Origin of the sequence: Nitrosophilus alvini, from assembly GCF_015100395.1 — a bacterium.
In the GTDB taxonomy this organism is placed as follows: domain Bacteria; phylum Campylobacterota; class Campylobacteria; order Campylobacterales; family Nitratiruptoraceae; genus Nitrosophilus; species Nitrosophilus alvini.
This window is the reverse complement of record NZ_AP022847.1, coordinates 573817-620000: the sequence shown is the minus strand read 5'-3', so window position 1 is coordinate 620000 and position 46184 is coordinate 573817. Positions and strand designations below refer to the sequence as shown.

General features: G+C 36.4%; 46 protein-coding genes, 2 tRNA genes and 1 rRNA gene (1 of these 49 running past the window's edge). 11 read left to right on the top strand and 38 right to left on the bottom strand.

Translation table 11 applies throughout. From position 1 onward, the window contains the following. Window positions 1-26 precede the first annotated feature (26 nt). From EPR_RS03255 to mqnE, 10 genes are all read right to left on the bottom strand, one after another. Window positions 27-102: transfer RNA gene (locus EPR_RS03255), tRNA-Ala, on the bottom strand. Between the two features lie 59 nt (window positions 103-161). After that, window positions 162-238 (bottom strand) — tRNA-Ile (locus EPR_RS03250). 279 nt (window positions 239-517) lie between these two features. Next, window positions 518-2051, bottom strand: a 16S ribosomal RNA gene (locus EPR_RS03245). 330 nt (window positions 2052-2381) lie between these two features. Then, complete coding sequence (locus EPR_RS03240) at window positions 2382-3005, bottom strand: pilus assembly FimT family protein (RefSeq protein ID WP_200763849.1); 624 nt, start codon at window positions 3003-3005, stop codon at window positions 2382-2384. Window positions 3006-3058: 53 nt separating this feature from the next. Next, window positions 3059-4903: a citrate/2-methylcitrate synthase gene (locus EPR_RS03235; RefSeq protein WP_200763848.1), complete on the bottom strand. Its 1845-nt coding sequence runs from the start codon at window positions 4901-4903 to the stop codon at window positions 3059-3061. An 11-nt stretch (window positions 4904-4914) separates the two neighbouring features. Next, window positions 4915-6246, bottom strand: a complete 1332-nt coding sequence (locus tag EPR_RS03230) for an ATP citrate lyase citrate-binding domain-containing protein (RefSeq protein ID WP_200763847.1) — start codon at window positions 6244-6246, stop codon at window positions 4915-4917. Between the two features lie 88 nt (window positions 6247-6334). After that, window positions 6335-7528, bottom strand: coding sequence for a glycosyltransferase family 39 protein (locus EPR_RS03225; protein ID WP_200763846.1), 1194 nt, complete (start codon window positions 7526-7528; stop codon window positions 6335-6337). Between the two features lie 5 nt (window positions 7529-7533). Then, on the bottom strand, window positions 7534-8103 hold the full coding sequence (locus EPR_RS03220; protein WP_200763845.1) for an anthranilate synthase component II: 570 nt from the start codon (window positions 8101-8103) through the stop codon (window positions 7534-7536). Then, a complete protein-coding gene (locus tag EPR_RS03215; protein WP_200763844.1) occupies window positions 8100-8537 on the bottom strand; it encodes a phosphoribosyltransferase in 438 nt (145 codons plus the stop codon). Before EPR_RS03215 ends, EPR_RS03220 begins: the two co-directional genes overlap by 4 nt. Beyond that, entirely contained in the window at window positions 8534-9598 is a 1065-nt protein-coding gene (gene mqnE / locus EPR_RS03210; RefSeq protein WP_200763843.1) for an aminofutalosine synthase MqnE, read from the bottom strand. Before mqnE ends, EPR_RS03215 begins: the two co-directional genes overlap by 4 nt. Before the next feature lie 101 nt (window positions 9599-9699). Between mqnE and EPR_RS03205 the strand changes: the two genes are divergently transcribed. The 6 genes from EPR_RS03205 to EPR_RS03180 all read left to right on the top strand — a co-directional run bounded on the left by EPR_RS03205 (window position 9700) and on the right by EPR_RS03180 (window position 18658). Further along, a complete protein-coding gene (locus EPR_RS03205) occupies window positions 9700-12225 on the top strand; it encodes a [protein-PII] uridylyltransferase family protein (protein WP_200763842.1) in 2526 nt (841 codons plus the stop codon). Next, the gene (gene glmS, locus EPR_RS03200) at window positions 12225-14036 is read left to right on the top strand and encodes a glutamine--fructose-6-phosphate transaminase (isomerizing) (RefSeq protein ID WP_200763841.1); all 1812 of its coding nucleotides are present in this window, start codon (window positions 12225-12227) and stop codon (window positions 14034-14036) included. Before EPR_RS03205 ends, glmS begins: the two co-directional genes overlap by 1 nt. 10 nt (window positions 14037-14046) lie before the next feature. Next, window positions 14047-15885 carry a diguanylate cyclase gene (locus tag EPR_RS03195; protein WP_200763840.1) on the top strand — a complete coding sequence of 613 codons (1839 nt, stop codon included), beginning with the start codon at window positions 14047-14049 and terminating at the stop codon, window positions 15883-15885. A 9-nt stretch (window positions 15886-15894) separates the two neighbouring features. Then, a complete protein-coding gene (locus EPR_RS03190) occupies window positions 15895-16254 on the top strand; it encodes a hypothetical protein (RefSeq protein WP_200763839.1) in 360 nt (119 codons plus the stop codon). A gap of 52 nt (window positions 16255-16306) precedes the next feature. Continuing rightward, the gene (gene flgK / locus EPR_RS03185; protein WP_200763838.1) at window positions 16307-17650 is read left to right on the top strand and encodes a flagellar hook-associated protein FlgK; all 1344 of its coding nucleotides are present in this window, start codon (window positions 16307-16309) and stop codon (window positions 17648-17650) included. A 69-nt stretch (window positions 17651-17719) separates the two neighbouring features. Further along, the gene (locus EPR_RS03180; RefSeq protein WP_200763837.1) at window positions 17720-18658 is read left to right on the top strand and encodes a flagellin N-terminal helical domain-containing protein; all 939 of its coding nucleotides are present in this window, start codon (window positions 17720-17722) and stop codon (window positions 18656-18658) included. 12 nt (window positions 18659-18670) lie between these two features. Here the strand turns inward: EPR_RS03180 and EPR_RS03175 are convergent, their stop codons facing one another. The 6 genes from EPR_RS03175 to EPR_RS03150 form a co-directional block, all read right to left on the bottom strand. Continuing rightward, a complete protein-coding gene (locus EPR_RS03175) occupies window positions 18671-18925 on the bottom strand; it encodes a hypothetical protein (RefSeq protein ID WP_200763836.1) in 255 nt (84 codons plus the stop codon). Beyond that, window positions 18898-19266, bottom strand: a complete 369-nt coding sequence (gene fliS, locus EPR_RS03170; protein WP_200763835.1) for a flagellar export chaperone FliS — start codon at window positions 19264-19266, stop codon at window positions 18898-18900. The genes EPR_RS03175 and fliS overlap by 28 nt, the downstream gene beginning before the upstream one ends. A 9-nt stretch (window positions 19267-19275) precedes the next feature. After that, window positions 19276-20628, bottom strand: coding sequence for a flagellar filament capping protein FliD (fliD, locus tag EPR_RS03165; protein WP_200763834.1), 1353 nt, complete (start codon window positions 20626-20628; stop codon window positions 19276-19278). Window positions 20629-20636: 8 nt separating this feature from the next. Continuing rightward, window positions 20637-21005, bottom strand: coding sequence for a flagellar protein FlaG (locus tag EPR_RS03160; protein WP_200763833.1), 369 nt, complete (start codon window positions 21003-21005; stop codon window positions 20637-20639). 101 nt (window positions 21006-21106) lie between these two features. Continuing rightward, window positions 21107-21964 (bottom strand): flagellin N-terminal helical domain-containing protein, encoded by an 858-nt coding sequence (locus EPR_RS03155; RefSeq protein ID WP_200763832.1) that lies wholly within the window; start codon window positions 21962-21964, stop codon window positions 21107-21109. A gap of 55 nt (window positions 21965-22019) precedes the next feature. After that, complete coding sequence (locus tag EPR_RS03150) at window positions 22020-23960, bottom strand: motility associated factor glycosyltransferase family protein (protein ID WP_200763831.1); 1941 nt, start codon at window positions 23958-23960, stop codon at window positions 22020-22022. 146 nt (window positions 23961-24106) lie between these two features. Between EPR_RS03150 and EPR_RS03145 the strand changes: the two genes are divergently transcribed. The 5 genes from EPR_RS03145 to EPR_RS03125 are packed head-to-tail and all read left to right on the top strand — an operon-like array spanning window position 24107 to window position 28766. Next, window positions 24107-25318, top strand: a complete 1212-nt coding sequence (locus EPR_RS03145; RefSeq protein ID WP_200763830.1) for a tetratricopeptide repeat protein — start codon at window positions 24107-24109, stop codon at window positions 25316-25318. Window positions 25319-25328: 10 nt separating this feature from the next. After that, a complete protein-coding gene (locus EPR_RS03140; protein WP_200763829.1) occupies window positions 25329-26396 on the top strand; it encodes a flagellar brake protein in 1068 nt (355 codons plus the stop codon). A gap of 3 nt (window positions 26397-26399) precedes the next feature. Next, a complete protein-coding gene (locus tag EPR_RS03135; RefSeq protein WP_200763828.1) occupies window positions 26400-26819 on the top strand; it encodes a hypothetical protein in 420 nt (139 codons plus the stop codon). Continuing rightward, the gene (locus tag EPR_RS03130; RefSeq protein ID WP_420827466.1) at window positions 26782-27246 is read left to right on the top strand and encodes a MotE family protein; all 465 of its coding nucleotides are present in this window, start codon (window positions 26782-26784) and stop codon (window positions 27244-27246) included. Before EPR_RS03135 ends, EPR_RS03130 begins: the two co-directional genes overlap by 38 nt. Beyond that, window positions 27243-28766, top strand: a complete 1524-nt coding sequence (locus EPR_RS03125; RefSeq protein WP_200763826.1) for a GGDEF domain-containing protein — start codon at window positions 27243-27245, stop codon at window positions 28764-28766. Before EPR_RS03130 ends, EPR_RS03125 begins: the two co-directional genes overlap by 4 nt. 7 nt (window positions 28767-28773) lie before the next feature. Here the strand turns inward: EPR_RS03125 and flhB are convergent, their stop codons facing one another. The 22 genes from flhB to flhA form a co-directional block, all read right to left on the bottom strand. Further along, window positions 28774-29826 (bottom strand): flagellar biosynthesis protein FlhB, encoded by a 1053-nt coding sequence (gene flhB, locus EPR_RS03120; RefSeq protein WP_200763825.1) that lies wholly within the window; start codon window positions 29824-29826, stop codon window positions 28774-28776. 6 nt (window positions 29827-29832) lie between these two features. Beyond that, a complete protein-coding gene (locus tag EPR_RS03115) occupies window positions 29833-30237 on the bottom strand; it encodes a hypothetical protein (RefSeq protein WP_200763824.1) in 405 nt (134 codons plus the stop codon). Between the two features lie 9 nt (window positions 30238-30246). Next, window positions 30247-31020: a flagellar biosynthetic protein FliR gene (locus EPR_RS03110; RefSeq protein ID WP_200763823.1), complete on the bottom strand. Its 774-nt coding sequence runs from the start codon at window positions 31018-31020 to the stop codon at window positions 30247-30249. Beyond that, complete coding sequence (gene fliQ, locus EPR_RS03105) at window positions 31017-31286, bottom strand: flagellar biosynthesis protein FliQ (RefSeq protein WP_200763822.1); 270 nt, start codon at window positions 31284-31286, stop codon at window positions 31017-31019. Before fliQ ends, EPR_RS03110 begins: the two co-directional genes overlap by 4 nt. Further along, window positions 31283-32056 (bottom strand): flagellar type III secretion system pore protein FliP, encoded by a 774-nt coding sequence (gene fliP / locus EPR_RS03100; RefSeq protein ID WP_200763821.1) that lies wholly within the window; start codon window positions 32054-32056, stop codon window positions 31283-31285. Before fliP ends, fliQ begins: the two co-directional genes overlap by 4 nt. Continuing rightward, a complete protein-coding gene (locus EPR_RS03095) occupies window positions 32001-32309 on the bottom strand; it encodes a flagellar biosynthetic protein FliO (RefSeq protein WP_200763820.1) in 309 nt (102 codons plus the stop codon). Before EPR_RS03095 ends, fliP begins: the two co-directional genes overlap by 56 nt. Further along, window positions 32302-32547 carry a FliM/FliN family flagellar motor switch protein gene (locus EPR_RS03090; protein WP_200763819.1) on the bottom strand — a complete coding sequence of 82 codons (246 nt, stop codon included), beginning with the start codon at window positions 32545-32547 and terminating at the stop codon, window positions 32302-32304. Before EPR_RS03090 ends, EPR_RS03095 begins: the two co-directional genes overlap by 8 nt. Before the next feature lie 10 nt (window positions 32548-32557). Beyond that, complete coding sequence (locus EPR_RS03085) at window positions 32558-33067, bottom strand: flagellar basal body-associated FliL family protein (RefSeq protein WP_200763818.1); 510 nt, start codon at window positions 33065-33067, stop codon at window positions 32558-32560. A 26-nt stretch (window positions 33068-33093) separates the two neighbouring features. After that, window positions 33094-34395, bottom strand: a complete 1302-nt coding sequence (locus EPR_RS03080; protein WP_200763817.1) for a flagellar hook protein FlgE — start codon at window positions 34393-34395, stop codon at window positions 33094-33096. Between the two features lie 2 nt (window positions 34396-34397). Beyond that, entirely contained in the window at window positions 34398-35057 is a 660-nt protein-coding gene (locus EPR_RS03075) for a flagellar hook assembly protein FlgD (RefSeq protein ID WP_200763816.1), read from the bottom strand. 101 nt (window positions 35058-35158) lie between these two features. Beyond that, entirely contained in the window at window positions 35159-36457 is a 1299-nt protein-coding gene (locus tag EPR_RS03070; RefSeq protein WP_200763815.1) for a FliI/YscN family ATPase, read from the bottom strand. Next, on the bottom strand, window positions 36423-37079 hold the full coding sequence (locus EPR_RS03065) for a hypothetical protein (protein WP_200763814.1): 657 nt from the start codon (window positions 37077-37079) through the stop codon (window positions 36423-36425). Before EPR_RS03065 ends, EPR_RS03070 begins: the two co-directional genes overlap by 35 nt. After that, the gene (fliF, locus tag EPR_RS03060) at window positions 37080-38681 is read right to left on the bottom strand and encodes a flagellar basal-body MS-ring/collar protein FliF (protein ID WP_200763813.1); all 1602 of its coding nucleotides are present in this window, start codon (window positions 38679-38681) and stop codon (window positions 37080-37082) included. A 9-nt stretch (window positions 38682-38690) separates the two neighbouring features. Continuing rightward, window positions 38691-38984: a flagellar hook-basal body complex protein FliE gene (gene fliE / locus EPR_RS03055; RefSeq protein WP_200763812.1), complete on the bottom strand. Its 294-nt coding sequence runs from the start codon at window positions 38982-38984 to the stop codon at window positions 38691-38693. Between the two features lie 11 nt (window positions 38985-38995). After that, window positions 38996-39418: a flagellar basal body rod protein FlgC gene (gene flgC, locus EPR_RS03050; protein WP_200763811.1), complete on the bottom strand. Its 423-nt coding sequence runs from the start codon at window positions 39416-39418 to the stop codon at window positions 38996-38998. Window positions 39419-39420: 2 nt separating this feature from the next. Beyond that, complete coding sequence (gene flgB, locus EPR_RS03045) at window positions 39421-39798, bottom strand: flagellar basal body rod protein FlgB (protein ID WP_234697167.1); 378 nt, start codon at window positions 39796-39798, stop codon at window positions 39421-39423. Beyond that, window positions 39791-41782, bottom strand: a complete 1992-nt coding sequence (locus EPR_RS03040; protein ID WP_200763810.1) for a tetratricopeptide repeat protein — start codon at window positions 41780-41782, stop codon at window positions 39791-39793. Before EPR_RS03040 ends, flgB begins: the two co-directional genes overlap by 8 nt. After that, entirely contained in the window at window positions 41769-43442 is a 1674-nt protein-coding gene (locus EPR_RS03035; RefSeq protein WP_200763809.1) for a hypothetical protein, read from the bottom strand. The genes EPR_RS03040 and EPR_RS03035 overlap by 14 nt, the downstream gene beginning before the upstream one ends. After that, window positions 43442-44083 (bottom strand): sigma-70 family RNA polymerase sigma factor, encoded by a 642-nt coding sequence (locus EPR_RS03030; RefSeq protein ID WP_200763808.1) that lies wholly within the window; start codon window positions 44081-44083, stop codon window positions 43442-43444. Before EPR_RS03030 ends, EPR_RS03035 begins: the two co-directional genes overlap by 1 nt. Beyond that, on the bottom strand, window positions 44084-44944 hold the full coding sequence (locus tag EPR_RS03025) for an AAA family ATPase (RefSeq protein ID WP_200763807.1): 861 nt from the start codon (window positions 44942-44944) through the stop codon (window positions 44084-44086). Next, a complete protein-coding gene (locus EPR_RS03020) occupies window positions 44944-46095 on the bottom strand; it encodes a flagellar biosynthesis protein FlhF (RefSeq protein WP_200763806.1) in 1152 nt (383 codons plus the stop codon). The genes EPR_RS03025 and EPR_RS03020 overlap by 1 nt, the downstream gene beginning before the upstream one ends. Next, window positions 46085-46184, bottom strand: the 3' end of a protein-coding gene (gene flhA, locus EPR_RS03015; protein WP_200763805.1) for a flagellar biosynthesis protein FlhA. The gene runs 1988 nt beyond the window's last position; the window shows 100 of its 2088 coding nt (coding positions 1989-2088); the start codon falls outside the window, past its right edge; its stop codon occupies window positions 46085-46087. Before flhA ends, EPR_RS03020 begins: the two co-directional genes overlap by 11 nt.

Genomic DNA, 46184 nt, shown 5'->3' with positions numbered 1-46184 from the left:
CAACACCCACACTTACACTCACCAACTGGTGGAGAATAGCGGGATCGAACCGCTGACCTCCTGCGTGCAAAGCAGGCGCTCTCCCAGCTGAGCTAATTCCCCGTCTTTAATGATGAATGTTGAATTATGAATTCATCATTATTCATTATTCATTTCCCAAATGGTGGGCCTGAGAGGACTTGAACCTCTGACCTCACCCTTATCAGGGGTGCGCTCTAACCACCTGAGCTACAGGCCCTTATTTCAAGTTGAAGTGTTGAAGGTTGAAGGTTGAAGTAGATTAATCTTCCTCTTCTCTTTTCCTTCACCCTTCAGCCTTCCGCCTTCTACCTCTTTCAAACCCACCCCTGACAAGGGTTTATGAAAATCAGCTCACGCTACTCTCTTTAATATGTTAAAGAACCCCCAATCTCTCAAAACTAAACAAACCGACCTCCACCTTTGAGCTTCCGGCCTCTGTCGTGAAACAGAGACCCCTCTCTATCCAAACAATTTAATGTTCGGATCATCACTCTAGAAAGGAGGTGATCCAACCGCAGGTTCTCCTACGGTTACCTTGTTACGACTTCACCCCAGTCGCTGAGCCCACCGTGGACGGTAGCCCCCTAAATTAGGTTGGCTTCCCGGCTTCGGGTGAGCTCAACTCCCATGGTGTGACGGGCGGTGAGTACAAGACCCGGGAACGTATTCACCGCGGCATGGCTGATCCGCGATTACTAGCGATTCCAGCTTCATGTAGTCGAGTTGCAGACTACAATCCGAACTGAGAGCAGGTTTAGAGATTTGCTCCACGTCGCCGTATTGCCTCTCTCTGTCCTGCCCATTGTAGCACGTGTGTCGCCCTGGACATAAGGGCCATGATGACTTGACGTCATCCTCACCTTCCTCCCGGTTGCCCGGGCAGTCCCCCTAGAGTGCTCAGCCTAACTGTTAGCAACTAAGGGCGAGGGTTGCGCTCGTTGCGGGACTTAACCCAACATCTCACGACACGAGCTGACGACAGCCGTGCAGCACCTGTCACCCAGTTCCTACAAAAGTAGGCACCCCCGTATCTCTACAGGGTTCTGGGGATGTCAAGCCCAGGTAAGGTTCTTCGCGTATCTTCGAATTAAACCACATGCTCCACCGCTTGTGCGGGTCCCCGTCTATTCCTTTGAGTTTTAGCCTTGCGGCCGTACTCCCCAGGCGGGATGCTTAATGCGTTAGCTGCATCACTGAAGTGACTGGCACTCCAACGACTAGCATCCATCGTTTAGGGCGTGGACTACCAGGGTATCTAATCCTGTTTGCTCCCCACGCTTTCGCGCCTCAGCGTCAGTATCGTCCCAGCAGGTCGCCTTCGCAATGGGTATTCCTGGTGATCTCTACGGATTTTACCCCTACACCACCAATTCCACCTGCCTCTTCCGAACTCTAGTCTGGCAGTTTCGGATGCAGTTCCACGGTTGAGCCGTGGGCTTTCACACCCGACTTACCAAACCGCCTACGCGCCCTTTACGCCCAGTGATTCCGAGTAACGCTTGCACCCTCCGTATTACCGCGGCTGCTGGCACGGAGTTAGCCGGTGCTTATTCCTGAGGTACCGTCATTATCTTCCCTCAGAAAAGGAGTTTACAACCCGAAGGCCTTCTTCCTCCACGCGGCGTTGCTGCGTCAGGGTTGCCCCCATTGCGCAATATTCCCCACTGCTGCCTCCCGTAGGAGTCTGGACCGTGTCTCAGTTCCAGTGTGGCTGATCATCCTCTCAGACCAGCTACCCGTCATAGCCTTGGTAGGCCGTTACCCCACCAACAAGCTGATAGGCCACAGCCCCATCCTATAGCGCTACATATCGCTTTCCCAACTCTACTTATGTAGAGAAGGAGTATAGGGTATTAGCAGCCGTTTCCAGCTGTTATCCCCCGCTATAGGGCAGGTTAGCTATGTATTACTCACCCGTGCGCCACTTAGCTGACACTCTTTCCCGAAGGAAAAAGCCGTTCTCGTTCGACTTGCATGTGTTAAGCACGCCGCCAGCGTTCACTCTGAGCCAGGATCAAACTCTCCATAAAATAATTTATGTAATTTATGAATCAGTTAATCCATTTACTTTAAACTTCTCGCTCAAAGGTTTTAGTCGGTTTGTTTAGTTTTCAAAGATCGTTTTTCCCATTCTACTAATCGGAAAAGAACTCTCAAACTCATTAAACTCTAATGAGTCAGTCAAACCCTCTTCCCTTCTTTTTAAAGGGGTGAAATTATACCTAATCTTTCCATCTATGTCAAGAGCCTATCCACAACCACGGCCCCGCCGTACTCGCTCTTGTCTCCTCACTCCACTCGCTCCCTCTTAAGCAGGCGGAATTATATACCGCCTTCGCTTAAATGCAGATAAAATTGTATCAGCCGCTTATATTGCTTAAATATGCATATCCCGTTTCTGCAGTTATTGTAATGGTAAATTGTCCGTCTGAAGTTTGAAAGGTTATATTGCAGTCATTTGACATTATGCCACTGTAAGGCGTTGTACCGTAGGTAGTGAAGAATGGTCTGCCGATTTCGTCAAATGCTATATACTGGTTTGTACATCCGCCGGTAAAGTTTATGCCGGTAACACTGTATTTTGAACCGATAATAACTTCCGGACTGTCTTCCGGATTTTCAGTGCAGTTTCCATTATTAAACAAACGTCTTCCATCAAAAGGGTTTATAGCAGATTCGTCTCTTCCCGGTGCTGCAGCTGCGCCTCCGTGATTTAAATCTCGAAACACTACATAATACCATCCGTTTCCGCTTGTACACTGTCTAAAATTTATTCTCCATCTTTCATTGTACCAATTTTGATCAAGCGGATCGAATCTGTCATCAATCAATGCCAAATGTTGAGTATATCTAATATGAGAAAGTATCTGATCAGCAGCTTCCTGCAGTCTGTCTGCGCTGAGTCTTGGGAGTGCGATTGCCGCGAGTATTCCGACAACCAGTACAACTATAATCGTTTCGAAAAATGTAAATGCTTTACGCATTTTTATCCTTTGCGGTAAAATCGGCCATATGCCGATTATACCACAAAGAGGTTTTATTTTATCTCATCAGCCTTATTGACATCGTACAGAATATCATCGAACGGATGTCTGTACATAGGCATTCCGAGTCTCTTTTCATCAAGAACATGTCCGATAAATCCAATCGTTCTTCCTAGGATAAAGAAAGAGTTAAGCGTTCCGCTTTCGATAAACTCGTTAATCTCTTCTTCACTGTATCCAAGAGCTCTCCACATGTCAACCATCAAAATACCTATAGTTCCGTCAACATTTAGAATAAGGTTGTCTTTTTTGCTTGTTGTAAGTTTTTCAACTTCCAAAGCATAATCCAAAAGCGGAGTTGCAGGGAAATTCTCTGCAGCAAACTTTTTAAGTCCCTCAACCCTCTTATCCGGATTTCTTACAGATTTGATTCTGTGGCCTATACCAGGGATAGGAACACCCTGCTTTTTCATGTAGTTTACAAACTCTTTAGGACTCAAGCTGTTGTCATGAGCATATTTGAAATAGTATGCAGCTCCGTCTATAGCACCGCCGAATCTCGGTCCTATAGTCAAAAGTCCAGTTACTAAAGACTCGACTACACTTTTACCTGCTCTTGCGGTAACTTTGGCGTTATGCGCACCTGATACTGCAGGACCGTGGTCTGCAACAGTTTTGATAACAGTTTCGATAAAGTCAACCGCCCATCTTGGATAAACTTTTTTGAACCATAGAAGGCTGATAACATCACCAATTGTTTTTCCTGTATCAGGTGTAGCTACACTGCTGATAGGATATCCGGCATACGTAGCTTCTTCTCCTCTATCGTCGCTGATTGTACAGATGAAGTTTTTAGGTTTTCTGATCTTTCCTGCTTTCAAAGCTTTCGCATAATCTTCAGGAACACTTGGAACTTCCGGCTCTTCAATCTCTTCTATCACACCTTCGCCTCTTAGCTGCTCATAAACACCTTTAATAACATGAGGAAGGTCGTTGAAGCTGTCAGGTACATGAATACCTGCCTCTTTCATAGCCTTGTTCTTAGCAATAGCTGTCTCTTCTTCAGCATTGGCACTTGCTCCCGCGTGTCCGAACTGAACACCGCTTGTAAAGTGCTGTGCAATAGTACCGATACACCAGGCGATAATCGGCTTTTTAATCTTTCCGCTTTTTACAGCCTCAATTACTTTATACTCTTCTCTACCTCCAACTTCACCAAGCAAAAGCATATATTTTACATTCGGATCATCTTCCATTCTTAGAAGGTGGTCAATAAAAACAGAACCAACAAATCTGTCACCGCCTATAGCAACACCATCAGCTATACCGTCAGCGTTAAGTGAGATGATGTTTGAAAGCTCGTTAAACAGACCCCCACTTCTTGTTACAAGACCACAGCTCCCCGGTCTGTGAAGTTTGGAATTTACTATGTTGTTGATTGTTCCGCCTATGTTAGCAACTTTGAAAGCACCAGGAGTAATGGCACCGACTGTTGCAGGTCCTATGATGAGTACTCCTTTGTCTTTAGCAGTTTTGTTCATTATTCTTGCAAGTCTCTCAGGAATACCCTCTGCAGTTATCATTATAGTTTTAAACTGATCAAAATTCAAAGCATCCATGGTAACATCATAAGCTGTTCTAAAAGACGCGAAATTCAAAAGAACATCTGCGTTTGGATGAGCAGCTGCAGCTTCGGCGGTACTTCTGTAAATTGGAATCATTACCTCTTCTGTACCGAAAAAGAACTTGTCAAACTTGTTTGAACTAGTTGGTGCTACAATTGCAGCAACTGAAGGTTTTTCTCTTTTTATAATATAGTCATAATCCAACATTCTTTGGATTGCGTTTCTGTTATTGTTCCAAAATATCGCTTGAGTATCTCTTGTAAATAGTCCCATATAATCTCTCCTTATGCTTTTGCTTTATCTTCTTCTAATGCCATTCTTACAATATCAGTTATGTGTGTTTCAGGACCGAAAACCTTTATAGGCAATCCCAATCTGTCCGCAGCCTCTTTTATATCTTTTAGACCTTTTTCATAGTTTGGACCACCACGTCTGACATAAATTCTCACACCAACATCCTTCATCTTATCGGCATATTTTTCAAATGCCTGAATAATTCCGGTAAAAGTTTTGGCAACATCTGTAAAGTTTGCTATAGCACCACCAATAATAAGAATTTTGTCTCTACCTTCAGGATCTTTTTCTCTTGTCATCAAATCCAAAACAGTTTCAGTATAAAATCTTGTCTCGTCAGTTGTTGGTCCGCCTGAATATTCTCCATAATTTGCCAAGTCTTTAACGCCGCCTGCCAAATCTGCAATAGTGTCCGCATAAACAACAGAAGCGCCGCCACCTGCAACCAATGTCCAGATTCTTCCTTTAGGGTTGAGTACGGTTAGTTTCAAAGAAGCACCGCTTTTCGCATCGGCTTCAGCTATCGCCTCTTCTTCCGGAGTTTTCTCTTCCATACCGAAAGGTGTTGGGAACTCTATGTCACCCCAGATATCTTTCATCAAGAAACCTGCAGTGTCATCCAGTCTTGCAACAAGGTCAAGAAGATAAACATTATCTCCCACTATTACAACAGGATTGATTTCCAAATATGCAAAGTTAAGGTCTCTGAAAAATTTATAGAAATTTACCGCAAAGTTTGCATATACATCTTTTTTGTCTTCAGGAATATCCGCAGGAATATTCTCTTTAATAATTTTTTCAATCTCTTCATCAGTTGCATCGATAGGAATTTTTACCTCTACAACTTTATCCCAGTTCTCTTCAACCTCTACACCACCATGAGCACTCATATAAAGAACATCAAAGTTTTCATCAAGAGTAGTAGCAGCTATGTAATACTCTTCATCTTCAGAGTGAGGCGTGAAAGGTTCTACGATGAAATGAGTTAGAACACCTTTTTGTCCGCTAAGAAGCGTGGTCTCTGTACTTCTTTTCTCATCTATCCACTTAGCAGCATCTTCCAAAGTAACATCGCCGGGCTTATTTACTTTAAAAAGAACCAGATTGTTTTTCCCCCTTTTTCCAAAAAGCATATCCGGCTTTGCAACCAGAGCTTTCTCTTTCAACCATTTGTACTCGGGTTCTTGAGCAATTTTAAGAAGCTCTTCACCGCTTTTTACCAAAACGGATTCGAAAGGATATTTCAAAGGGGCGAAATATTTCTCCCAGTTTTTTGCAAAAAGTTTTTTGCCGTCATATTCACGTATCGCTCTTTGAGCCATCATATCTCCTTACTATTTTCTAATTTGTGCAATTGTAACATTCTATGAAAAATAAAAGTATTAAATCAACAAATAAAAAAAACAAACTCTACTTATTGTTAATTTTCGAAACATAAAATGTTTCAAGAGTAATGTTTTTGTATCGAATCGAAACTTTTTTTGCTTTTTTGTTAATTTTATATTTGTTTAAAATAAAAGGACCCTTTTCACATATTCCATAAAATCTTAACTGTTTTTGCAATGTTTTATCAGACGTCTTTACACAATATATACCCATCTTTTTCAAACTATCTGCAAGAGGTTTGGAGATATGGAATTTATATGCAAAATGTCTTTTTGGATTTTCAAACAGATAATATAGTGGTTTATTAAAAAAGAGAACAAGATCGTTAAGTATCAAAGAGACAGCAACTATAGCAAACAGCAATTTATGTTTTTTTCTATGCTCTGCAATCCTTACCTTGTAACTATTCATAAAAACTTTGACCATCAAAGGCAGTGCTATAACAGCAAAAGGGGCAAAATCTTCAAGATGAATTCTTTGCCTGAAAGAGAGAAGCAACGCAAAAGCAAATGAGACAAAAGAGATATACCAGACGATATCTTTTTCCTCTTTAACCAGAATCCTATATATGGTGTAGAAAAAATAGAGGAACAGAAGAGGGGAAAAAACAGCCGAATATATTCCGAAAGTCTCTAAAAAATAGTTTCTCGGTTTTCCGGAAGCATCAAAGCCGAAAAGGTACATGGACAATCCGAAAAAAAGAAGCGAAAGAAAAATCAGCAGTCTATCTTTTTTTTTCAGCGAAAAGAAAAATAGACTCAAAAAAAATATAGCAAAAGAGTTGTCAGCTAAAAGCATAACCGGAAAGAGAAGATATGCTTTTTTCCCAAACTTCTTATTTTGATAGATATATATAAAAAGAAGCGTCAAAAAAATTACAATACCCGCTTCATTCACTATAAGGGCTGAACTTAAAACTCCCGGTAATAAAGAATACACAACTGCAGATAAAAGAGCGTATATCTCCTTTTTAACAATTTTCAGCGATATCAGGTATACAAGCCATATATTAATGATATGTAAAATTACGAAGAAGAGTCTTAAAGAGAGATCACTTTGTCCAAAAAACGATAAAAAAATTCCTATTATCCTACCAAGATAGTTTTGTGAAAAAACAATTTTAGCTTCGTCCGGCGAAATATGCAAAGTATTGGAGAGTACCAGCAAAAGCAGCAGTATTGCAAAACTATAAAATAAAAGGATACTTTTGCTTTTCATAGTGGTCAGAGTTTTAAAAAGTTTTCAATTATTTCGTGTCCGTATTGGCTCATTATCGATTCGGGATGAAACTGCACACCATATATCGGAAGCCCCTCAATTTCTATTGCCATAATTTCCCTGTCATCTTTGCTGTAAGCGGTGGGGATTACGCATTTTGGAAGATTTTTCTTGTTCACAACAAGCGAATGATATCTTGTAGCAACAAACTCTTTTGGCAGATTTTTAAATATAGGTGTGTGTTTTACAACTTCGATTACAGATGTTTTCCCGTGCATAAGATTTTTTGCTCTGATTATCTCTCCACCAAAAGCTTCCGCTATAGCCTGATGCCCCAAGCATATACCGAAAATAGGCAGTTTTTCTTTAAAATGCCTGATCACATCCAGACTTATTCCCGCTTCTTTAGGCGTTGCAGGCCCTGGAGATATGATAATCTTTTCAGGCCCCAGTTTTTCTATCTCCTCAACGCTCATCTCGTCATTTCTTATGACTTTCAGATCCGCACCAAGTTCCAGGCAGTACTGCACTATATTGTATGTAAAACTATCATAATTGTCTATCATCAAAATCATTTCAAATCCTTAACCCAGAAAAAATCTATCCATTCATTTGTAACAGCCGCATAGTAGTCTGGTTTGAAACCGGCATCGGGTCTGTAAAAAAGTGCAGCTACTTTAAACTCGGCGTCTGGATATCTCTTTTTTAAAACAGATATTATCTTTCTCATAGTATCGCCGCTGTCGACAATATCATCAACAATCAGAATTTTTCTGAAATTTTTCAAATCGGGAATATTGAAAACTTTTACTGCATCCAGTTTTTTGGTATCTTCATATGCTATAGAGTTTATCGTAAAGACGTTTCTTGTACCAAAATACTCTCCCAGCATATGTGCTATAGTCATTCCTCCTCTTGCAACGCCGACTATTGCATCAAAATCGAAGTCGATTTTTTTGACAAGTTTTTTCATATCTTTTAGATATTCATCATATCCGTAATATTTCATTGCCACACTTTCAACTCGTTATAAAGACTGTCTCTTTCGACCGGAACAAATCCGCTGTCTTTAATAAGGGCGACAAACTCTTCAAGCGGCATTCCTCCTGCACTTTTCGCACCGGCGGCAGACTGTATGGCTTCGCGCTCTATAGTGCCATCAAGGTCATCTGCTCCAAACTCTTGTGCAACAAGGGCCAGATTTATGGTAGATGATGCCCAGTATGCTTTTATATGCGGAATATTATCAAGCATAAGACGGCTTACGGCTATAGTTTTGAGATATTCCTGTCCCGTTACAAAATCCTTTACTTTAAGATAGTTGTTCTCTTTTTGGTATACCAGAGGGATAAAACAGTTAAATCCGCCTGTTTCATCCTGAAGAGCTCTGAGTCTCAACATATGATCGACTCTGTGTTCTCTTTTTTCCACATGACCAAAAAGCATAGTTGCATTGCTTTTTCTCCCTCTTTTATGCCATAGCCTGTGGATTTCGAGCCACTCATCGGAACTAACCTTTCCTTTGCAAATATATTCTCTCACCTCTTCGTCGAATATCTCTGCACCACCTCCAGGCATACTATCCACTCCGCTTTCGATCATCATATCTATCATCTTTTCATAACTCACAGAGTACTCTTTTGCCAGAAAGTTTACTTCAGCGGCAGTCAGCGCCTTTATGTGAATATGGGGAAAATTTCTTTTTATCTCTTTGAACATCCCTAGATACCAGTCAAGCCCAGCTTCTTTATTGTGTGCAGAGACTATATGTACCTCTTTTGCTCCTCTTTGTGAAGCTTGTTCAACAATTTTCAAAATCTCATCTATACTCATGGTATACGGATTCGGATTTTTGCGATTGGCGCTGAAAGCACAGAATTTACATATATCTGCACAAATATTTGTAGGATTGATATGTCTGTTTATATTGAAAAATGTTCTATTTTTATAAAGCGCCCTTCTTCTGCTGTCTGCCAACTTTCCGAGAGTGAAAATATCAAAATCGTAAAGTTTCAGACCGTCCTCAAAACTGAGGCGCTCTCCTGCTTCTATTTTTTCGACAGTGTCCATTCTTTCCTCTAAATATATAATGTGCGGTAATTATACTAAAACTTTAGAAAAACAAAGATATAATATCGACTAAAAAAAATATAAAAAGTAGAAGTAACATAATGACACTTAAAGAGAACATAGAAGACCTTTTGGACAAGAATGCAACTGAACTTGAAATATCCAAAGCAATAAGAAAATATATAAAGAACTATTTCGGCTCTTTGGACGAGCTTTTCAAAGAGACGCAGGGAAAAGATTTTCTCGTTAGGCATACAAGACATGTGGATAATATAATAAATACCATATACAGAGTTGCCGTACGAAAAATGTTTGGAATATATACACCGATGAGCAACTCGATACCGATAACGCTTGTTGCTCTTGGAAGCTACGGAAGAGAGCAGCTTTGTGTCTACAGTGATATAGACCTGATGATAGTATATGATGAGTGCGAAGGGTACAATACAAATGCATTGATTGAAAAGATACTCTATATAGCCTGGGATGCCGGGCTAAAACTGGGTCACAGGGTACACAGCTTAAAAGAACTCTCAAACGCAGCAATGGAAGACGACACCATAAAAACCGCTTTGATAGAGTCAAGATATATATGCGGTTCAAAATTTCTTTGGATAAAAATAGAAAACGAACTGGGCAAAATAAGAAGCAAAAACAGAAAAAAATTTGTTTTTGAAAAAATTGAAGAAGCAAAAAAAAGACGAGCAAAATACCCTATCTCCATGGAACCGAATATAAAAGAGGGAACCGGCGGACTAAGAGACGCAAACCTTCTTTACTGGATTGCAAATGTACTGTATGGCGCAAAAACTCTCAAAGACCTTAGCGGCAAACTCTTTACTGATGAAGAATATAGAGAGTTCAGAATAGCACTTGAGTGGCTTTTTAGGGTTCGGGCGGCTATACATCTTGCCGCAGGCAAGAAAGAGGACAGACTCCTTTTGGAATATATACCGGAAGTTTCAAAAAGACTTCTTATCAGATATAAAAGTGACTCAAAAATCCAGCAGGTCTTAGTATCCAAAACTCTCGATGCTCTGCATACCATAGACAATTTCACGCAAATATTTGTCAAAAAAATGGTAAAAGTTTTCTTGTACAATCCAAAAAATTTATCAAAACTGAGAAAATCAAGAATCACAAAAAACATTTTCTTCTGTGACAACACACTCTATGCATCTTTTAATTCAAAAGAGAGTAGAATTTCAGAATTGATAGATATTTTATTAAAAATTGAAAACATTAAAAAAATCGATCCAAGTTTTATATATTATGCAAAAAATACTATCTACAGCAGAAGCAGCAAAAATATAAAAAACAGAATCAAAAAACTCTTTTACAAAAATAAAATCTATGAAATATTGACACTGTTTTACAATACAAAACTTCTGCCTCTGTTGATTCCACCTATCAAAAAAATCATACATCTACCTCAGTTCGACGGATATCATGAGTATCCTGTAGACGTACACTCTTTGCTAACTATATATTATCTTGAAAGAGTTAAAGACCCCTTTTTAAAAGACTTAATGAAAAATCTTTCAAAAGATGAGCTTGCCATTTTAAAACTCTCCGCCTTTTTACATGATGCCGGCAAAGGAAGAAAACAGGACCATAGTGAAGTAGGAGCAAAGCTTATAAGAATGTTTGCCAAAAAAATCGGTTTTTCAGAAGATATTGCCGAAATTGGTGCGACTCTTGTCAGATACCATACACTTATGAGTAACACCGCATACAGAGAAGATATCTATAATGAAAAAACGGTTTTTTCCTTTACGGCAAAACTTAAAACTCCAAAAATACTGGATATGCTTTATCTGCTCACATATGCCGACATAAATGCAGTCGGCAAAAACAGATACAATTCATACAATGCCGAACTTATGAAAGAACTCTATCTGGCGGCAAAAGAGAGTTTTGCAAAAAAAGAGATTCTGGATGAGACTGCAAAAAGGATCAAAAAAGAAGAAGCACTCAAAAGAAACAGTAACTTCCAGTCACTTCCGAAGACTCTCCAAAAAAAGATACTTTCTATAGAATCTAATCTTTTCTTCATTAAACATAAAACAAACGAAATTATTGAGATTGCCAAAAAGGCCGCAGAAACAGAGGATTTCAAATACGAAATAAACAATAACAACTTCCTTTCAATTGAGATAATAAGAAAAGTTCCGCTTAATCTGGGATATCTGCTGGGAAAACTGAGCAGTTTTGATGTTGCCTCAATGGAAGTCTTTAAACTGTTTGACAATATCAAATATTTTAAAATAGATTTTCTTGAAAAAGCCGATATAGGCAATATCGGTTATATTGAACAGATTGTAGCAAACTCTTTCGATATGGAGAAAAAAATAAAACTGAAAAAACCGGATATTAAAAGAGAAGAGATAAAGATAGACTGCGAACACTCAAAAACATATGCAACCATGTTTTTGAATGTAAAAAATCAAAAAGGTCTTCTTGCATATATAGCCTCTTTGTTTGACAAATTCGGCATTGATATAGCGACGGCAAAAGTTCACACAGTCAAAAAAAGAGCTAAAGATCTCTTTTTAATAGAAAAAAACGGAAATTTTTGTAATAATAGAGAATCCATTTTGAAACTACTTACGGAAGGTTCTGGCTAATGTGCGGAATTGTGGGCTATATCGGCAAAAAAGAGATTAAAAATATTTTACTTAACGGGCTTAAAGAGTTAGAGTACAGAGGGTATGACTCAGCCGGTATTGCCATTATACAAAATGAGAATATGCAGGTTTTCAAAGCCGTCGGAAAATTAGAAAATCTTGAAAGAAAAACTAAAAATTTTAAAACAGAGGGATTTGGCATAGGCATAGGACATACCAGATGGGCGACACACGGAAAACCTACTGAATTAAATGCACATCCACATCTGGGAAAATTCAGCTATGTTGTTCACAACGGTATCATCGAAAACTACAAAGAGCTTAAAGAGTCTCTTGAAAAGAAAGGTTATCAGTTTGTAAGCCAGACAGACACGGAAACTATCATACACCTCTTTGAAGAAAATTATAAAAAAAGCAATGACGCATTTAAGGCTTTCAAAGAGACAATTGCTAAACTCAAAGGAGCCTTTGCCATACTTCTTTTAACAAAAGCCGAGCCAAATACTATTTTTTTCGCCAAAAACGGTTCACCGCTAATTCTTGGAAAAAATGATGAGAACGAGATTTTTTTCGCATCATCTGATGCGCCTCTTATTGGACATGCCAAAGAGATAGTCTATCTAGAAGATGGTGAATATGGATACGCAAATGAAAAAGAGATAAGAATATTTCGCAATTCAAAAGCTATAGAGATAAAGTTTTCTCCACTTACAGATGACAAAGAGTTTGCCCAAAAAGGCGGCTATAGATTTTTTATGGAAAAAGAGATATATGAACAATCCAGAGTAGTCAGTGAAACAATTATGGGTAGAGTGACTCAGGATAGTATAGATTTTGACGAATTTGACGAGAGTTTTTTTGAAAATATAGAAAATATAAAAATCTGTGCCTGTGGAACAAGCTATCATGCCGGTCTTGCATCCGCATATCTTTTTGAAAGACTTGCAAAAATCCCCTGCTCAGTAGAGATAGCAAGTGAGTTCAGATATAAAGAGCCTCTTTTGAATAAAAACACACTTTTTATCGTTATAAGCCAGAGCGGAGAGACTGCCGATACGCTTGAAGCTCTGAAGATAGCGAAAAAAGCGGGACTGAGAACTCTTGCCGTTTGCAATGTGGACAACTCTTCCATTGTAAGACTTGCTGATACAACCGTACTGACAAGGGCCGGCATAGAAAAAGGAGTAGCAAGCACAAAGGCATTTGCCACACAAATGATGGTTTTATGGATGCTTGTTCTATATCTAGCCAATTTGAGAAAAAATATCGATAAAAATGTTTTTGAAAAAGAGATAGACGCAATTTTACACACGCCCAAAATATTGGTGGTTAAAAATCATCTACACGAAAAAATTAAAAGGCTTTCCAAAAGATATCTTCATGGACACGGTTTTTTCTATATAGGAAGGGATCTGTTTTTCCCCCTTGCACTGGAGGGTGCTTTAAAACTAAAAGAGATAAGCTATCTACATGCCGAAGGCTATCCTGCTGGAGAGATGAAACACGGCCCCATTGCTCTAGCCGATCCGGAGCTTTTTACTATAGCTCTGATGCCAAAAAATATCCTGTATGAGAAAATAAAAAGCAATGTGGAAGAACTGAGTGCAAGAGACTCCACAATACTTGCCATCAGTCCGTATGAATTTGAACTGGCAGATGATTTTATAAAAACAGCCGATTATAATCATCCTATGCTGGAATTTTTCGAAATGATGTTGATTGTTCAGCTTTTGGCTCTTGAGATCGCCGTAAGACTCGGAAATGATGTGGATATGCCAAGAAATCTAGCAAAGAGTGTAACTGTGGAATAAAGGTTTAAAAATGAATATGAAAACAAAACTACTTGTTTTAAACGGTATTATTATTGCTGTTCTTTTATTGTCGGTTTTGATTGTTCTTGCTATTAATTTCAGAACATTTTCCATAGATAATGCAAGGGAAAAATCAAAACTTATCGCAAATATAGTCAAAGATGGTCTTACTGCACATATGGTAAATAACATTATGGACAAAAGAGACTTTTTTCTCTCACAGATAAAAAATCTCCAAAGCGTTGAAGAGTTGAGAGTTATAAGATCCAGAAATGTTATAAAACAGTTTGGCGAAGGATTCGGCTCGGAAAAACCCACAAACGATTTGGAAAAAGAGGTACTTGAAACAGGAAAAAGCAAAGACGAGGTTTATGAAGGCAAAGAGGGTGTCAAACTAAGAGTCGTCATTCCTTATACGGCAACTGCATACGCAACCCCTAACTGTTTAAAGTGCCACGATGCAGAAGAAGGTGAAGTTCTTGGCGCTATAAGTATGAAGTTTGACATAGCTCAAACACGTATGGAAGGTATTGTAACAATAATCAGAATTATAGTTATAGCAGTTTTTGTTGCATTCATCTCTTTTTTAATATTCAATTATCTGGCAAACTCATATCTAAAACTGTTTGAGTCTTTGAAAACAGGGCTGAAAAAAGCCTATGAAGGAGATTACAGCCACAGAATACATACCGACTTAAAAGACGAAACAGCAGAAATTGCCAAATGGACAAATACATTGTACGAAAAGATAGAGCATACTCTTGAAGAGATAAAGAAAAACGTCTCTATTTTTATAAACTTCCCTATTACATCAAAAGACCCGCTTATACAAGTAAAAAACCTTGTTAACGAATTGGCGGATATCTATAGATTCAAGAAAATAATAGAAAAAGATAAAGATAAAGAACAGATATACGAAAGAATAGTGGAACTTTTGAAAGAGAGATTCAAAATAAAATATTTCGCTTTTTATGAATGTAACTCTTCTCAAAACTTTAGAAAACTCATATATATAACCAAACCGGAAAGTTTCTGTAAAAGTGCAGACGATGATATAGAGAGCTGCAGAGCATGTCGGGTGAACGATATAGTTCGCTCCGAAGAGTTGGTTCATATATGTGAAAGTTTTGATGGAGACGAAGATATAATGTATCTGTGTCTTCCGTATAGAATAGACGATGATATAAGCATACTCATATCCTTTTCCAGTAAAAACAGAGAAGAATATGACAGAATAAAAAGTCTCATCCCGCAAATCAGCAATTTCCTAGATGCTGCAAAACCGGTTCTCAAAAGCAAAATTCTTCTGGGCAGACTAAAAGAGCTGAGTTTAAAAGACGGTCTAACGGGAGCATACAACAGAAGATATTTGGACGAATTTGCAAAAAAAGCCATACCTCAGGCAAAAAGAAGCGGAATTTCTTATGGCATTCTTATGATTGATATAGATTATTTCAAAATGGTAAATGACACTTACGGGCATGATGCAGGGGATATTGTAATAAAGGAACTTGTCAATACTATCGAAGAAAACATAAGGGATTCGGATGTTATAGTAAGATTCGGAGGGGAAGAGTTTATGGTCCTGCTTTACAATACAGACAAAAATGGTGCTTTTACTGTAGCAGAAAAGATTAGAAACTCTTTTAAAAAGAAAAAAATAGATGTTGGTCCTGAAAAAATTGAAAAAAGTGTAAGTATCGGTATATCAATTTTTCCGGAAGACACCGATAGTCTATGGAAAGCTATCAAGTATGCCGACCTTGCCCTTTACAGGGCAAAAGAGGAAGGAAGAAACAGGGTTGTAGAGTATGAAAAAGAGACCTTTCCGGAAATGGAAGAGTACTGAGAGGAAATAATGAAAAACTTGGAAAGCATTTTAGATAAACTTATAGAACTTCTGGAACTTGAAAACAGATATTTGATAAAAACTGTTTCTGATTCGACACTTTCGGAAGAGTTGCTAAAAACAGTCGAAGAAAAGCAGAAGCTTCTATCAGAACTTGCGGCTTTTGAAAAAAATGAGATCGAACCGTATATGGAAAAGATAGAGAAAATCGATGAGCTGAGTAAAAGAAATATGAGTCTTGCACAAAGTAATTTAAATTATATAGAAGAGCTTTTTGAATCAATATTTGAAGAAAATTCTACAAAACAGTATACTAAAGAAGGAGAAATTCATTCAAAAAAAGAGGGGCTTTTCAATAAAAAAATTTAAATATCTGCCGATAATAAAAAAAATCGGCTTTGAATAATAAAAAAGGAATTCCATGTCTCTGTTTTCTTCGCTTTCAATAGGTTCTCAAGCGCTTCTTTCTTTCAAACGCGGGATTGATATTACAAATAAAAATATGACGAACGTTTATACGGAAGGATATAGCAGAGTAAATCCGGTATTTGAAAATGTTGTCAGCGGCGGAGTCTACCTTAATAGAGCCGAAAGAATTTTTGACAACTCTCTTTTTACCCGAACGATAAACATAAATCAGCAATATACAGGTAATACTGCATACCAGGATATTTTGGATCAGATAGAATTCAACTTTAACGATATTCAGGGCAGCGGCTTTGGTACGGCATTGGATGAATTTTTCAACTCGATGAATGATGTAATAGTAAATCCTGACAACTTAGCAGCCAGGCAAAGTGTTATATCAGAGGCCAAAACACTTGTAGGCAGAATAAGAACCAGTTATGAAAGCCTACAGGATACCAAAGAAAACACAAACCTGCTCATTAAAGACAAAGTCCAAAAAATAAATGAACTGACTTCAAAAATTGCAAAAATCAATGAAGGAATAAGAGCATTTAATGCTGATGAAGCAAAAGTAAACGAATATATGGACGAGCGCGACAGAGCTTTGAAAGAGCTCAGTTCCTTAATAGACACGAAAATAACTTTTCAAAATGACGGAACAGTTAACGTTTCTACTGCAAAAGGTTTTGATCTAGTTCTTTTTGACAAACCACATACTCTGCAGTTTGAAATAGACACAAATGCCGATCCGGTAATAAAATGGGAGGGGATAAATATAACTTCCGAACTTGGCAACGGAGAAATAGGCGGACTTATAAAAGGTATCGATTTTCTGAACCGTACAATGCAGACCTTGAACACATTTACAGAAGAGTTCGCAACTGCAATCAACTCTCAGCACAACAGCGGATTTGATCTAAACGGTAATGCTGGGCAGGATATGTTCAACTTTACTCCCGGCAGTGCTGCTTCAGACATAGAGATAGCTTTTGAAGACCCAAAACTTATAGCGGCAGCAAGTGATCCTGCATACACCAATTCAGACAATACAAATATAAAAGCTCTTCTTGCAATAAAAGAGCAAAATTTTGCGGCATTGGATGGACTGACTTTAAATGAGTTTTACAATTCAAAAATAGTAGCACCCATCGGTTTTGAATCATCTCACAATCAAAATACCCTTACAGACAATAAATTTCTGCTTGAAGCGGCTGAACAGAAACTTCAGGAAAAAAGTGGTGTAAATCTAGATGAAGAGCTGATAAAACTGACTCAACTGCAGCGTTCATATGAAGCAAGTGCCAGAATCATAACCGTAACAGACGAACTTTTGCAAACAGTAATGAATATGATATAGAATTGCTAAAAAATTTTTTACATTTGCCGATAATATATAGAGAAAGAAAATAAAAAAACGAGGAATGTGATGAGAGTACCTGAAATATCTCTTTTTAACACCTTTACAAAGTATGACCAGATTAGACAAAAAGAGATAGAAAAGTATACACAGCAACTATCTTCAGGCAAAAAAATATTGAAACCTTCTGACAGCACAGTTGATCTTGCTGCAAGTCTTCGCTTTAAATCCCTTCAAAACGACCTTGAAGGTTATGCAAAAAATATGGATTATGTACAAAATACACAAAGTGTTGCCGAAGGCTCTTTGAATAGCATTTCCGAAACAGCACAAGAAGCCCGCGTAGAGATAGTCAGGCTTCTTAATACTGGTGTTCTGGATCAGGAGGATGCCGCAATAGTTGATGAATATCTCCAGTCTCTTAAAGACTATATAATAAATCAGGCAAATATTAAAATTGGCGATAGCGCACTTTTCGGCGGAGTCAAGTCCCAGGTTGATCCTTTTACGGCCGACGGAACATATCAGGGAGAGACAGTTGAAACTACGGTTCCGGTTTCAAAAGGAGTTGAATTAAATTCAACATTTAGAGGTGATAAATATCTTGGTGTAAATGAAAATACAGGGAAAATTGCGATAGTTGAAGTTCTTGACAAAATAAGCGAAATTATCAATTCAGGAGATTTGACAAGATTGCACAATCCAGGAGAGGTAAATGTAACAATAAACGGAAAAAGCGCCGATACAATTCTTGATGCTTTCGATCTGGGTCTGAACGCAATTATGCAGCACAGATCACTGATAGGTTCCCAGGGGAAAACCCTTGAAGATTTAAGAACCCAAAACGAAAGCCTTAACGTAAATTTCTCTGAACTTATATCTAAACTGGAAGATGCAGACTATACGGAAGCCATAACAAATCTTGAAAAAGCAAAAACCGCATATGAAGCAACAATGGCATCATTTGCACAGAATAAAGATCTCTCTCTTTTAAAATATTTCAAATAATAAAAAAAGAGATTAAAATTTAAACTTTTTGAGTTTTTGTGTCTGCTCTATATGATTTGCAACTTCAGCTTTTTTTTCCGAAACAAGAGATATTATTGAGTTTACAGAGGAGAAGATATCTTTCTTTTCCTCTTCTGTAAGTACAGACAGATCAATGGTTTGCAGTTTGATGGCAAGTTCTTCCAGTTTTTCAAATTCGCCATTTTCCAAACAGATAAATACTTCATCTATAATTTTTTTTATATTTTCGATTCTATCCCCTCCCAACCCTCTTTGAGATTTTCAAGGATTTCTATAAGATCGTCAATAAGTTTAATATCGTTTTTGGCATGTACAGTTACCAAAGATCTATCGATAAAATCATAAAGATTATGGAGATTTTTTGCTATTTCACCGCCTTTTTCAAAATCAAGAGAAGAGTCAAGAGCATTAATAATATCTGTCACTTTCGAAATATGTTCAATTTTAGATCTAAGATCGTTCTTTTTTATATCCTCTTTTGTCTCTTTTAAAGTCAAAATAGCTTTCTCATAAAGAAGAATTACCTGTTTCAGAGGTGAAGCTGTCTCCACACTGCTTTTTACATATACGTCATAAGGATTTGTCATCTATTTCCTTTATTGGTTCTGTGTATCTGTTGTCGAAGTTGGCAATAAAGAACTCAGTCTGTTCCTAACATCGTTCATTTCAGCCATAAACTGATCCAACCATACAAACTGTTTTTTCAGATTTTCCATCTCTGCATCTATTTTTTTTGCAATAGATTCGATAGAGTCTTCTATATTGTTTATCTGGTTGTCAAAACTTTTATCTTTTGCTTCTATCGGACTGTCATATCCGGTAATATAACTAAGATAATCTCCTAATCCTGTCTTTAACTCATCAATTTTTGTTTTAACGGCATCTGGATCGCTTTGAAGCTGATTGTCAAACTCTGTATTGTCAAGTGTGATTTTTCCTGTAGTATAATCGACACTCAAGACTCCCATTTCAAACAGAGGATCAAATTTGTCAAAAATTGATGATCTTATCTGCTGCAAAGTAAAATCACCTGAAAGTGGTCCATCCTCTGCTGTATACGTTTGTACAAAATCAACTATAGAATTATAACCGTCTATAAATTCTGTCAATGAGGTTTTCAAAGGCTCATAATCTTCGTTTATTGTCAGGTCTACTCCTGTTGCGGAAGTAGAGAGAAGATCAATACGCAAACCGTCTATTACACTATCAAAAGTATTTGTGGAACTCTCAACAGTCTGTCCATATATATCTATTTGAGCATTTTGAGCAGTCTGAACATTACTGGCAGTATATGAACTGCCAAGTTGAAGCTGATCAAGAAGATCTCCACTGCCGGTTTCTGTTATAGTGATAGTATTGTTAGCTCCCGTATCTGCACCGGAGAGCAGAAGCCTATAATTTGTTCCGTCAAAAAATACTGATGCTCTGATATCACTCTGGGAATTGTTTATCGAGTCAGCAATCTCTTGCAAAGTCGAAGGTTGTGTGGTATCAGCAGTATCAGTATCATAATTTATAGTCGCAACTACATTTCCGGCATAACTCAGCTCAATAGTCCCGGCAGCGGTAGCTACAGCAGTAGTATCTTTATCTGAAACACCGGCCTGAGAGAGCCAAACATCATTTTTGGCAAGCTGATTGGATGTTATATTGAGACTTGTATCAGTAAGTTTTGAAGGATCGGTAACAGTGGCAGTTAAAACCGATTCATCCGAGACAAAAACACTTTTCTGGTCAAACGTTGTGGTATCTGTAAGCTTTTCAAAAGCGGAGTTAAAACTATCCAGTAAATCTGAAAAATTTTGATATGAATATTTCTTATCATAAATTTTTGCCTCTTTTTCCTGCAATATAGCAATCTGCTGATTCTTCAACTCCTGATATTTGTCAAGAATAGACTGATAGTCAAACTGCCCACTAAGATTGCTCAGATATATTTCACCTGCCATAATTTTTCCTATGCTTTTTCGTTAAATAGTATACCTGTTACCTCATCTATATATTTTGCAATTTTAAGTACAACATCTGGCGGTAGCTGTCTTATGACCTCTTTTGTTTCACTGTCTATAATTTTTACCACTTGAATGCCGGTATCTTCGTCTGTTTCAATTTTGAGCTGAGAATTTAGCATACTCATCTTTTTATTGAGGTCTTCGATGGATTTTTTGATTATCTCATTTTGGGTATTTTGATCCAGCTTTTTGAAAATCTCACTCTCATTCTCTTTTTGAGTATCCTGTCCCTTCTGCACATTTTGATATGCATCCACATTCTGAGACTGCATGCTGAGTGCAGCTTGTGTAGAATTGACGGCTTTTACATCCATAGTAGTCTCCTGTAAATCATTTGGTCAAAACGCCAAAGTTCTGACCAAATGATTTATCATCATTAATTATATCACAAAAGAGGATTTCTCCTCTTTTGCAATTATCTTAGAAGCTGGAGTACCAACTGAGACTGTTGATTGGCCTGAGCCAGCATACTCATACCAGACTGCATCAAGATGTTGTTTTTGGTAAATTCACTCATCTCTTTTGCAAAGTCAACGTTTCTGATTCTTCCTTCCGCATCGGAAGTATTAACTCTTTGAGTTTCGTTGTTTGAGATAATCTTTTCAAGCTCTATCTGCTTTGAACCATAGTTAGAAGCAAGTTTGTCAACCGCTTTGATAAGGCTATCTACATCTCTGATAGCAAGTTGTGCATCTGTAGAAGTTGTAACATTTATTGTATATGCAGTTGCTCCTATAGTAACAGAAGAAGCTGCACCTGAATTAGCACCTGCAGATGCAGTCGCCAATGCTTGCTTAAGACTTAGTGTCTGTCCTGTTCTACCGCCATACTGAATAGTAAATGTACCAGTAGCAGCTGCATCAAACAGGCTTGTCCCATTAAATTCAGTATCACTGAAAATTTTGCTTATAACATCCACAAGTTTGTTGATGTCTTCTTGCAAACTACCCCTGGAATTTGCGTCTGTAGTGTTACCGGCTTGGATGGCTTTGGCTTTAACATCATTCAAGATGTTATATACTTCACTCAAAGAGCCCTGTGCAATTTGAGCGATACTCACACCATCCTGCGCGTTTCTTGTACCCTGATCAAGGGAAACAGCGTAAGTTTTGAGCTGGTCGGCTATATAAAGGCCGGCTGCATCGTCTGCTGCCCTGTTGACTCTAAAGCCTGTTGCCAATCTCTCCATACTTTTGTTCATTGCCTGTTCAGTCTTTAGCATATTCGCATGAGTGAAATCAGACTGAAAGTTGTAGTTGATTCGTAGTGCCATTTCGGACCTCCTGATTTTTTTTACAATTTTATTATCGGAGGTTCGAAAAAATTTTTTAGCTCTTTTGCACAATTTCTAAATATTTTTTGAAACCCTTCTCGAGAAAGAGACCGATTTCATTAAAAATTTCATCAAAATACTCTACCCTATTTTTACCCTCAGGTACCCTAAGCGATGCTACAAGAGCTATAGTTAAAGCATAATAGACAGTACCTCTGATCAGAGTCCACAGCGAATAGCTTTTTTCATAAATATCCTCTGCCAAAATCCTATAGAGTTCTTCCATTTTTTCATATACTTCATCTATATTTTGTGACTTTTTCATAAATGTTTTTTTATACTCTTTTATAAAATCGCTAAAATATTTACCTACTTCGTCTCTCTTTTTTCTCAGATTTTCCATATTTTTTTTATCATGGAAAAAATTTCTGTCAAAATTTGATTCGATTATCTCTTTCACTTTTTCCTTTATATACTTGCGATCAAGCTTTATTTCATTACTTTTAAGAGGTATAGCACCTTCAATTTTGGCACCATCACTCGCATTATAGACATAGGCATCGGGATAGAGGCGTATATTTCTTTCCAATGAAGTTTTGGTAGCGTCAAAAATCCTGTCTGTTTTTACGTATCCACCGAAATTTCCTTCAACTTCCCTATATATATCGGCTTTCTCTTTTTTGAATTCTTTATCTGCATAATAAACCGAATATTTAGAATGGTGCTTTGTTTCATCTTTATAACCAAGATCTACTCCAAAAAGATATATCTGTCTGAAACCCATATTCAGAGCAAATGAAAAAGCCAGGTTTGTGACGGTTGGAGAGGTATTCACAAGATAGTAATAATCTTCGTCAAATATAAAACTGCCGGCATCTCCTACTCTTAAAACCATATACTTATCCCCGCCAAGATCATATATACCTGGATATGCAAGATTAACTGTTATGATAGAAAGTTTTTTCAGCTCTTCTTTGGAAAGTGTTTTCAAAAGAGCATCATAAGGAGGTTTAAGACGCTCAAGAATAAATTCATAATCGGGAATGAGACCGTTTTTTACCAAAGGCTTCAAAGCCGTACCACATGAAAATATAACTACATCGTCTCTGTATTTTTTTATCGTTTCGATATCTTTATCCAAAGAAGGCCCAGAACCGACAATAAAAACCGGCGTATCTTTATCTATTTTCTTTTTTCTAACATAAAAAGGCGGTTTTTTCTCAATATTTTGATACGTATGCTCAAGCGATATTATCTCATCCTCGAAAAAACCCCACCCTCTTATAACCTCATCTTCTTCATATCTGATATTTTGCATCACCTGCTTAAAAACTCTGCTCTCATAAAGAGGATACTCATAATACATTCCGGCATATACTTCGTTTATTGTTTTCAACTCTTTTATAATATTTTTGGCAAGAACTTTTTCATCCCTGCCGTATGCTATGGTTACGTTAGTATCTTTAAACACCTCTTCCCAATCCATTGTATAAAGAGAAGGTCTGATAAGTTCGATATCCAAGTCCGCCAAAATAATATTTCTCACCTTTATCTTTTTAAGCAACTCTTTAATATGGTATCCAAATCCAACACCATAAACCACGAGAAGATGAATAACTTTTTCACTATCTTTCCCCTCTTCAAAAGTATAAAATTTTTTGTCAAAAGAGAGGCTGTCAACTTTTTTTAACAGTTTAAAATGCAAAGACTCCCTAAAATATTCGGTTGTATTAATAAAAACATCTACATGGGTTTTCGATTTTTGCAAAAATCTGTTTACAAAATTCTCAACATTTATAATACTATGCTCTTTTATATCTATTTCATATAAAGGTTTTCCGTCAAGTAAAAGATTGAGTTTTCCGTCTGCTTCATGAATATGGATATTCCATTTTTCATCATATCCGGTCGAAGTCAGCTTTCTATATAGTTCAGGGCTGTTTTTTTTGATATGTTTCATATTCTTTTTAAACTGTTTCAAATATTGCGCCCGCATTTCATTCCTTCCCGCAATTTTTCGTAAATTTTCTGTATTGAAAATCGACTTTAAAATATATTGTATTATACTCAAAATAGTATTTATAAAACTACAAAACTATTTTGGATAAAATTTGTGTAATTCAGTAAAAAGGTATATATAAAATGAAAAAAATTTCCCTCTGCGTAATAAATAGTATATCTGAGAGTGAAGAAAATAGCAGATGCAAAGAGTCTATTCTTCAAAACCTGGAAAACATCTATGAAGTGATATCATTAAATCCTCTCGATATACCAAAAAACATAGTCTTGAAAACAGAAAGCAAAAACGAAGCAGATATAAGAAACGAAATGATCAGAACCTCAAAAGGCGACTATCTACTCTGGATCGATAACGCCACACAGTTTGAAGACTCTACTATAGAAGAGTATATCGAAATACTTGAAGAGAAAGATACCGATATCATCTATCCAAACGAAATAATAATAAATTCCCGAAAAGAAGAGAGAGTTGTAAATCACAGCAGCTGGGAAGAGAAAGAGTCTGAACTGTTACAGACACTCAATATCGAAAACGAAATTCCAAAATGGGGAGTAATGACAAAAAAAGAGATTTTTGACAGATACGGATTTTTCGAAAAAGATTACGACGAATTTTCATTCTATGCGTTTTTATACAAAAATATAAAAAATCTCCGACTCTCTCTATCGGAGCTAAGTTTCGTAACAAACTACGCTTATGAAACATTCACCGACACAAGCCTTAACAGCAAACTTCTGAGAGAAATTTTAAACAAATACGATATTAAAGAGGATATTTTTGTGCACCTGAACTGGAAAAACGAAAATATCGCATACGCTACGGTATACACTCTTATAGGAGACAAACTATCTGAATTCAAGGACTTTTTCAACGCTTCCGAATTTTACAGAAAAGCACTTTTGAGTTTCCACAACAAAGAGAGTCTAAAAAAACTTATAGATGCTTACTACAATATGGGCCTTTTCGACGAGGCAAAAAAACTTCTTGAAAAACAGGGCCTCGATTCACAGGAAAGTCATAATATCAAAGAAAAGATAGAAAGTACCGAAAAACTTGTAAAAGAGCTTGAAAATCTTGTTGAACAAGGAAAAGCATCTGATGTACTACATACGTTAAATGATATATTGTCTGTTTATAAAGGCGCGCCTATTTATAATATATTTGGAATAATCTTTTTTATAAAACAGGATTTGGATACAGCTTTTCGTTTTTTTTATACTGCAGCAACACTAAATCCCATAGACAGAGATATTTTGTATAATATAGCTGATATAGCAAAAAAAATTAAAAGAGAAGAAGAAGTATCAAGCCTTTACTACAGACTGACAAAATAAAGGAACAGATGTGAATGATAAGCCCCTTTCAAGATTTGAGACATTGAAACTTGCTTCAGAAAACTGGATACATACTGATCTGACATCTATACTCATTATTATATTCTTTATTCTTGCAGTTATTATTATTTTTGTCGGTGGTTTGCTAATGCAGAAATTTTTGAAAACCAAACATATTCACAACTATTTTTTTAAATATGCCGAAGATAAAGGTCTAACGGAAAAAGAGGCGAAAATCTTATGGGATTATTCGAAAAGAATGGGTAGAGATCCTCTTTTGGTTATAGAATTCAAATCACCTTTTGAAAAAGTAGTGGATCTTTATATTCACACTCATCCAAATCCCGATGAAAAACTAGTGCAGGACATGAGAAAGAAGCTAGGATTTAATGTAATATATAACTTCATTCCGCTTACCCTTTCAAAAGATATAGAGATGTTTCAAAACGGCAAAATGATTACAGGCAAAAAAGCATATGACGTAGCTCTTTACGATAAAGACGAAAAGCATATGTATTGGCTTATCATCGGTCTAAAAAGCAGATCAGAAATAGATGAAAACAGACCGGTAAAAATAACTTTTTTAAGAAAAGGAGATGCGATATACAACCTTGAATCTCCAATAACTGAAGTTTTACAAGAAGACAACAAGATAGTTGTAAAACTACCCCACACTTTTGAGATGTCAAGAACACAAAGAAGAGAATTTCCAAGAATCGAAACCGACATACCCGCTATGATAGGAGATATCATTACGGTAGACGGCAAAGAAGAGATTGTCTGGCATATAGGCAGAATACTCGATATAAGTGTAGGAGGAGTAAAATTTTGTATTCCAAAAGATGGTTCAAAAGAGATAAAGACGGGAATCGGGCAAAATGTCTTGTTAAAATTTGAACTTGAAAACAACAGTTACGATCTAAAAGCAAGTATCGAAAACAAAGACGAAAGAAAAACAGCAATATGTCTTGGACTTAAATTTACGGATATAAAAGAAAAAGAAAAGGAGAAAATTTTCGAATATATCCAAAAAGAACAGAAAAAACTGGCACAACTTGCCAGGTCACAAAAGCAGTGAAAGATGGCAAGCAGAGCAGCAAAACTTTTTTTAAAAAAGAAAGTTTTTGAAATAAATGCTATACAAAACGATATTAAACTTCTATCAATAAAAAAAGAAAGACTGATAGAAAAAAAAATGAGTCTTAAAAAAATATATACAGAGGCAGATAATAAAAATTATGAAACTCCACTGGAAATGGAATTTACTAATAACTATTTAAATACTATTTTAAAAAAAATAAAAAAAACAGAATATGAAATAAAAATTATTGAAAAGCAGATAGAAAACAAAAAAGTTATCATGTCCGAACATCTTGCCGAAAAAAAAGGTATCGAAAAATATATCAATCGTCACATAAAAAATGAACGACTAAAAGAGACGGAAAGGGAAAATATTGCAGCAGATGAAACGTATGCGCGCAAACATTATTATGGTAGTTAGTATTTTGCTATCATCGGCTGTTTCAGCAGAAACACCCCAGCAAAAAGAGATTGAGACCCAAATCAAAAAACTTCTCGAACTTAAAAACTATGTACAAAAAGAGATTGAAAAAAACCAAAATCTGCTTGAAGAGATCAAAAAAGAGAAAAAACTCGTACAGCAGGAAAAAAAACAGATGAGAGAGGAGTTTAAAAAAGCAAAAGAAGAGAGGTATAAAAAACTAGCCAAAGTTTTTGAAAAAATGGAACCCGAAATGGCAGGAGAAAAATTGTCCAAAATCGAAGACCCTTCCAAAGCCGCATACATTCTATACAATATGAAAGAAAAAAATGCGGGAGAAGCACTTAATTATGTGGAGCCCGAAAGAGTAAGCGAAATAGTCAAAATTCTAACAGATTTTAAAAAACTGGAAAAAAGAGAAAAATGAGTTTTAAACCTCTGTTAAAAATTTCTATCTTTCTTATTGTTTATCTTATTTTAAATATACTTCTATTTTTCTATCTTTCTATAGACAAAAAGGAAAAAATAGATATATATTTCCAGCAAAAAGCAGATATTCTACGCTCGCAGTTTAAAGCAACCGCAAATGCATACAATATGCTAGCGGGTTTTTTAAGTGAACAGATAAACCAAAACAAAGATATAACATCAAAAGTCTATCGTGCATATATTTCCGAAGAAAATATACGCGATAATATCAGAAAAAAACTCCTAAAAGACCTGACACCTCTTTACAGACTCCTAAAAAGATACAGATTTTATTATCTTACGCTATATTTTCCTGACGGAACGGTTTTTCTCAGACTTCACCAACCGTACAAATACGGCGACAAGATTTTCAAAAAAAACGGTATTGACTCTATTTTACAAAAAAAGAACAGTGATACGATTGAAGAAAAAGCCGGTCTTAAATATATTTTCCCCCTATACTATAAAGATAAATTTATCGCAAATCTTGAAACATATGTATCTTTTAATGTTTTAAAACAGGAGCTCTCAAAACTGTTCGGTTTGGAATATGAATTTATAATAAAAAGAGATGCAATCTCTTCCGGAGTATTTAAACTCGGAAAAAAACTCTTCATACAAAGCGATTTCGGAAGAGAGTTTTTTTATGAAGAGAGTTCGATGAAAACTGATAGGAGAAGAGTAAAAAATGAAACAATACACAAAATAAATCTAAAAATTAAAAACATTGCGGCTCAAAAAATGAAAGAAGGAAAAGATTTTGCAGTTGCCGTAAAAGCTGGAGACAACTATTTTATAGTAACATTTATAACTATATCTTCATCTTTTTCAAAGAAAGACAATAAAATCGGTTATCTGATATCCTATTCAAAAGACACAACCTTTTCCGTTTTTGAATCTGCATTTTTACATAATTTAACAATGGGAAATATCCTGATAATCGTCCTGCTCTCTTTTGTATTTTACATAATCCATACAAAGGAAAAATTTCAACTTCTTGCAGTCACTGATAAACTCACAGGAGTATATAATAGAAACAAATTTTATGAAGTTGCACAAAGAGAAATGGAGCGTTCAAAAAGATATAAAAGGCCTCTTTCATTGATTATTATGGATATAGACTATTTTAAAAAAATCAACGATACCTACGGTCATGATACAGGAGACTATGTATTAAAAACCATATCTAAAATATTAAAACAGGGGCTGAGAAAAAGTGACTACTTTTTCAGATGGGGTGGAGAAGAGTTTATTGTTTTGGCACCAGAAACAACTTTATATGGCGCAAAACAGCTTGCAGAAAAATTAAGAACTATGATAGAAAACCATAAATTTGACAAAATAGGAAGGGTTACGGCAAGCTTTGGTGTTGCTTCTTATGAGATGGAAAAAGATGCCGATGAAATAATAAAAAAAGCGGACAATGCTCTTTATACTGCAAAAGAGAGCGGAAGAAACAGGGTTGTTCTTGCAGAATAAACAACGATTATACAACACCTTTTTTTCTGTATATTTTTGCCAAAATTTTTGCAATTGCCTGATAAAGATTTTCCGGAACAAAATCTCCTATTTCACAGGTAGAATATAGTGACCTTGCCAATGGCGGATTTTCTTCTATAGGGATTTTGTGTTCTATTGCCACTTCTTTAATTTTAAGAGCTACTCTATCTTTTCCTTTTGCTATAACTTTTGGAGCCTGCATCTGACCTCTTTTGTATTGGAGTGCAACAGCATAGTGCTCAGGGTTGGTAATGACAACATCCGCTTTGGCAACCTCTGCCATCATACGCATCATGCTCATCTCTCGTTGCTTTCTTTTTATCGCGGATTTTATCTGGGGATTTCCTTCGTAAAGTTTGTGTTCCTCTTTTATTTCATGTTTGCTCATTTTTATATTCTCTTCATATTCATGTTTTCTGAACATATAATCTATAACGGCAATGGGAATTGAGAGTATTGCAAAAGCGAGTATCATAATAAGCGTATATTTGACAAGAAAATATGCCTCCTGGTTGACAGAAACGGAATAGAATCTAAATACATCTGCCAACAAAAACTTCACAAGAAAATATGAGATAATTACAGCAACCGAAAGTTTTAGCAAATTCTTTACAAGTTCAAAAAGTGTCTTGAGTGATACGAGCCTCTGCAGCCCTGATATAGGATTTATTTTGTCGGGTTTAGGCACCATCGGCTTCAGTGTAAAAAGAAAACCGAATTGAGCAATATTTGAAACAAATCCTGTTACAAACAGTGCCAAAAACACAGGAAAAATCAGTATACCCATAATTTTCAATATTTCCGTAAGGGTCATTTTATTTGTACTGACTATAAGATGGAGAGGATTTGCAAAAACATATCTGAAAAGTTCAAACAGCTTTTCATATGCATAGGGAATATAAAAAATCAACAGCAAAGAGACTACAAGTAAAGATGCAGAAATAGGTATATCCTGACTTTTAGCCACCTGCCCTTCTTCACGCGCCTTTTCCCGGCGCCGGGGAGTGGCTTTTTCGGTTTTACTTGGATCTTTAGCCATCTTTTACTATTTTTTCCTCATTCTTTGAATAAGTGCACCGATATCAAAACCCAATTTTGCTTTCAGACTATCCACAAACTTTTTTTTATCAGGATATTTTTTTAAAAAAAAGACCATTGCGCTGTCAAACTCTTTTTCCATTGTTAAAACATGTAAAGGATTCTTTTTTGCTTTTTTTGCAAAAAGCCATAAAATCTCACTCTCAAACTCTTCAAGATTTTTCTCTTTAGCAACATGAATAAAACGTCTTTTTATTTTTTTCTCTCTTTTTATTGAATAATAAACAGCTACAACTATAAAAAATATAACCACCACAGTGAGAAAAACCGTAATAATAACCAGAGACTGGATATCGGTACCGTTAAAATGTTTCAATCCCTCTTCAAAAACCGGCGGGAGTATATCTCTCATAAAATACCTTTAAAATCCGATATTTTTAATTATACCAACATAGTCTTCACCGAGTCTTTGAAGTATCGTTACAGACATATAGACAATAACCGAGCTTCCAAAAGCCATAGCCGCCAGTCCTGCAAATATCTGCATAGGAAGCCCCACTATAAAAACGTTTATTTGTGGTATAAGTCTATTGATAAGAGCCAGTGCGATATTTAAAATAAAAAGTATCAAAGCAAAAGGAAATGCTATCTGAAATCCGAGCATAAAAATTATGGATGATTTTTCTATAATAAATTTCCAAATACCTTCATTGATATGTAAAGATACTGGATCAATCAGATCAAAACTCATAACCATAGAACCTATCACATAATGATGGCTCTGCGTAATAAAGAACATTAGATAAAAAAGCAGGATGAAGAATTTATTTAAAATAGATATTTGACCAAATGCCGGATCAAAAATATTTACTATCGTAAGACCCATAAAATAACTGATTATCTCCGCGGCATAGGAAAAAGCCGAAATAAAAATATTTACTAAAAGTCCCAAAGAAAATCCTATAAAAAGCTCTTTTAACACTAGTAAAAAAAGTACCAGAAAATCATATTCTTCTATATTTACACTCATATTTAAAAGAGTTTTGATATAAAAAGCTATTGCCACAACAAGAAGAATTCTTATATTTGTAGGAATCATTGTAGTATTTAAAAGAGGAAAACTGAGCATCATAGCAACAACTCTTGTAAATATAAGTCCAATTAAAAGCGCATCATCAGGAGTAATGAGATTCATTGCAATATTCTGGCAAGATTTTGAAAAGTCTCTTTGATATATTCACTCAAAAGCATAAACATCCATGAACCGAAAACAATCATAGCAACAACTGTCGCAACAATTTTAGGTATAAATGTTATGGTCATCTCCTGTATCTGTGTGGCAGCCTGAAAGATACTTATCAAAACTCCAACAACAAAAGCAGTCATGAGTACAGGTCCACCGACCATAAGAGCGGTTTTCAGCATCTGTTCTATCAACGTTATTGCCTGGTCAATACTCATTTGTAACTCTCTATCAATGCTTTTATAAGAAGTTCCCACCCGTCAGCAAGTATAAAAAGTATAAGTTTAAACGGCAAAGATATCATCATAGGCGGAATCATCATCATACCCATAGACATCAAAATACTAGCTACTAAAAGATCGATAACCAAAAAAGGCAAAAATATAATAAAAACCACTTCAAAAGCAACTTTTATTTCACTTACAAGGAAAGCCGGCATTAATGTAGTCAGGTTCAGGTCTAAATAGTTTTCTGGTTTCTCTTTCGATATGTCAATAAAAAGTTTCAAATCCTCTTTTCTGGTATTTTGAAACATAAATTTTTTAATAGGATCTTTTGCTTTTTCTATCGCTTCCATATCATTTATCTCTTTTTTTATATATGGCTGTATAGCATTGGTATTTATCTCTTCATATACAGGTTTCATAATAAAAATAGTCAGGAACAAAGAGAGGGCTATTATCACCTGATTTGGCGGCGATTGTGGAATACCAAGAGCATGGCGCAAAAGAGACAGGACTATAACTATTCTTGTAAAAGAGGTTACCGTTATAAGTATTGCCGGTGCAAGGCTAAGTATTGTAATAAGAAAAAGGATTTTTATAGAAACATCAAGGTTTTTTAGCTGTGCAATCGTATCTTCTACAACATCTGCACTGATCTGAGAAAAAAAACCGAAAATAGAAAGAATAAAGAGGAGTTTCAGTGTAAAATTATGATTTTTTGTCTGTATCAAACTCTCTGTTTTCTTCTGTATCTTGTTTTTCATTCCACTCTTTTATCTTTTTTATTCCGCTATCATCCGATGAAAGAAAAAAAACTGTATCTTTTACCTTCACCAATATCAAAGATCTATTTTTGGACAGATGTTTTATCTCTTCTATTTTAATAGCTTTGCCGCTCCCGACTTTACCGAAAACGCCGAAACCTGATCTGTTAATATAGTAATAGATTGAATAGATGAAAATTACAATTATGGAAAAAGAGGCGAGAAGCTTCAATATCTCACCGTATTCAAGCAAGGTCAACAATCCTTACACCGTATTTTTCATTTGCAACAACCATCTCTCCCAATGCAAAAATTTGATTGTTGATGTGGACATCGATATACTCTTCGATTCCTTTGTCAAGCTTGAGTATATCGCCCTCTTTTAGTGCAACTATATCCATAAGCATTTTGCTTGTTTTTCCGACAGTTACATTTATTTTCAGTTCCACATCGTTCAAAAATGAAATATCCGGTATGCTGTTGTTTTCCATATCACCTGCTTTACGCTGTTTGTATTACAAAATCTGTAAAATAGACATTTTTTACACCGCCGATAGGAAGAATCGCATTTATTCTTTTGATGATCTCCTCTTTTAGCTGCTCTATTCCTTCAGAATTTTTAAGTTCACTAGAGCTTTTTGTAAAAAGCAGTGTTGTAATAGCGTCTTTTATCTGAGGAAGTCTTTTTTCCAGCTCCGCTTTTATCTTTTCATCCTGAACTTCAAGAACAATTGATATTTTAAGATACCTGTCCGCATCTTTATCCGTCAGGTTTACGATAAATGTACCAACATCGAACTGAATACCCAACTCTTCTACATTTTTTATCTCTTCAACAATCTTTTCGGCCTTTTTCTCTTTCTTCTCTTCCTCAGCCTGTTTATCAAGAACCAAGAATTTATAAGCTGCTCCACCGCCTGCAGCTAAAATAATAAAAAGAAGGAGAAAAATTATAAGTTTTTTCTTTCCCCCTCCCTTTTGTTCTTCTTGCTCTTTGTTCTCCTCAGCCATTAAAACCCTTTTAAAAATTTTTCATATTATCTTTTAATATCCATCGTTGTCTGCAAAATCTGATCAGACGTGGTTATTGTTTTCGCGTTGGCCTGATATGCTCTTTGAGCTGTAATCAGATTTATAAACTCCTGAGAAATATCCACATTACTCATCTCAAGCATTCCGCTTCTTATCTTGCTTATAACGCCTCCAGGCACTATTATCGGAGTAAATGTCTGTTGGTTTGGCAGATAAACACTGTCCCCTTTTCTTATAAGCATCTCTTTATCCTTGAAAGTGGCAACCGCCAGTCTTGCAAGGTCTCTAACTTTCCCGTTTGTATAAGTTGCTCTGATTACTCCATCTTCACTCACAGCAATTGACATCAAGTCACCTTTTGAGTTTCCATCCTGCTGAGCATAAAAGATAAAATCGGATGCAAGCTGCCTCATATGGTCAAAAGCAATATTTGTTTCTAATGGTGTAGTTGCTCCATTTGATAAAGTAAAAGATGTTCTTGGATCATTTCCAGTTTTAGTTTGATTTCCTTGAGCATCATATGTATAAGTAGCTGTATTTGTTCCATCTGATACACTTGTTATTCTTCCTTGTGAATCAAATTCAAGAGATATCGTAAAGTCCTGAGTTGTATCGTTATCCAACAAAACATGTACATCCCACTGATTTGTAGCTGCATCGGTATGTACAAAATAGTATGATAGAGTATGTGGATTGCCAAGACTGTCATATATTGTCATTGAATTTACATAGTTGTACGTTGTAGAATCAGCAGCGTCAAACGCAGCGGTTATAACCGTAGCAGTAGAATCGATATTGGTAGGATTTTCAAAAGAGATTTCGCCTGTTGTTTTTGGATCCATTGAGTTTGGAATATTGAGACTTCCCATATTCCCGTCAAGATTTCCGTTCTCGTCTAGCGCCCATCCCTGAACTTTAAGACCGTTCTGGTTTATCAAATCACCGTTGGCATCTACCCTGAACTGACCGTTTCTTGAGTAGTACATCAGTTCCGCAGCTTCATTTTTCAGCATGAAAAAACCTTCTCCGTCAAGAGCAAGGTCTGTAGGAGCGTTTGTTGTCTGAAAAGTTCCCTGGCTAAAGTCCTTTGTGGTACTATTGACAAATGAACCGCCGCCTATCTCTATATTTTTCGGGACACCGCTGTTAGAGTATGTTGTTAGTGAACTTGAAATAAGATCTTCAAAATTTGCCCTCTCACCTTTGAAACCTATGGTATTGACATTCGCTATGTTGTCAGATATTACCGAAAGCCAGGTTTTGTTGGCGTTCAGTCCAGAATTTCCCGTATAAAATGACTGGATCATAATTATCCTCCTATCTGGGTAATATTGTCTAAATCAATTGAACCGTTCTCATAAAGAGCGACTATATTGTCTTCATCTCTTTCTATTCCTGTAACAAGAGCCGTCGAATATACGGTAGAAGCAACATCCTCATCCGCATTTCTTGCGATTACCGCAACACTGTAATAGCCATCTTCCAAGGAACTGTTATTTATCTCGAAAGGATATATAACGCCGCCGCTGAGATTTGAAAAAGTTTCGCTCTCCACTACATCTCCGTTTTTATCGTAAATATACAAATCAACTATCTCTGCATTGTTGGCAAGTTTAAACTCTACTTTACCAGTACCGTTTTGGATAAATGTCTGATTTCCCTCATATATAATTTTCTCATTTATCAGATTTGATGCCTGAAGAAGAAGTGTTGAAGAACTTCCGGAAGTAAGAGTCTGTACAGCACTTTCAAAATCATTCATGACTTCTAGTTCTCTGAGTTTGAGCGTATCATTTATAAATTGACTGATATCCTGTGCTTCAAAGGGATCCTGATACTGAAAATTTGCCAGTAAAACTTTCAGAAAATCTTCCTGATTCATTTCTGAATTGTCATAGTTTGCATCAACAACCTGAATTTCCTGACCATTGAAACCGGTTACAGTTGTGTAGTCTGTTATCGAAGCCATCGCCTCTCCCTTCCGTTTCCGATACTATGTGATGCGGATATTTACAAATTTTATCCAAACAATATTAAAAAAATCTAATATTAGGCCTTTTTTGCCCATTTTTATGCAATTTTTGCATCATTAACCAGTTCTTTTAGCTGTTTAAAACTTTTTTGAATGTCGACTTTTTCATTTACATCCTGTTTCAGAAAATTTTCCCATCTATTATGCAGACTTATCGCAAGGTCTATTTTTTGTGATGTTCCTTTTTTATAAAGACCAAGATTTATCATCTCTTCAGCCTCTTCGTATGCAGATTCTATTTCTATATATTTTGACTGAGCCTGTAAAATCTCTTCACTGACTATCTGAGGCGTAAGTCTGCTTATACTTTTCAAAACGTCAATTGCCGGAAAAACTCTTTTTTGAGAAAGTGCTCTGGATAGAAGAATATGCCCGTCCAAAAATCCGACTGCAGCATCTGCAACAGGATCCATTGATATTTCATCCCCTTCAACAAGAATGGTATAGATACCGGTTATACTTCCTTTCCCTGCAAAACTTCCGGCCTGCTCGATAATTTTGGGAAGAAGAGAGAAAACGGAAGGCGTATATCCTTTTGAAGTTGGCGGCTCTCCTACCGCAAGCCCTATCTCTCTTTGCGCCATTGCAAGACGAGTCAGAGAATCAACAAGAAAAAGAACATCTTTCCCTATATTTGAGAAATAGTTTGCAATGGCAATCGCAGAATATACCGCCCTGATTTTCGCAAGAGGGGTCTGGTCCGAAGTAGCTACCACAACAACTGACTTTTTAAGCCCGTCAACACCCAGATTGTCCTCTATAAACTCCCTCACTTCTCTTCCCCTCTCTCCTATGAGGGCTATCACGTTTACATCGGTTTTTGTAAATCTAGAAATCATTCCAAGAAGAGTACTTTTTCCGATACCTGCACCGGCAAATATCCCTACCCTTTGTCCTTTTCCTATCGTTAGAAGCGCATTTATGCTTCTTATTCCCATATCGAGAGGTTCATGTATTCTGTCTCTTAAAAGCGGATTTATTGGATCGTTTCGAAGATAGTAATAATTTGTATAGATAATCGATTTTTTATTAAGAGGATTTCCGAAAGGATCTATCACTGTTCCAAGCAATTCTTTTCCCACACCGATACTTACCGGCTCCAGTCTTGCCTCAACAAAACTGCCTACTTTTACGCCTCTTGTGTCATCATAGGACATAAGAAGAGTTTTCTGTTCTTTAAATCCCACAACTTCCGCTTCGATACCATTTTCAAGCAGACATGAATCTCCTATTGAGACTCTAGGTAATACCGCCTCGATTACCGGTCCGCTGACACCGATAATTTTGCCCATTACCTTGTACTTAGGTAAACTTCTTAATCTCTCTTTTAATTTCATCTTTTAGTACTTCTATTTTTTCGCGTATTTTGTTTTGAAGTTTAAAATCATGAAACTCAATGACAAAATCGCCTTCATCGATATCTGAATCTTCTGTGATTTCGATTTTTTTGAAATTCTCTTTTATAAGAGGATATATCTCTTTCCCGGTCCTTATACTAAGAGGCAATGACTCTTTGAATTCATATACTATCTTTTCAATAGCACTCTGTATATACTCGTGATTCTCTTTCCGGATATACAAAAATTCCAAAATTGTCTCTATGTTTTCAAGTAGTATATCACTAAGTCTGCAGATATACTCTTCCAGTTTCAGTTTAATCTCATCCTCTATGGAAGCGTATTTTTTTTTGATTTCGTCGATCTCTTCATTTTTACTTTTTTCCAGTGCTTCAAGATCTGCTCTCAGTCTTTTTTCAAACTCCTCTTCTGCCTCTTTTTTTGCTTCCTCGTAACCTTTCTTATAATATTCTTCCTGATTTTTACGAAGAACTGCCTCATAATTTTCCTGTATTTTGGCAATCTGTTTTTTGTAAAAAGCCTCTACCTCTTTGGGACTTTTGTTTTCGATTTCATCTATCTGGGACCCGTTGAAATGGCTGAAATCTTCCAGATTTATCATCTATTTCGTCTCTTCTTTCATCCATTTGCTTATCATATCGGCAATCATCTGAGGATTTTCATCGGTCATCTGAAGAATTTTTTGGTAAGCAGGCTCTCGCTCCAGATCAAGAAGTTCAATCTCTTTTTCATGCATTGTTTTCATCTCTTCCATAGATTCTGCAAAAGCAGCTTCTTCAGCCATTTTTGCCTCTTTTTTCGCCTTAAGTCCTTTCACGGTTAAAAAGCCTATAAGTGCAATAATAACCAGAGCCAATACTCCTATTGCCGCAAGCAGCGCCATCTCTTTAGCAGTGAGCCCCTCAGCCATTCTCCTCTCCTCTATGGCCTCAGGCGCTTCAAACGGAACACTGACTACTGTAACTTTATCTCCTCTTTTTGGATCAAATCCGATAGCACTCTTTACAAGCTCTTCATAGATAGCCAACTCCTCTTTTGACCTTGGTACAAACTCTTTTGTTTCGGTATTGTTGCCGTCTTTTACCGTTTTGTATCTTCCGTCGACAAGCACACCCACACTAAGTTTTTTTATGGAAAAAAGATTTTTTTGTGTCTTAATTATAGATTTTGATACATCATAATTTGTAGTGACGTCTTTCCTGCTTTTCTCCTTTACAACATCTTCTTTTTGCTGCCGGTCAATCACAGCAGGAACATTTGTAGCAGTCCCCGGCATACCTTCCGGTTTTTTTCTGTAGCCTTTCTCTTTTTCCTGTATTTTTCTTTCGCTTACAACCGCAACCTTGTCCGGGTCATACAGTTCATCTTGCTGACTGACTTTGGAACTTTCTATATCCACGCTTGCTCTTACAACCACCTTTTGGGGTCCCAGTGCTTTGGATAGCATAGACTGAACGCTTTTTTCTATCTCTCTTTCAATTTTCTTCTTCATTTCAACTGCATCCGAGGGTCTCTCCTCCTCTGATGGTTCAAGCATATCAGTAAGCACACGGCCCCGATTGTCAACAACCGTTACGTTTTGGGGGTTCAGTTTTTCTACAGCATGGGAAACCAAAAACACAACAGCCTTTACCTGCTCTTTATTCAAATCTCTGCCGGGCCAGAGCTTTAAAATAACAGATGCTTTGGCATTTTCCTCGTCTCTTGCAAAAATTGAGCTTTTTGGCAGTGCAATGTTTACTTTTGCATTCTGTACCGCATCAAGCTGCTTTACAGTCCTTGCAAGCTCTCCTTCGATAGCACGCAGATAATTGATATTTTCCTGAAAATGGGTAGCTCCCATTTTGGGTTCGTCGAATATTTCAAAACCGACTACTTTTGAAGAGGGAAGACCTTTGGCAGCAAGTTTCAGCCTGATATCATAAAGATTTTTCTGCGGAACAAGAATAATGCTTCCGTTTCCTTCAATTTTGTATTTTATACGCTCTTCCTGCAAAACACTGAGTATACTACCCGCATCATCGGGACTCAGATGTGTATATAGAACCGCATAATCCTCTTTTGTTACATTTTTCATCAAAATTGCAGCCAAAAGCAAAATTATTGCTGCAAAACCCAAGATCATAAAAACAGCTTTGAGACTCTTTTCGTTCTTAAAAAGCGACAGAGTCTTTTGTGTAAGTGTATTAAAGTCCAGTGCCAATTACCGCCCCTATACCTGCATTCTCATTATATCCTGATAGCTCTCCAACGCTTTGTTTCTCACTTCTGTCAGAAGTCTGAAAGATATATCGGCTTTCTGGATCTGAAACATCAGCTCCTCCAGGTTGGATACATCGCCGCTTATCAGTTTCTCCTCGGCAACTCCTGCGCTTTTGAGTTCACTGTTTACATCAGCTATAAAGTTTTTTAAAATATCTTCAAAACCGGCTTTCGGTTCTTTCTCAATCTTTGTTTCGATATCCAGAAAGAGATTGAAATCTCCTGAAACTCCGTCAACTCTCATTTATCACTCCTCTACACTCTCAAAATCTCAAGCGCTTTGAGCAGCATATCTTTGTGTGTATTGAAAGAGGTCAGATTCGCCTCATAACTTCTCATAGCCGACATCATATCAACCATCTCTCTCATCGGATCGATGTTTGGCAGACGCACATAACCGTTTTCATCTGCAAGGGGATTTGACGGGTCATATTTCAATTTGAAAGGAGAGGGGTCTTCTACAACCTCTTTTACCCTAACTTTTGCGAGAGGCAGATTTTTCCCCTCTTCCATTTCACTATCAAGAACAGCTTCAAAAACAGGGATTTTTCTTCTGTATGGTTCTGTGTTTATATCGTTTGTTGAATTGATATTTGCCAGATTGCTTGAAACTATATCTATTCTTATCTTTTGCGCAGCCATTCCCGTCTGGGAAATTTCGAGTCCTTTAAACAGCATTTTTACCTCCCGGTTATGGCGAGTTTAAGCTTTGAAAACTCTTTTTTCATTGTCTCGACCATGGATTTGTACATTATGGAACTTTCGGCTAGTTTTGCCAACTCTTCCTGAACATCAACACTGTTGCCGTCATATCCGGAAAAATTATCCAGTTCAATTATCTTTTTTTCTGTTTTTGTTTCCGGAAAAGGGTCTATATGTTTTGGATTCTCTTTTTTTAATTCTATCTGCTGGGTCAACTCTTTTTCAAAAATAAGCTCCTTTGGTTTGTAACCAGGAGTGTCCGCATTTGCGATATTGCTCTGAATGACCTTTGTTCTTTCAAGATAGTATGATGCCATATTTGATAGTCTGTCCACACTCTGCCACATCTCACTCATTGGAGGCCTCCGTTTTGAGGGTTTCGGCTTCATATATGCTTTTTGCTATGACTGCCCAGTTGTCTTCACAACCGTCAAGTTCTTTTGCCGCCTCTTTGGCGTAATTCATTTTACCAATTCTAACATAAGATAATACTAATAGGGCGTCTATATAACAGTTTTTTCCGATTTTCGCTTTGATGGGCTCCAAAATAGTTATGATTTTTCTGTATTCTCTGCGTTCAATCAGAAATTCGCTGCATTTTTGTATAAGTTTTTTTACAATTTCATCCCTTTTGTAAATAGATGAAATTTTATCTATATTCTTTATTATAAACTCTATTGCTTCCGGTTCTTCGCGAACAAGCTTTGCATAATTTGAAACAACCTTCGCCTCAAAATCAGCTTCGGAGCAGACAATTTCACACTTTTCAGGTATATTTGCGCAATCAAGATTGCCTATTATACAGCTTTTGGAGTATAATTTATAATATTCGCAGTTTTTTCTCTTTATCTTTTTCAACACATCTATACATTTTTGAAAATCACCTATTTCGTAAAGAGCTTTTGCAAGAAGAAACCTGTTTGCATCGGTTGTCCATCTGTTAAGTATATACTCAAGAAATTCAAGCCGTCGTCTGTTTTCGGTACACTCTTTCAAAAATCCGGAAATTTTTATCAATACTTTCTGATCAAATACGACTTTAAAAAATAGAGGATTTGCATTATACAGTCTGCATGCAATTTTCGGTTCAATATTCAGAAGGTACGGCGTCCAAAGGTCTCTGATATACTCAATCTGTTCGTAATCAAGCCTGTCGGATGAAAGCAAAGAGAGTTCCCAGGTAAGACGCTCATAAAGTTTTTCACTCTCAAGCTCAAATGATATTACTCCAAAATTGGCTATAGCAAATCTGCCTATATAGTTGGTTCTGTTTAAAACAAGGGTTTTTACTATAAAGCCGTCCGGATTTTTTAAAAAATCGGCTTCAGGTAAAAGCTCTTTGAGCTTTGATTCAATTTCAGGTTTCTCTTTGATTATTGACAAAAGTTTGAGCTTAGCCACCGTGGCTTCCTGACTTTTGGGATATTTTGACACAAGCTGATAATAGTAATTCAGAGCACTTTTTACATCTCCCTTTTTAAGCCCAATATCGCCCATCCTAAGAAGAGCTTTTTTCAAAACTTCTCTATTCTTAATCAAATTGAAAATTCTTCTGAAAAGTTTTTCGGCAAAACTATAATCTCCCATTCTATAAGCAGTTTCGGCTATAAGAAGATAATATTGAGGATTGTCTAGCAGATAGGATTCAAACTCTCTGTATGTTTTTAAAAAAAATTCGAATGCTTTTTTATAATCTTTTTTTGTAAAGAACTGCATTCCTTTTAAAAAATCCAGCTCTTTTCTGTGCTCTTTTTTAAGTTTTGACATGTTGAGAACAACAGCATATTTTGTAACTATATCCTTTCTTTTTAGCCAGACCCCAACTCTCATAATTGCTATTATAGTTTTTATCTGTTCTTCGTTTGAGTCTGTCTTGAAAAGAGCTATTTTGTAATTTGCATAAGCCTTATCATAAAATTCCAAAGTCTCATAAACGTTTCCTTTTGTATAGTAGTAATCCCAATCGAGCTTTTTTGTCTTTCCGGCGTAAAGGTTTAAAAAAGCGTCAGCTGTCCACAGATATTTCTTTATTCCTGTACGTTTTCCGATCTGAAGATATACTTTGCCAAGCATCAGTAAAGATTTTTTATAATAGGGAGAAGCAGGGTTCGAGAGTATTTTGGAAAATTCGTCCACAGCTTCATAATAAGAACCAAGCCTGTAATCTCTCATAGCCTGTTTGAAAACAAATTTCTCCTGTTCTTTTTTCTTTGTGGTATTTGTCTCTTTTACAGAGGTAGCATTATTATCTGATCTGTTTATATCGGACAGATTTTGCGCCTGAAGATTGAAAAAAAAGAGGAAAGGGAGTATAAGAAAAAATTTTTTATGCCAAGACATCTATCCTGCTTTTGTCTCTTTTTGCTGTTTTATACTCTATTGTCTGTTCATAAACTTTTCTGTTTTTTTCTCTGAGAGATACGGTAAAATTTTTAAACCCACTCTCTTTGAGGATCATCTGTATCTCTTTTTCCAGACCTGCGTTTTGCATCAATATGGTACCGTTTGCATTTAACGAAAGATTGAGATGCTGGTTTTTTATAACCGCATTTATCGTAACATCCTGATATTTGAAATTGATAACAAATTTTTTGGGCTCTGTGTTTTCAAATCTATTTTCGTTGGAAGGCATATTATGTTTTGGCTCTTTATCCGAAGTATTCGAACCTGAGCTTTTACTATCCGTAAAGGAGGTATTGTCACTCTGTAAAAGGGTAATCTGCATTTCATTTGCGTTTTTTGCAGCCTTGATATCACTTTTTTCGGCAGATTGATGTTCGACTCTGCTGGTTTGCAGATACGGATTTGTAACGTTATCACCGTTTTGTGATTTTAAATCAAAAATTTCTGCAGTTTTTTCTTTGATTTTTGTATCCGTTTTGTTTTGAATATAGCTGTTTGTCAAAGCTCTGTTTTTTTGCGGCTTTTTATCTAAAAGGTGCACTTTTTCTTTTTCGGTAAAATTTGGTTCAATTGCGTTTTTGTTTTCATCATAAAAAACACTCTTTTTGGTACTCTCTTTTGATGAAAACAGTACTTTTTCGCTATCTTCAAAAGATATCTTTGTTTCAAAAACCTCACTGTTTTTACTATTTTTTGAAGATTCTGTTTTTGGATTATGCTCTTTTAATAAATTTAAATCTTTGCCTGAAAAAGAGTCCGTTTTTTTCTCTATATTCTCATTATGGAAAATTTCCATATCTATGTTTTGAACTTTATATGGATCTTTTCTAACCGTCGCTTTCACATTCGGACTGTTTCGAACACCGATTGTATCTATCTTTTTTATATCCTCGGAAACACTCTTTTGCAAATTATCAAAATCCAAAAGATTGTCTCTATTTTTTTCTGTTTCTTTTCTCTTTATCTCTCTGTTTTTTATATTCTCTTTCTCATCAAAAGAGTTTTGAAAAAATATCCTGTTTTCTTGTGTAATTCTTATATTTTTTTCATCCACATCAAAAATCTCTTTTTCCGGGATTTCTGTTTTTGAAAAGCTTTTTGCTTTCACACCGGTTGTTAAAACCTCTTTGTTATAAATCTTTCCATCTAAAACCGGCCCTTTGCCTTTTTCGGTTTCACCAAAATTAAGCTTAATACTGTTTTCGAAGTTTATGCTGTTTTTAAAATTTTCGCTATTTTTTCTTGGATACACATTCGAATCCAAATGCAAAAACTCCCGTTTGGAAAATGGTGTATCCATCAAAGGGATATCATTTTCGTTAAATATATCTTTTCTGTTTTTGTTTTCTGTTTTTACCAAAACTTCAGCACTTTTTTTATCAAACTGCATAGTTGACAAAGGATTTGTATCATTAAACGACAGATCTGTTTTGCTTGCTCTTTTTTTAGGTAACTCTTTTTTTGCAGGAGCGCTTTCTTGTTTCATAAAATGTTCGAAAAGCCCGGACAATAGACTATTCTTATGGGCTTTTGTTTTTTTAGTATCTGTAATGGAGGTCTGTTTTATATTTTCGGCAACACCGCCTGGCAATACCATTAAATACGCTCCAGTCTTGTAAGTATCTTTTTTACTTTTATTATTGCCTGTGATTTCAGTTGTGAAACTCTGGATTGGGAAATTCCCAAAATCTGTGAAATCTCTTTTGGTTCTCTCTCTTCAAAAAAGAACATCTGCAAAGCTGCCCGCTCTTTATCACCGAGCTCTTGCATAGCCTCTTCTATCTGTTCTCTCATTTCGCTTATAATCGCTTCTTCCTCCGGACTTCTGTCATCACTGACAAGAGTATCAGATATTTTAAGCGAACCGTCACTCCCAAGAGCTTTCTCCATACTGAGCATTATAGCCAAATTTGACAAAGGGGTCTCTTTTGCATCCGGATTTTCCTCTCTCTCTTTTTTAATCTTCTCCCTCATACTTCTAGGTACTATATGAAGGCTTCTTAGAAAATCTAGAATCTCTCCCCTTATTTTAATGTATGCATATGTTGAAAATTTGGCTTTGTCTTTATTATACATATCTATTGCTTTAATTAAACCTATAATTCCGGTATTTACAAGATCATCATACTCAATACCGGCATCTTTGGGCAGTTTGAAATAGATTTTGCTTGCCACCTTTTTTACCAGTGGCGTATGTTCTAGTATAATTTCCTGTTTTTTATCTCTGTCAAAATCCATCTATGCCCTCGGTTTTTTGAGAAAATCAAAAACTTTTCCCCAGAAGTTTTGTGTTTGTTGGGAGTCCACAGGTTCTTCAACCTCTATTGCTGATATCTTCTTTATCTCTTGTGTAAAACCGTCTGCAGGAAAACTTTCTGTTATCAGTGCTTTTTTCTTGACACATTTTTTGAGGTTGTTTGTAACAGGAAGAAGACCAATAAGTTCCAGGTCTATGCCGAGAAACTTTTTGGTGGACACTTTGAGTTTTGAAAAAGTGTTATATCCCTCTTCTTTGCTTCTGCACATATTTACAACTATCTTAAACCTGCTGTATCCATAGATATTATAAACCGTTTTTATAAGTGCATATGCATCCATCAGGGCGGTAGGTTCCGGTGTTGTTATGATATAAGATTTGCTCGACGCACGCAGAAAACTTGCTACTTTGCTATCTATCCCTGCTCCCGTATCTATAATCACATAGTCATACCTGTTTGAAACTTTTTCAAGGGCGTTAAGCAGTACATGAACACTTGTTTCGTCCATTTCCGATATAGAATCGACTCCCGAAAATCCCAAAAGCGCGTCAAAGCCTTTTGAATTCACGATGACATTTTCAAGATTTTCACCATTTAAAACATTTTTCATATTTTTGGAAGGGTCCGCATTTAAAAGGATATGGACATTTGCCATACCAATATCTGCATCAATCAAAAGCACTTTTTTCCTGAAAACTTTCGACAGGGTATATGCAAAATTGACAGAAAAGTTTGTTTTTCCGACTCCGCCTTTACCACTTGCAATAGTGATATATTTGCTATTTACAAGAGTTTTGTGCCGGCTTACAAGTTCTCTTAAACCTTTAGCTTGATCTTCCATCACTCACCCAATAGATAATCTGCAATTCTTTCGCTGTTCAAAACCCGGATATCTTCCGGTACGCGCTGGCCTGTACTTATAAAAGATACCGGAATTTCACTTTTTAGAGGAAGATTAACCAAAATCCCGGGCTTGTACGTTTCATCTATCTTTGTAAAAAATATCGAACTTATAGGGAAAAAAGTTCTGTATCTGTTGACTATCTCCATAGCTTCAGAATTTTTGTAGTTACAGCTTATAACAAGAAGTATCTCCATCAAATCGCTTCCGCCTCCCAGAATCTCCTTCATCTCACCAAGTCTCCAGTAGTCATAGTGGCTTCTTCCAACCGTATCTATGAGTACCACATCTATATCTGACATATTTGAAAGCGTTTTTTTGAGATTTTTTGAATCTGTCACGGCAAAGAAAGGTATATTGAGTATGTTCGCATAAGCCCTGGCCTGCTGAATGGCTCCCACTTTAAAGGTATCTATGCTTATGACAGCAACTTTGAGATTCTGTTTTATGACAAGCTCTGATGCAATTTTAAAAAGGTTTGTTGTTTTTCCGACTCCTGTAGGGCCCACAAAAGCAAATACTTTAAGCCCCCCTTTCTGGATTTTCAGAGGACCTGTGAATTTTATATATTTTTTGATCCCTTTTATCAGAGCCTCTTTGAAAAAAGTAGTGCTCAGATCAAATTTGTTTGTATCGATATCAAGGCCGCATGCCTCTTTGACTATCATTTTTGCCGCTGCTGGTTCAACATCTTTTTTTATAAGAAGATTTATCAGCTCAACTGAGTCGCCTGTAAATTCGCTGAGATCTTCATTGATATGTGTATTTGTACCACTGTGAGGGGGTACAGGCAAGAGAGAGGATTCGCTTCTTTTAAGCGAATCTATCTTTTTATCTATCATCTTTTCAATCTGTTCTAAAAACCTGTCAAGTTCATGGGATTTTTCCTCTTTTGAAAGAATCTCCATAAAGCCGTCTTCGGCAGTAGGAACCTCTACAAAAAGAATATATTTTTTTCTCTTCTTAAAAGGCAATATACTTTTTTGGGTTTCAACTTCATAGCTGAGAATTTTAATATCCTCTCCCAACTCTTTTTTTGCCTCTTGTATGAGTAAATCGAGGTCATATCCTTCATATCGATTAATCTTCATTAATCTCAACCTTGCCTAAAATTTTCAGTTTTGTTTTTGGCTCGATTTCCGTATAAGACAATATCGCAACATTTGGCAAATATGGATCG

Bases quoted from the DNA above. Each gene is read 5' to 3' on its own strand.
- EPR_RS03240 (WP_200763849.1), bottom strand. From the start codon at position 3,005: ATGCGTAAAGCATTTACATTTTTCGAAACGATTATAGTTGTACTGGTT.
- EPR_RS03235 (WP_200763848.1), bottom strand. From the start codon at position 4,903: ATGGGACTATTTACAAGAGATACTCAAGCGATATTTTGGAACAATAAC.
- EPR_RS03230 (WP_200763847.1), bottom strand. From the start codon at position 6,246: ATGGCTCAAAGAGCGATACGTGAATATGACGGCAAAAAACTTTTTGCA.
- EPR_RS03225 (WP_200763846.1), bottom strand. From the start codon at position 7,528: ATGAAAAGCAAAAGTATCCTTTTATTTTATAGTTTTGCAATACTGCTG.
- EPR_RS03220 (WP_200763845.1), bottom strand. From the start codon at position 8,103: ATGATTTTGATGATAGACAATTATGATAGTTTTACATACAATATAGTG.
- EPR_RS03215 (WP_200763844.1), bottom strand. From the start codon at position 8,537: ATGAAATATTACGGATATGATGAATATCTAAAAGATATGAAAAAACTT.
- mqnE (WP_200763843.1), bottom strand. From the start codon at position 9,598: ATGGACACTGTCGAAAAAATAGAAGCAGGAGAGCGCCTCAGTTTTGAG.
- EPR_RS03205 (WP_200763842.1), top strand. From the start codon at position 9,700: ATGACACTTAAAGAGAACATAGAAGACCTTTTGGACAAGAATGCAACT.
- glmS (WP_200763841.1), top strand. From the start codon at position 12,225: ATGTGCGGAATTGTGGGCTATATCGGCAAAAAAGAGATTAAAAATATT.
- EPR_RS03195 (WP_200763840.1), top strand. From the start codon at position 14,047: ATGAATATGAAAACAAAACTACTTGTTTTAAACGGTATTATTATTGCT.
- EPR_RS03190 (WP_200763839.1), top strand. From the start codon at position 15,895: ATGAAAAACTTGGAAAGCATTTTAGATAAACTTATAGAACTTCTGGAA.
- flgK (WP_200763838.1), top strand. From the start codon at position 16,307: ATGTCTCTGTTTTCTTCGCTTTCAATAGGTTCTCAAGCGCTTCTTTCT.
- EPR_RS03180 (WP_200763837.1), top strand. From the start codon at position 17,720: ATGAGAGTACCTGAAATATCTCTTTTTAACACCTTTACAAAGTATGAC.
- fliS (WP_200763835.1), bottom strand. From the start codon at position 19,266: ATGACAAATCCTTATGACGTATATGTAAAAAGCAGTGTGGAGACAGCT.
- fliD (WP_200763834.1), bottom strand. From the start codon at position 20,628: ATGGCAGGTGAAATATATCTGAGCAATCTTAGTGGGCAGTTTGACTAT.
- EPR_RS03160 (WP_200763833.1), bottom strand. From the start codon at position 21,005: ATGGATGTAAAAGCCGTCAATTCTACACAAGCTGCACTCAGCATGCAG.
- EPR_RS03155 (WP_200763832.1), bottom strand. From the start codon at position 21,964: ATGGCACTACGAATCAACTACAACTTTCAGTCTGATTTCACTCATGCG.
- EPR_RS03150 (WP_200763831.1), bottom strand. From the start codon at position 23,960: ATGCGGGCGCAATATTTGAAACAGTTTAAAAAGAATATGAAACATATC.
- EPR_RS03145 (WP_200763830.1), top strand. From the start codon at position 24,107: ATGAAAAAAATTTCCCTCTGCGTAATAAATAGTATATCTGAGAGTGAA.
- EPR_RS03135 (WP_200763828.1), top strand. From the start codon at position 26,400: ATGGCAAGCAGAGCAGCAAAACTTTTTTTAAAAAAGAAAGTTTTTGAA.
- EPR_RS03130 (WP_420827466.1), top strand. From the start codon at position 26,782: ATGAAACGTATGCGCGCAAACATTATTATGGTAGTTAGTATTTTGCTA.
- EPR_RS03125 (WP_200763826.1), top strand. From the start codon at position 27,243: ATGAGTTTTAAACCTCTGTTAAAAATTTCTATCTTTCTTATTGTTTAT.
- flhB (WP_200763825.1), bottom strand. From the start codon at position 29,826: ATGGCTAAAGATCCAAGTAAAACCGAAAAAGCCACTCCCCGGCGCCGG.
- EPR_RS03115 (WP_200763824.1), bottom strand. From the start codon at position 30,237: ATGAGAGATATACTCCCGCCGGTTTTTGAAGAGGGATTGAAACATTTT.
- EPR_RS03110 (WP_200763823.1), bottom strand. From the start codon at position 31,020: ATGAATCTCATTACTCCTGATGATGCGCTTTTAATTGGACTTATATTT.
- fliQ (WP_200763822.1), bottom strand. From the start codon at position 31,286: ATGAGTATTGACCAGGCAATAACGTTGATAGAACAGATGCTGAAAACC.
- fliP (WP_200763821.1), bottom strand. From the start codon at position 32,056: ATGAAAAACAAGATACAGAAGAAAACAGAGAGTTTGATACAGACAAAA.
- EPR_RS03090 (WP_200763819.1), bottom strand. From the start codon at position 32,547: ATGGAAAACAACAGCATACCGGATATTTCATTTTTGAACGATGTGGAA.
- EPR_RS03085 (WP_200763818.1), bottom strand. From the start codon at position 33,067: ATGGCTGAGGAGAACAAAGAGCAAGAAGAACAAAAGGGAGGGGGAAAG.
- EPR_RS03080 (WP_200763817.1), bottom strand. From the start codon at position 34,395: ATGATCCAGTCATTTTATACGGGAAATTCTGGACTGAACGCCAACAAA.
- EPR_RS03075 (WP_200763816.1), bottom strand. From the start codon at position 35,057: ATGGCTTCGATAACAGACTACACAACTGTAACCGGTTTCAATGGTCAG.
- EPR_RS03070 (WP_200763815.1), bottom strand. From the start codon at position 36,457: ATGAAATTAAAAGAGAGATTAAGAAGTTTACCTAAGTACAAGGTAATG.
- EPR_RS03065 (WP_200763814.1), bottom strand. From the start codon at position 37,079: ATGATAAATCTGGAAGATTTCAGCCATTTCAACGGGTCCCAGATAGAT.
- fliE (WP_200763812.1), bottom strand. From the start codon at position 38,984: ATGAGAGTTGACGGAGTTTCAGGAGATTTCAATCTCTTTCTGGATATC.
- flgC (WP_200763811.1), bottom strand. From the start codon at position 39,418: ATGCTGTTTAAAGGACTCGAAATTTCCCAGACGGGAATGGCTGCGCAA.
- flgB (WP_234697167.1), bottom strand. From the start codon at position 39,798: ATGAGTGAGATGTGGCAGAGTGTGGACAGACTATCAAATATGGCATCA.
- EPR_RS03040 (WP_200763810.1), bottom strand. From the start codon at position 41,782: ATGTCTTGGCATAAAAAATTTTTTCTTATACTCCCTTTCCTCTTTTTT.
- EPR_RS03035 (WP_200763809.1), bottom strand. From the start codon at position 43,442: ATGGTATTGCCAGGCGGTGTTGCCGAAAATATAAAACAGACCTCCATT.
- EPR_RS03030 (WP_200763808.1), bottom strand. From the start codon at position 44,083: ATGGATTTTGACAGAGATAAAAAACAGGAAATTATACTAGAACATACG.
- EPR_RS03025 (WP_200763807.1), bottom strand. From the start codon at position 44,944: ATGGAAGATCAAGCTAAAGGTTTAAGAGAACTTGTAAGCCGGCACAAA.
- EPR_RS03020 (WP_200763806.1), bottom strand. From the start codon at position 46,095: ATGAAGATTAATCGATATGAAGGATATGACCTCGATTTACTCATACAA.